The organism is Methanoculleus formosensis, assembly GCF_025384765.1.
GTDB classification, from domain to species: Archaea; Halobacteriota; Methanomicrobia; order Methanomicrobiales; family Methanoculleaceae; genus Methanoculleus; species Methanoculleus formosensis.
The window spans coordinates 1-56,087 of the sequence record NZ_VHLL01000005.1 but is presented as its reverse complement, the minus strand read 5'-3'; the positions used below and the strand labels follow the sequence as shown (position 1 = coordinate 56,087).

General features: G+C 61.0%; 56 protein-coding genes and 1 tRNA gene. 32 read left to right on the top strand and 25 right to left on the bottom strand.

The window, feature by feature from the left end; all coding sequences use genetic code 11:
* Positions 1-225: 225 nt before the first annotated feature.
* From FKB36_RS09470 to FKB36_RS09430, 8 genes are all read right to left on the bottom strand, one after another.
* Positions 226-603 carry a hypothetical protein gene (locus FKB36_RS09470; RefSeq protein WP_261597816.1) on the bottom strand — a complete coding sequence of 126 codons (378 nt, stop codon included), beginning with the start codon at positions 601-603 and terminating at the stop codon, positions 226-228.
* A 51-nt stretch (positions 604-654) separates the two neighbouring features.
* Positions 655-840, bottom strand: a complete 186-nt coding sequence (locus tag FKB36_RS09465) for a hypothetical protein (protein WP_261597815.1) — start codon at positions 838-840, stop codon at positions 655-657.
* A gap of 156 nt (positions 841-996) precedes the next feature.
* Complete coding sequence (locus tag FKB36_RS09460; protein WP_261597814.1) at positions 997-1,788, bottom strand: hypothetical protein; 792 nt, start codon at positions 1,786-1,788, stop codon at positions 997-999.
* 452 nt (positions 1,789-2,240) lie between these two features.
* Positions 2,241-2,822 (bottom strand): DUF4367 domain-containing protein, encoded by a 582-nt coding sequence (locus FKB36_RS09455; protein ID WP_261597813.1) that lies wholly within the window; start codon positions 2,820-2,822, stop codon positions 2,241-2,243.
* A 39-nt stretch (positions 2,823-2,861) separates the two neighbouring features.
* The gene (locus tag FKB36_RS09450) at positions 2,862-4,145 is read right to left on the bottom strand and encodes a hypothetical protein (protein ID WP_261597812.1); all 1,284 of its coding nucleotides are present in this window, start codon (positions 4,143-4,145) and stop codon (positions 2,862-2,864) included.
* An 867-nt stretch (positions 4,146-5,012) separates the two neighbouring features.
* On the bottom strand, positions 5,013-5,630 hold the full coding sequence (locus tag FKB36_RS09440; protein WP_261597811.1) for a hypothetical protein: 618 nt from the start codon (positions 5,628-5,630) through the stop codon (positions 5,013-5,015).
* Positions 5,631-5,645: 15 nt separating this feature from the next.
* Entirely contained in the window at positions 5,646-6,179 is a 534-nt protein-coding gene (locus FKB36_RS09435) for a hypothetical protein (RefSeq protein WP_261597810.1), read from the bottom strand.
* 18 nt (positions 6,180-6,197) lie between these two features.
* Entirely contained in the window at positions 6,198-7,094 is an 897-nt protein-coding gene (locus tag FKB36_RS09430) for a hypothetical protein (RefSeq protein WP_261597809.1), read from the bottom strand.
* A 492-nt stretch (positions 7,095-7,586) separates the two neighbouring features.
* Here FKB36_RS09430 and FKB36_RS09425 point away from each other — a divergent pair, with 492 nt between their 5' ends.
* Positions 7,587-8,279: a hypothetical protein gene (locus FKB36_RS09425; RefSeq protein WP_261597808.1), complete on the top strand. Its 693-nt coding sequence runs from the start codon at positions 7,587-7,589 to the stop codon at positions 8,277-8,279.
* 104 nt (positions 8,280-8,383) lie between these two features.
* Here the strand turns inward: FKB36_RS09425 and FKB36_RS09420 are convergent, their stop codons facing one another.
* Together FKB36_RS09420 and FKB36_RS09415 are read right to left on the bottom strand one after the other, a co-directional pair.
* Positions 8,384-9,160, bottom strand: a complete 777-nt coding sequence (locus FKB36_RS09420; RefSeq protein ID WP_261597807.1) for a winged helix-turn-helix transcriptional regulator — start codon at positions 9,158-9,160, stop codon at positions 8,384-8,386.
* A gap of 83 nt (positions 9,161-9,243) precedes the next feature.
* A complete protein-coding gene (locus FKB36_RS09415; RefSeq protein WP_261597806.1) occupies positions 9,244-9,678 on the bottom strand; it encodes a peptidase domain-containing protein in 435 nt (144 codons plus the stop codon).
* Positions 9,679-10,361: 683 nt separating this feature from the next.
* Between FKB36_RS09415 and FKB36_RS09410 the strand changes: the two genes are divergently transcribed.
* Positions 10,362-10,487 (top strand): hypothetical protein, encoded by a 126-nt coding sequence (locus FKB36_RS09410; RefSeq protein WP_261597805.1) that lies wholly within the window; start codon positions 10,362-10,364, stop codon positions 10,485-10,487.
* Between the two features lie 6 nt (positions 10,488-10,493).
* Here FKB36_RS09410 and FKB36_RS09405 read toward each other — a convergent pair whose 3' ends face one another.
* The gene (locus FKB36_RS09405; RefSeq protein ID WP_261597804.1) at positions 10,494-12,794 is read right to left on the bottom strand and encodes an Orn/Lys/Arg family decarboxylase; all 2,301 of its coding nucleotides are present in this window, start codon (positions 12,792-12,794) and stop codon (positions 10,494-10,496) included.
* Between the two features lie 337 nt (positions 12,795-13,131).
* A complete protein-coding gene (locus FKB36_RS09400; RefSeq protein WP_261597803.1) occupies positions 13,132-13,980 on the bottom strand; it encodes a GNAT family N-acetyltransferase in 849 nt (282 codons plus the stop codon).
* Positions 13,981-14,374: 394 nt separating this feature from the next.
* On the opposite strand from FKB36_RS09400, the gene FKB36_RS09395 reads away from it, so the two are divergent.
* The 6 genes from FKB36_RS09395 (at position 14,375) to glgP (ending at position 25,276) form a co-directional block, all read left to right on the top strand.
* Positions 14,375-15,820, top strand: a complete 1,446-nt coding sequence (locus FKB36_RS09395) for an alpha-amylase (protein ID WP_390895708.1) — start codon at positions 14,375-14,377, stop codon at positions 15,818-15,820.
* Positions 15,802-16,974, top strand: a complete 1,173-nt coding sequence (locus FKB36_RS09390; RefSeq protein ID WP_261597801.1) for a glycosyltransferase family 4 protein — start codon at positions 15,802-15,804, stop codon at positions 16,972-16,974. Before FKB36_RS09395 ends, FKB36_RS09390 begins: the two co-directional genes overlap by 19 nt.
* Positions 16,975-16,978: 4 nt before the next feature.
* Positions 16,979-18,904: a 1,4-alpha-glucan branching protein GlgB gene (gene glgB / locus FKB36_RS09385; RefSeq protein ID WP_261597799.1), complete on the top strand. Its 1,926-nt coding sequence runs from the start codon at positions 16,979-16,981 to the stop codon at positions 18,902-18,904.
* A gap of 2 nt (positions 18,905-18,906) precedes the next feature.
* Positions 18,907-21,276 (top strand): DUF3536 domain-containing protein, encoded by a 2,370-nt coding sequence (locus FKB36_RS09380; RefSeq protein WP_261597798.1) that lies wholly within the window; start codon positions 18,907-18,909, stop codon positions 21,274-21,276.
* A gap of 13 nt (positions 21,277-21,289) precedes the next feature.
* Positions 21,290-22,786: a 4-alpha-glucanotransferase gene (gene malQ, locus FKB36_RS09375; protein WP_261597797.1), complete on the top strand. Its 1,497-nt coding sequence runs from the start codon at positions 21,290-21,292 to the stop codon at positions 22,784-22,786.
* A 246-nt stretch (positions 22,787-23,032) separates the two neighbouring features.
* The gene (glgP, locus tag FKB36_RS09370; protein ID WP_261597796.1) at positions 23,033-25,276 is read left to right on the top strand and encodes an alpha-glucan family phosphorylase; all 2,244 of its coding nucleotides are present in this window, start codon (positions 23,033-23,035) and stop codon (positions 25,274-25,276) included.
* A gap of 4 nt (positions 25,277-25,280) precedes the next feature.
* Here the strand turns inward: glgP and FKB36_RS09365 are convergent, their stop codons facing one another.
* The 3 genes from FKB36_RS09365 to FKB36_RS09355 all read right to left on the bottom strand — a co-directional run bounded on the left by FKB36_RS09365 (position 25,281) and on the right by FKB36_RS09355 (position 27,042).
* A complete protein-coding gene (locus FKB36_RS09365) occupies positions 25,281-25,577 on the bottom strand; it encodes a hypothetical protein (RefSeq protein WP_261597795.1) in 297 nt (98 codons plus the stop codon).
* A gap of 263 nt (positions 25,578-25,840) precedes the next feature.
* Positions 25,841-26,569 carry a roadblock/LC7 domain-containing protein gene (locus FKB36_RS09360; RefSeq protein ID WP_261597794.1) on the bottom strand — a complete coding sequence of 243 codons (729 nt, stop codon included), beginning with the start codon at positions 26,567-26,569 and terminating at the stop codon, positions 25,841-25,843.
* 44 nt (positions 26,570-26,613) lie between these two features.
* Positions 26,614-27,042 (bottom strand): HAMP domain-containing protein, encoded by a 429-nt coding sequence (locus FKB36_RS09355; RefSeq protein ID WP_261597793.1) that lies wholly within the window; start codon positions 27,040-27,042, stop codon positions 26,614-26,616.
* A 381-nt stretch (positions 27,043-27,423) separates the two neighbouring features.
* On the opposite strand from FKB36_RS09355, the gene FKB36_RS09350 reads away from it, so the two are divergent.
* Complete coding sequence (locus tag FKB36_RS09350) at positions 27,424-28,017, top strand: DUF2121 domain-containing protein (RefSeq protein WP_261597792.1); 594 nt, start codon at positions 27,424-27,426, stop codon at positions 28,015-28,017.
* A gap of 72 nt (positions 28,018-28,089) precedes the next feature.
* Here FKB36_RS09350 and eif1A read toward each other — a convergent pair whose 3' ends face one another.
* Positions 28,090-28,407 (bottom strand): translation initiation factor eIF-1A, encoded by a 318-nt coding sequence (gene eif1A / locus FKB36_RS09345; RefSeq protein ID WP_261597918.1) that lies wholly within the window; start codon positions 28,405-28,407, stop codon positions 28,090-28,092.
* A 319-nt stretch (positions 28,408-28,726) separates the two neighbouring features.
* Here eif1A and FKB36_RS09340 point away from each other — a divergent pair, with 319 nt between their 5' ends.
* Together FKB36_RS09340 and FKB36_RS09335 are read left to right on the top strand one after the other, a co-directional pair.
* Positions 28,727-28,987, top strand: a complete 261-nt coding sequence (locus FKB36_RS09340) for an RNA recognition motif domain-containing protein (protein ID WP_261597791.1) — start codon at positions 28,727-28,729, stop codon at positions 28,985-28,987.
* Between the two features lie 346 nt (positions 28,988-29,333).
* Positions 29,334-29,588, top strand: coding sequence for a DUF2795 domain-containing protein (locus tag FKB36_RS09335; RefSeq protein ID WP_261597790.1), 255 nt, complete (start codon positions 29,334-29,336; stop codon positions 29,586-29,588).
* Positions 29,589-29,621: 33 nt separating this feature from the next.
* Here the strand turns inward: FKB36_RS09335 and FKB36_RS09330 are convergent, their stop codons facing one another.
* From FKB36_RS09330 to FKB36_RS09320, 3 genes are all read right to left on the bottom strand, one after another.
* The gene (locus tag FKB36_RS09330) at positions 29,622-30,110 is read right to left on the bottom strand and encodes an SAM-dependent methyltransferase (RefSeq protein WP_261597789.1); all 489 of its coding nucleotides are present in this window, start codon (positions 30,108-30,110) and stop codon (positions 29,622-29,624) included.
* A 136-nt stretch (positions 30,111-30,246) separates the two neighbouring features.
* Positions 30,247-30,331 (bottom strand) — tRNA-Leu (locus tag FKB36_RS09325).
* Between the two features lie 86 nt (positions 30,332-30,417).
* Positions 30,418-32,121 (bottom strand): AMP-binding protein, encoded by a 1,704-nt coding sequence (locus tag FKB36_RS09320; RefSeq protein ID WP_261597788.1) that lies wholly within the window; start codon positions 32,119-32,121, stop codon positions 30,418-30,420.
* Positions 32,122-32,250: 129 nt separating this feature from the next.
* Between FKB36_RS09320 and FKB36_RS09315 the strand changes: the two genes are divergently transcribed.
* Positions 32,251-32,805, top strand: a complete 555-nt coding sequence (locus FKB36_RS09315; protein ID WP_261597787.1) for a TATA-box-binding protein — start codon at positions 32,251-32,253, stop codon at positions 32,803-32,805.
* A gap of 472 nt (positions 32,806-33,277) precedes the next feature.
* On the opposite strand, the gene FKB36_RS09310 is transcribed toward FKB36_RS09315, so the two are convergent.
* Genes FKB36_RS09310 through FKB36_RS09300 form a run of 3 tightly spaced genes read right to left on the bottom strand, consistent with a single transcriptional unit; the run spans position 33,278 to position 37,454 of the window.
* Complete coding sequence (locus FKB36_RS09310; protein ID WP_261597786.1) at positions 33,278-36,007, bottom strand: DEAD/DEAH box helicase; 2,730 nt, start codon at positions 36,005-36,007, stop codon at positions 33,278-33,280.
* Positions 35,955-36,689, bottom strand: a complete 735-nt coding sequence (locus FKB36_RS09305; RefSeq protein WP_261597785.1) for a metallophosphoesterase — start codon at positions 36,687-36,689, stop codon at positions 35,955-35,957. Before FKB36_RS09305 ends, FKB36_RS09310 begins: the two co-directional genes overlap by 53 nt.
* A gap of 6 nt (positions 36,690-36,695) precedes the next feature.
* On the bottom strand, positions 36,696-37,454 hold the full coding sequence (locus tag FKB36_RS09300; RefSeq protein WP_261597784.1) for a hypothetical protein: 759 nt from the start codon (positions 37,452-37,454) through the stop codon (positions 36,696-36,698).
* A 186-nt stretch (positions 37,455-37,640) separates the two neighbouring features.
* Between FKB36_RS09300 and FKB36_RS09295 the strand changes: the two genes are divergently transcribed.
* Together FKB36_RS09295 and FKB36_RS09290 are read left to right on the top strand one after the other, a co-directional pair.
* A complete protein-coding gene (locus tag FKB36_RS09295) occupies positions 37,641-38,609 on the top strand; it encodes a replication factor C small subunit (RefSeq protein WP_261597917.1) in 969 nt (322 codons plus the stop codon).
* Positions 38,610-38,619: 10 nt separating this feature from the next.
* A complete protein-coding gene (locus tag FKB36_RS09290) occupies positions 38,620-41,799 on the top strand; it encodes an LAGLIDADG family homing endonuclease (protein WP_261597783.1) in 3,180 nt (1,059 codons plus the stop codon).
* 342 nt (positions 41,800-42,141) lie between these two features.
* Here the strand turns inward: FKB36_RS09290 and FKB36_RS09285 are convergent, their stop codons facing one another.
* Together FKB36_RS09285 and FKB36_RS09280 are read right to left on the bottom strand one after the other, a co-directional pair.
* On the bottom strand, positions 42,142-42,348 hold the full coding sequence (locus FKB36_RS09285) for a hypothetical protein (protein ID WP_261597782.1): 207 nt from the start codon (positions 42,346-42,348) through the stop codon (positions 42,142-42,144).
* A complete protein-coding gene (locus tag FKB36_RS09280) occupies positions 42,332-42,895 on the bottom strand; it encodes a nucleotidyltransferase domain-containing protein (RefSeq protein ID WP_261597781.1) in 564 nt (187 codons plus the stop codon). The genes FKB36_RS09285 and FKB36_RS09280 overlap by 17 nt, the downstream gene beginning before the upstream one ends.
* A 583-nt stretch (positions 42,896-43,478) precedes the next feature.
* Between FKB36_RS09280 and FKB36_RS09275 the strand changes: the two genes are divergently transcribed.
* From FKB36_RS09275 to FKB36_RS13440, 14 genes are all read left to right on the top strand, one after another.
* Complete coding sequence (locus FKB36_RS09275) at positions 43,479-43,694, top strand: type II toxin-antitoxin system HicB family antitoxin (protein WP_048114158.1); 216 nt, start codon at positions 43,479-43,481, stop codon at positions 43,692-43,694.
* Positions 43,695-43,931 (top strand): type II toxin-antitoxin system HicA family toxin, encoded by a 237-nt coding sequence (locus FKB36_RS09270; RefSeq protein ID WP_261597780.1) that lies wholly within the window; start codon positions 43,695-43,697, stop codon positions 43,929-43,931. It begins immediately after the preceding gene.
* A gap of 71 nt (positions 43,932-44,002) precedes the next feature.
* The gene (locus FKB36_RS09265) at positions 44,003-44,356 is read left to right on the top strand and encodes a dihydroneopterin aldolase family protein (protein WP_261597779.1); all 354 of its coding nucleotides are present in this window, start codon (positions 44,003-44,005) and stop codon (positions 44,354-44,356) included.
* Positions 44,328-45,158, top strand: coding sequence for a TatD family hydrolase (locus tag FKB36_RS09260; RefSeq protein WP_261597778.1), 831 nt, complete (start codon positions 44,328-44,330; stop codon positions 45,156-45,158). The genes FKB36_RS09265 and FKB36_RS09260 overlap by 29 nt, the downstream gene beginning before the upstream one ends.
* 44 nt (positions 45,159-45,202) lie before the next feature.
* On the top strand, positions 45,203-45,496 hold the full coding sequence (locus FKB36_RS09255) for a DUF424 domain-containing protein (RefSeq protein WP_261597777.1): 294 nt from the start codon (positions 45,203-45,205) through the stop codon (positions 45,494-45,496).
* A 3-nt stretch (positions 45,497-45,499) separates the two neighbouring features.
* On the top strand, positions 45,500-46,543 hold the full coding sequence (locus FKB36_RS09250) for a 60S ribosomal export protein NMD3 (RefSeq protein ID WP_261597776.1): 1,044 nt from the start codon (positions 45,500-45,502) through the stop codon (positions 46,541-46,543).
* An 8-nt stretch (positions 46,544-46,551) separates the two neighbouring features.
* Positions 46,552-47,421 (top strand): class I SAM-dependent methyltransferase, encoded by an 870-nt coding sequence (locus tag FKB36_RS09245; protein WP_261597775.1) that lies wholly within the window; start codon positions 46,552-46,554, stop codon positions 47,419-47,421.
* Positions 47,418-48,548 carry a bifunctional phosphopantothenoylcysteine decarboxylase/phosphopantothenate--cysteine ligase CoaBC gene (gene coaBC, locus FKB36_RS09240; RefSeq protein WP_261597774.1) on the top strand — a complete coding sequence of 377 codons (1,131 nt, stop codon included), beginning with the start codon at positions 47,418-47,420 and terminating at the stop codon, positions 48,546-48,548. The genes FKB36_RS09245 and coaBC overlap by 4 nt, the downstream gene beginning before the upstream one ends.
* The gene (locus FKB36_RS09235) at positions 48,530-49,372 is read left to right on the top strand and encodes a pantoate kinase (protein ID WP_261597773.1); all 843 of its coding nucleotides are present in this window, start codon (positions 48,530-48,532) and stop codon (positions 49,370-49,372) included. Before coaBC ends, FKB36_RS09235 begins: the two co-directional genes overlap by 19 nt.
* The gene (locus FKB36_RS09230) at positions 49,369-50,100 is read left to right on the top strand and encodes a 4-phosphopantoate--beta-alanine ligase (RefSeq protein ID WP_261597772.1); all 732 of its coding nucleotides are present in this window, start codon (positions 49,369-49,371) and stop codon (positions 50,098-50,100) included. Before FKB36_RS09235 ends, FKB36_RS09230 begins: the two co-directional genes overlap by 4 nt.
* The gene (locus FKB36_RS09225; RefSeq protein WP_261597771.1) at positions 50,087-51,097 is read left to right on the top strand and encodes an AAA family ATPase; all 1,011 of its coding nucleotides are present in this window, start codon (positions 50,087-50,089) and stop codon (positions 51,095-51,097) included. The genes FKB36_RS09230 and FKB36_RS09225 overlap by 14 nt, the downstream gene beginning before the upstream one ends.
* Positions 51,072-51,788, top strand: coding sequence for a class I SAM-dependent methyltransferase (locus FKB36_RS09220; RefSeq protein ID WP_261597770.1), 717 nt, complete (start codon positions 51,072-51,074; stop codon positions 51,786-51,788). Before FKB36_RS09225 ends, FKB36_RS09220 begins: the two co-directional genes overlap by 26 nt.
* Positions 51,789-52,015: 227 nt before the next feature.
* Complete coding sequence (locus FKB36_RS09215) at positions 52,016-52,291, top strand: type II toxin-antitoxin system HicB family antitoxin (RefSeq protein ID WP_261597769.1); 276 nt, start codon at positions 52,016-52,018, stop codon at positions 52,289-52,291.
* Positions 52,269-52,511 carry a type II toxin-antitoxin system HicA family toxin gene (locus tag FKB36_RS13440; RefSeq protein WP_390895707.1) on the top strand — a complete coding sequence of 81 codons (243 nt, stop codon included), beginning with the start codon at positions 52,269-52,271 and terminating at the stop codon, positions 52,509-52,511. The genes FKB36_RS09215 and FKB36_RS13440 overlap by 23 nt, the downstream gene beginning before the upstream one ends.
* 57 nt (positions 52,512-52,568) lie before the next feature.
* On the opposite strand, the gene FKB36_RS09210 is transcribed toward FKB36_RS13440, so the two are convergent.
* A complete protein-coding gene (locus FKB36_RS09210) occupies positions 52,569-53,897 on the bottom strand; it encodes an AIR synthase-related protein (RefSeq protein ID WP_261597768.1) in 1,329 nt (442 codons plus the stop codon).
* Between the two features lie 86 nt (positions 53,898-53,983).
* Between FKB36_RS09210 and thiD the strand changes: the two genes are divergently transcribed.
* From thiD to FKB36_RS09190, 4 genes are all read left to right on the top strand, one after another.
* Positions 53,984-54,784 (top strand): bifunctional hydroxymethylpyrimidine kinase/phosphomethylpyrimidine kinase, encoded by an 801-nt coding sequence (thiD, locus tag FKB36_RS09205; RefSeq protein WP_261597767.1) that lies wholly within the window; start codon positions 53,984-53,986, stop codon positions 54,782-54,784.
* A gap of 197 nt (positions 54,785-54,981) precedes the next feature.
* Complete coding sequence (locus FKB36_RS09200) at positions 54,982-55,413, top strand: Lrp/AsnC family transcriptional regulator (RefSeq protein WP_261597766.1); 432 nt, start codon at positions 54,982-54,984, stop codon at positions 55,411-55,413.
* Positions 55,410-55,697: a hypothetical protein gene (locus FKB36_RS09195; RefSeq protein WP_261597765.1), complete on the top strand. Its 288-nt coding sequence runs from the start codon at positions 55,410-55,412 to the stop codon at positions 55,695-55,697. Before FKB36_RS09200 ends, FKB36_RS09195 begins: the two co-directional genes overlap by 4 nt.
* 3 nt (positions 55,698-55,700) lie before the next feature.
* The gene (locus FKB36_RS09190) at positions 55,701-56,027 is read left to right on the top strand and encodes a hypothetical protein (RefSeq protein WP_261597764.1); all 327 of its coding nucleotides are present in this window, start codon (positions 55,701-55,703) and stop codon (positions 56,025-56,027) included.
* Positions 56,028-56,087: the final 60 nt, after the last annotated feature.

The window sequence follows — 56,087 nt, the reverse complement described above, 5'->3', positions numbered from 1 at the left end:
AGCCGAAAATTCGACCTTCATGCATCGTGCCTGCTTGCCAAACTCGCATCCAGATCTCCGCAGAATAGGCAGTTTTGGCCCTCGAAGAGGCGTTTCAGGGTTGTATACAGAATTTCACTCACGATTGAATCCGATGCAGGTTTGTTTGTTAGGGAAAGGGATACACCCATTCCTGTGGTTCCTTCAGGCAGTCAGTTGAGCTCTGCAGTACGACACGAGATTGTCTCACGGCAACTGTTTCTCAAGTGTGAGTGTGGCGTTTGCTCCAGGCGGAACATATGTACCAATATAGCGAATTTCGATAGGAATACTTGGTGATTCTGGCACGCTATCACTCTCTACATTCTCTAGAATGATCCCTCTAAAGCCTACTACCATGCCATTGACTTGATAGTCTTCGTCCAGATTAACAGGAGCGTAGCGTGTTCCGTTTGCCGCCTGCATGATATATGTCCCGTTATCGCTTTCGACGTATACGATCGTTCCAATAACGGTTTCTTCATTGGTTTTTCCTGTATCAGTACAACCGCTTGAGAACAAAGTTAAAACAAGGATGAATGTAACTGATATAACTGAAAGGTGGGGCAATATCCTACGTACCATCTGTATACACTCTCACTATCTTAAACTTCCTGACATATAGTTTTCTTGGCGCTACTCTTTGGAACCTTGAAGGTTGAGAAAACCTTCCGACAGCATCTGCTGCTTTTGACGATACACACGATGGATGAACAGAGGATGCGGCATCACTTCAAACGGCCCTTTGTAGTGCTTGATCCATTTATTCAAGACAGAGTTGGAAACGTGCTTCATAATCGCGATCTGTTCACGCCCGATCATGACTGCTGAGGGTCCTCAAAGTCCAAAGGGGTAGCGTCAAGAGCATAAATTGTAGTTTTATCCAAGTTTGCTAACTATATGTTCTCGAATGCACCCACTGACCTGAGAAAGATTTGTTCAAAAAAGAAGTCGTTTTTCTGTTCAGCCAGTTTAGAATCAACTAACATAAAACACCTGGCTCGTGCTGTATGCCGGGTTAGACCCAATAATAACGTAATCCGGAGGTGGGATCTCATAGTGGTCACCAAGCACTTGGTAAAAATAACCCCCATCTACAGATTTTTCCCCCATTACTGTCAGGGATAACGGTAAAACCGCAGTTTTTTCCTTGTATGCGATTTCCACCCACGCCGGTTCGACGAACATGAATAATCGTGTTTTCACTGACATATAGGGCATTCTTATTTCAGGACTTGAATGAGTTGAAGAATAATACTCAACAATCCTATTTCCATGATAAGCCCACGATTTTCCAGTAATGCTCACATGGATGGGGTCCGATGCGGCATTATTGTTCACTAGACTTCGGAGAACTGTAACACCTTCTTCAGCAGACGGAACTTTGATGAGACTGACTGTCGAAGTATATGTCCTCGACTTGATCTCGCTCATCTCCTCTTCTGTGAGAGGTTCTGGAGTTTGCTCTTCGGAAGCAGTCCATTGGATTTTACTGGACCTGTATAGTTCCTGAAGGTTTTCTGGAAGTTTCTCCATCTCACCAGGATAAATTGCTTCATAAAATTCTGCGTAAGTGATATCCTTCCCAATAAGACTGGCGATTAATTTCTCAGAATAACCTTCCTTAGGTAAATTTGAAGCATCTAACTCAGCATATCCATTACGATCATATGCGCTTGCAATAGGAACAAACATCGCGCCACATATGCACAATGCTATTAGAATCCTGAGTGTTTGCTGTGTATTTCTTGTTCTCGTTTTTTCATTCATTTGCTTTCCTCCTGTAACATTCCCGGAGGCAAAAGAGGCACAACCCTACGTACGTGGAATGCGAACCATTCTTTCGCCTTCGGGCAGTGGGGGTTCACCCGACGTTTGGCGAATCGGCTGGGTGTGCCTCCGCCATTCTGCGAACGCGTTTCGGGCACCCGCACAAGGACATAGGCATCAAGCCATTTATGTTTTCTGTCCTATTTCTTTACACGTACGTCAGCTGTTTGCAGAAGTGACGCGATTGATCCCATCCCACCCCCGGGGGACGGAGCAGAGAAGAAGGGCTGTTCCATCGGCGAGGTCGGCTGACGAGCCGGTGGGAGAGGGCGCCGAGTTCGATCCCGGCTCCGAACGCTGTTTTCTTGCCGCCGGTGATCAGACTTGTGGTATACGGCAATAAGGAGTTTTCGTCCGGCTCCTCTCCCCGTAAAAGGAGCCGGTAGTGTTTTTTAGGGAATAGACTGCGCTACCCGGATCAATTCTTCGCGGTCAAGCGACCCACGCACATAATACGTAGCGTTCCCGGCCGCCGTCCAGGCGATCAGCCGTTCCGATTCGGTCTTGTAAATCCGTCCCGGGTATCCCCTTATATCAACGGCTTCCGGCTCATTGCGAACAATCTGATCTTTTGCATGGGGGTTACACCCGTACTTGCTCCAGGTGACGTCAAGCAGCGTCATATCGGTAGTCCACGATGCGTTCTGTATTGTGTCGTTGCGTGCGTAGCGCAGGGTCTCGCCGATCGTTGTGTAGTGGCCGCAGGTCTCGTTCCAGACAGTGGCTATCAGGAGGCCGTAAAGAGTATACTCCCCGGGGATGTATGACGGCGGGGAGAAACTCGTGTATTCGGCGGGGTCCTCCCATTCCTCGATCCTGATGAAGGCTGAATCCCGGAGTGACGGTGCATTGTCGGGGGGAAGTTCGGTTATGGGCGACGGCGTAACCTCTGCGGGATCGGTGGCCGCGGGCTCGGTGCACCCCGCGGTGAGGAGAATAAACGAGAGTATTACCATGATATAGTGAGGCTTCACGTGACTTTTCCCTCCATAAATTTAAAAAATAGATATAATCTAAGATGAACCACTTCCACTACAGTAGGCATGTGTATAGATTATACCCGACCCGGTTGAATACGACGTGCTCACATAAGAATCGTATTGTCGGTCGTAGTATGAGAATACATCGGCCGGTCTGTCCCAGGTACTTCCCTGCCTGCACCATTCATCCATTATCGGCGATGTGCGTGCATCAAAGGAAAAGGTCGAGTCGTCCCAAAGGAATAGTTCCGACGACCCTACACTTCGCTTGATGAATTGACTCGGATCGCTATCATCATCGTAATAATAGTATCCCAGCCATTCTTCGGTTGTCGTATCCTGGATCCAGATCTCATATTTTCCTAACGTAGAACCACTACCGATCGACACATAGTAATTATACTCGTGAGGGAGGGATGATCTGGATACGTCGATATACGGGTCAGGACCCGGATAAATTGCATTAGAATTGTCGTCATATACTACCGGATATAACTTGATGTTCCCCACTCCGGGAAGGGCGTCTTCGTACTCGACAACAATTTCAATTGTGTCAAGGGGTTCCCCTGATACATCGAAACGGTTTAAATTTATTTCTCTCTCCTGGAAAATCGTGTATCTAGCTCCGGAATTTGAATAGTAGTATGGTCTAATTTTCCCTGTAAGATACGTAACTTCATTTCCTGAATCGGCCATAAACCGTACTCTGGAGAGGTATGGCTGCACATCACGTTCCATATTAACTTCAAGTGAATTAATCGCTTCCAGATCGCTATCGGATAATTTAGATCGAGAGCGGTCTGCGGTGTTCTCCGGGTGCTGTTGGTAGTAAGTACTGATATCTGTATAATGTGAAAAATATTCCAGCGGGAAACTCAGGTCGATGCAACCAGGGTCTCCATTCAATGCCCTTAACATTGTATCAGGTATTGTTAATACTGCTACAGGGTCATCTTCAGCAATTCCTACCTGTATTAGGTAATCCGGAGATTTTTCTACAGAACAATCCGATTCTCCGAATGCGGCGAAGGGAAGAGATAATTCAACGATTCCGGGGGATTGCAGTCCTACCTGTTTTGCAACATATGCTTCGGATAGGATGATCGTCGTTAGGTCGGATCCTGTCATTGGCGACGCTGGCTCGACACCGCTCCAGTCAAAGAGGGGAGGTTGGACATTATCAACCAATCGAAACGTTGTATTATGGGGTTCTGCCTGAGGGTTGTTCGTTGCACTCACCACTGACACAACACCCGCGCTCACCAGCAGCATTGCCAGGAGCACGGAGAGTGCCCGCATTCCAATGTTTCCATTCATTTGCTTTCCTCCTGTAACATTCCCGGAGGCAAAAGAGGCACAACCTTAAGTGCATAGAATGCGAACCACTCTTTCGCCTTCGGGCAGTGGGGGGGCTCATCCGGCCTTGCACGGATAGGGTGAGCCTCCGCGGTTTTGCGAACACTGTTTTGAACATCCGCATAAGGGGATAGACCCGGGCCTATATAGCATTTCTCTCACATTCCTCTACATGTCCGTTGGCTGTTTGTGAAAGTGAGACGATCGATCCTGCGACGGGGAGCACGGACGCAGGAGGAAGGCTGTTCTCGCGGCGAGGAAAATTATGCGGTCTGCGCCGCGGAGGCTACGCAATGGATCAGAAAAAAGAGTTCAAACAGCCGCCGGGCCCTGCTGTGCGGCTTCCCCGCAGGGAAAGGAGTCGAAACATCGAAAGGGTGACTTGCGACGATTCGTGAGTGCGACAGACGAAACGCCCGGGACATCGTCGTCGGCGAGAACGGCCGGACGTCTATCCCCCACGTCTACGCCGGCGGGGATATCGCCACCGGCGCGGCGACGGTGATCGAGGCGATGGGCGCGGCGAAGAAGGCAGCGGCGGCGATCGACGCGATGCTCCGAGAAGAATAACTACTTTTTCGGATCGGACGAGGATTTCTGCCGGAGTAAAATCGGTTGAACAGATTCTTTGGAAGTGTCGTCCGGGGCATGAACACAGAGGGGCAACACTTCGTAGAAGCGGAGTTCGAGAATATCACAGGTCTTCGAGCGGGCTGCTCACTCTTGAGCCAGAAGGAGCAGAGAGACACTCACATCCTCGGGTACCGATCACCCGTATCGGAATGGCCTCGTGGGAAGGCGTTGATATCACCCCTTTATCTCCATTCGTTACACAGAATCTGCCTCATTAGATATCCGAACGATAGCTAACCAACCGCGTCGGCACCAGAGGGCAAGTACGCAAAGCAGGATGCCGAGCAGGGGGAGCCCAGCGTAGACGTAGGCTATGCCGGCGATGTCGTAAAGCGATGGAGAGTCTATTATGACGTTCTCTGGGAGGGGTGGGGCGAGGAAGAGGCCGTAAGCCCAGAGGAGACCAATTAGGCTGATGAGCCCTGCCTCGATGCCTCCGAACCATGCCAGTGACCCCTGCCGGAGCGGGAATGCCAGGAGCAGGAGGAGAACGGCTGGAGCGAGAAAGATTGTTGCCAGCAGGCTGATGGCGGATAACTGGTATAACGGCCCAAAGATGGCGAGCAGCAGCAGGAGAACTGTGAGGGGAACTGCCGCCCACCATCTGCCGCCGTCCTGCCCCACGGCTCCGGCAAACAGCACCGCTCCTGTAAGGGAGATAATGCAAAAGAGAAGTAACACCGGGGAATAGTCGGTGATTCTGTACGCAAACTGGCCTACATGGGCAAGCCTGACGTACTCGCTGATCACAGGCAGGGCGATGAAGTACGCTGCGATGAGAGCAAGCAAGAGCGAGGTTCTGTATTTTGCCATGTTAATCCACTCCGATCAAAGCAAAGCGAGTAGCGAATCGGGGTCTCCGGTCGCCAGCCAGTGTACGATGGCGAAAAAGTTCGGTATTGACGCTATTAATACGATCAATCCTAAGAACATGGCAGCAGTCGCAATCGTCTTTTCTTTGGTCAGTTGACTTGAACCAAACCCGATAATACCTAACCCGATGCCCCCGAAAACTGCAGCAATGGGAATCGGGTTGACGATTAAGTGCCCCTGAGAAGACAGCCACAATGCATCGATGACGGGACAGAGCACCCCGTAAACTAAAAAAGGAATGACAAAACTAATAATGTGTTCCGCCCTCCGGAAGAAAACGGCGGTTAAAAGAACCGGAATAATAAAATCACATGCAATGAAAAGTGCATAGACGATTCGAAGCGCGGCGATATCATTCTCAAGCGGAAATAACTCGATGAAGATCCTTGGTGCGAGTAACGAGATCAGGATCAGACAACCCAGTATAACGAACGGCATTTGCCGTTGCAATAACCCGACACTGTTGAGGCACTTTACTTCAGCGTACATACAATTTCCCCTAAAAAATTAGCCCATGTGGAGCACTATGCCCCAACCGTCATGAGCCCATTCCCAACCATCGCTGTTGAAGAGATTTACCCACGTCCAATCATCAAGGTTGAGATAATCATCAGCAAAACCAAAGGCAAAATTTCTCCCGTAAATGCAGCAGTTGTCGCTTAAGACATGGCCTATGGGGAGTTGAAATGTCTCGTAGTGACAGTTTCCATAACACCAGTAGCCAATATCAGGATCATAAAGCCCATCAAATAGAACCATGTGGTATCGAGTAGTTAAGTATGCACCGTTTTCAATTTGGTTTGTGGAACCGCCTGTGCCACTGGATCCAACCCACGCTAGACTGCTGGGTGAATCACCGCGCATACTGTACTCCGCATATCCAAGTGCTGTGTTCCATTGACCAGTGTTAATGAAATCCATTGCAGCCTGATGGCGATTTCGATTGAAAAAGATCAAATTTGCTGGGCCATCACTGTCATCCATTACGGTATCTCTACTTACATATGGCCATATGTACACGTCTTCGCCAAGGATCTGTCGAATATCCCCCAGTGACTTAATGCCTACTTCTGAAGGATGCACTGTTGCCTTGATATACGCATCTTCAACCATTTTTGTGGCGATCTCTTCCCCGAATTGCTTCGTCAAAAATTTGATGTATTCCTCGTTTGCCCGATAGAATTCCTCTTTTGACATGGGTTTATTATACTTTTCGGCATCGATCGGGATCACCTTTGAATCGGTGACTTTATCTGTGGATTTAAAATACGGACTTTGTATATTTAACCGATTAGCAAGTGTTTCATCATCACTCTGTGCAGCCATTGCCGGAACAACGCCCATACTCACCAGCAGTATGGCGAAGAGCGCGGAGAGTGCCCGCATTCCAGTTCTTTTTTTCATGTGTTTCAGCTCCTCTTTCGTTCACCGGAGGCAAAAGAGGCACACATTTAAGTACGCAGAACGCGTACGTTCCCTTTGCCTCCGGGCATGCGGGGCGCGTCATCCGGTCGTCAACCAGGGATGGGCAGCCCCACACCTTTTGCGGACGCCGCTCGGAAGCATCCACACAAGGACATGGGCGTCGATCTATTTAGAAATTCTGTCAGATTCATTTACACGTTCGCAGATATTTGCCGAAAGTGAACGGAGAGAATCCTCCCCGGAAGACGAGGGCACAGGAGAGAACCCATTCTCACGGCGGTATATGCCGTACAGGACGCAGCAGCCTCTGACCGCCGCACTTGCGCGCGCCCTGCACCCGAAGTACCGGGTTCTGTCGATGGACAGGCAGGCCTGCCGTCCGATTGCACAAACCATATCAGCCATGAGCGATAGTACTTTCAACCCGTACAAAAACCCGTCGAAACCAGAACGCTCCTATCCGGAGATCCCATGAAAAAGAGCCAGATTGTCATCTGGAGCATTCTCATCGCTCTCGTCTTCGTGCACTATTTCTACATGCCCGAGCAGCCCGAGGTCACCAGGGGAGAGATGGATATCTCTTTCGACTCCCGGGAGTGTCGACCCGACCTGGTTGACCTCTGGAATACGCTTGTACAGGGGCAGGCGTTTTCGAACGAGTCGGCCGTGCTCATCCAGCTGAACCAGTATATCGACAAAGGCGGAACAGTGCAGTACACCGAACTCCACTGGATCGGCTACGTAGACGGGGAGGAGCACGCGTACGAGATATATGTCCACCAGAGCGGCAACGTATATTATAACGACCAGATATTTGACTTCCCCATGCAGGGGGTACATCCCCTCGCCATATTACGCGAGGTCGACAGGATCGAGTTTGACGATCTCACTCACGGAGAATACAATATAACGCTCACGACGTTCAAACGCGACGGTCCAATGACCTACAACAGAACCAACGGCGACCTGTACGCCCTCGAGGACGGATCACTCCGTCCCCTGAAGGAGGCCATGTTCTCTTCCGAAACCTCCTGGTATATAATCGAGATCTTCCCGGAGATCGAGCAGTCGGGCGGGATTACGACCGCAGAGAGCATATCGGATCACATCATCCTCTTCCCCGAGCAGGAGATCGCCCGGGCCGACTCCGTTGTCCATGCATGACGTGCAGGCGGTACCCGGAGACTCTGAACGCATCCTCGATAAACCACGGGATGATCCGGGAAAAAGGGCAAACGGTGTAGTTATGGGGAGCTGTCGAACGACAATCAGATACCGGTACCGGACACACGCCCCCCGGCGATCGCCGGCTTCCCCGATCCGTGGGCTTGTACACACTCTTTCGCATCGGCGCAGATGTAGTAGTGTACGAACCGTTCTTTCTTCTCGTCTCTGACAATACCGTCCCGAAGCAGCGGTTTCATGTGCCAGGTAACGTTCGCGCCCGACATTATGAGCCGGGACGCGATCTCTTTTCTCGTGCATCCCGGGTGTTGCAAAACGATATTGAGTATCCGACTCTTCGACTGCTCGTTGAGATATCCCGCCACCTTTCGTTCCAGACCGGGACAGGCGCCCGTGTCGGCGTAATATCTCATGCCTCTGCAGTTCGGCTCGGGGACGACCATTCCCATCCTGCATAAGATCCCTACGTGGTAGCGGAGGGTTCCGATATTCATCCCGAGCAACCGGGAGAGAGAGTTTGTATTGATTCCCGGATTATCGCGTATGCATAGGTACACTGCATTCCGGGTTTCGTTCTCAAGGACGTTATTGCGCAGGACTCTCTTATGGCCGAAATGCAGCCATGCGAACAGCGAGAATACAAGTTGCATCGGGACAAAGAGCACCGGAACGAATATGGATACGAGCCCGAGAACAACAATATCCAGGGGGATATTCCAGACGTACACCGGCATCAGATCGTCTAACGGCACCTTCTCCGGATATGCGTCCTGAACGGCAGTAGCACATGCGGCAGATGGCAGCAGTGCGAGGCAGAAGATGACCAGAGCGATTCCGGTAATCCGCATCCCCGCGACCATGGCTTTACATGAAACCGGTATCAATAAAATGATTTGGTTTGGTAGGAGTTCGGCTTTGTTAAAGGTATGTGAGCGGTAATCATTTAAGCATAAGCATTGCAATTCAGAACATACGGAATGGTTTCTGTCACACTCTCGCCATACACGTCAAGTCTCCAGGTACCTGATGCAGGGCTGCTTATATCTACGCGGATCTGCCCCTCCGGACGTCCGCCATAATCGTCATGGTACGAACCATACAGGCTTCCATCCGGTCTGTAGATCTCCAATCTCAGGGAGTGGTCCGGGGTAAACCAGTTTAAGTAGACATTCAGTAAGAGTATACCAGCCGGTACGGCTTGCAGATGAATATCAGTCTCTCCCTGCGTGATCGTAAAATACTCACGGGTTCCATACTCGTCCGGCTGCGAGAGAAGTCCTGCGACTCCGTCATTTTCGTTTCCGATACCTGCAGCTGAAACCATCGGCACGATGAAGGCGACGACGGCCAGAAGTCCTATAATGCGGCTGATCTTCATCAGAATCTACCGATGAGACATCGGTAGATTTCCGTATAAAAATTCTGTCCAATTTCTTTACACGTTTTATATACGCAAGCAGTACGTCGATCTCGGCGCGTGAGAGAACACCCGAGTGTCTCTGGAATAACACGCAGGATCAAGAGCATTTCGCCGGGAATCGTCCACACCACACCTTTCTGAAGGACAAGTGCAGTACGGGAAAGGTATTGCACGGAATATTAAACCCCACCTCAAGAGGTTTTTCCGAAAAATAACCGTTGAAGCCCAGTACTTCGCTAAAACGGTTGAGGTAATCTTCAAGAGGTCAACCCATCGATCTCTCTTCGCGTTCTTCGCGACTTCGCGTGAGTTAATAGGCGAAGATAGCAAGATGCTCTCTCGCGTTGAGCGCGAAGCCGCGAAGTCCGGTGCCTGGGTGCTGCCGAACCCGTTGTAGGTCGTTATGCGAGGTTGCAGGGGTCGATTGCAGACGCTGAAATTAGCGAAGTACTGAAGCAAGGGAGTACTCACAACGGAACTGAGGCTCTTTTTCCAACAAAATCCGGACGTGTAACTGATTTGCTTATGGTAGCATCCCGCTCGGCATCTATATCGTCTATCTGATCCGCCGCCAACTTGCCGGGAAGTGGGCCGACGCATGCGAAGAATGGTTCGATCTCGTCGATTCGGTCTTCTACGGCGTGACGCTCCTTGCGGCCCTGAACGTCCGACTCTTCGCGTCGAACGGGGCGTTCGCCTTCTCCAACCCCGCCCTCTGTGCCAGGAGCACTTTCGCCTCGCTCGCCCGGGGCAGCGTGCGGGATTGACCGGCGTCACTCCGCAACACAGTAGACGTAGTAGACCCTCTGCCCGTCCTCCGTCACGACGTCCACCCCGTGCACCTCGCTCTCGAACCCGGGGAAGAGGGTGTCGAAGTCCTGCAGGAAGACGAGGTAATCGACGATCGCCCGCGTGGCCGGGGTGCACCGCTCCCCCGGCATGATGACCGGGATGCCGGGCGGGTAGGGAACGACCATCACTGCGACCGTCCTTCCTTCGAGTTCGCTCGCGGGCACCGGCGTCACCTCGCCCCGCACCAGGCGGCGGTAGGCCTCCGCCGGCGTCATCGCCGCCTCAGGCAGCGTCGCGTAGACGTTCCTGAGCGTCCCGGCGATCGACTCGCCCCGGAGGTAGTCGTGCATCTCCCGGCAGAGGTCGGTGAGGCCCCGCCCGGCGTACCGGGCAGGGTAGCGGCGCACCAGGTCGGGGAAGACCTCCTCGAGCGGGCTGTTCCCGTCGTAGAGCGCCTTGAACCGGAAGAGCTCCGCAAGCAGCGTTCCCGACTTGCCCTTCGTGATCCCGAGCGTGAAGAGGACCAGGAACGAGTAGTACCCGGTCTTCTCGACGACGATCCCGCTCTTCCGGAGATATCTCGTGACGATGCCCGCCGGTATCCCCCACTCCTCCATCTTCCCGCCCGGCCCGATTCCGGGAGTGAGGATCGTCACCTTGACGGGATCGAGCATGGCATACCCCTCCTCGATGCCGTCGAAACCGTGCCAGGCATCGTGCGGGTTCAAAAGCCAGCAGCCGGCGTGGTTCCTGAGGAGCATATCATCCGCCTCAGGAAGCGGTCTCTCCGTCTCCTCGTCCATGATACAGTCGGGCTGCCAGACGGTGAACCACCAGTAGTCCTCCCCGGGGGAGGAGCCAGCCCGGATCTCTTCGGCCACCGTCACCATCTTCTTTCTAAAGACGATCGCCTCCTCGAGGGTCTCCTCGACGAGGAACCTCCCCGAGTGCCCGGCCATCATCCTGGCGGCGACGTCGAGCGACGCAATGATGGTGTACTGGGGGGAGGTCGAGGTGAGCATCATGAACGCCTCGTTGAACCGCGGGTGGTCGACAGGGGCCCGGCCCTGCCTGACGTGGAGCATCGAGCCCTGTGAGAACGCGGCGAGAACCTTGTGGGTCGACTGGGTCGCAAAGACCGTCGGGCCGACCCCGTCCGTCTTATGCATCCCGAACCGCCCGGCGTAGAGGGGGTGGAACCGGGCGTAGCCCGACCATGCCTCGTCGAAGTGGATGTAGGGGACGGTCTCCTGCAGCTGCTCCTCGATCCTCTCCGCGCTGTAGCAGATCCCGTCGTAGGTGGAGTTCGTGACCACGGCCATCCTGACCGCCTGCGACGTGGGATCGTCGATGAGGGGGCAGTTCCGGATCTTCTCTGCGATGACCTCGGGATGGAACTCGCTGCTCCGGACGGGCCCGATGATCCCGTAGTCGTTCCGGGCGGGGATGAGGTAGACGGGGATGGCGCCGGTCATGACGATCGCATGCATCACCGACGCATGGCAGTTCCTGTCCACAAGGACAACGTCGCCGCTGGTGACGGTTCCAAGCCAGACGATCTTGTTCGCGGCCGACGTCCCGCCGGTGACGAAGTAGGTCCGGTCGGCCCCGAAGACCTCCGCGGCCTTCCGCTCCGACTCCCCGACGACGCCGGAGTGTTCCAGGAGCGAACCGAGTTCCTGCACCGAGGCCGAGAGGTCCGCCCGCAGAGCGTTCTCCCCGAAGAAGTTGTAGAAGATCCGGCCCGGGGCGCTTTTGAGGAACGCAACACCGCCCATGTGCCCCGGCGTGTGCCAGGAGTAGCGGTGTTCGTCGACGTAATCCATCAGCCCCCGGAAGAACGGCGGGAGGACGTCGGCGAGGTAGTTCGTTGCCGCCCGCTTGATGTGGCCGGCGATGAAGCCGGGGGTATCCTCGAGTTTCCAGATGTAACCGTCGATCCGGGAGATGACGGAGAGGGGTATGGCGGAGATCGCCAGTTTCTCGGTGTTCAGGAATATCGGGATCTTCGGGTTCCTCTCCCTGATGAGGGTGATGACGTCTCGCGCGGTGAGCGTGCCGTTCGCGGTCTCGGCCGAGAGTTCCCAGTCGATGACGATGCAGCTCGCGTGGGGGTGCGAGAGAAATGCGTGAACCCCGTCGCGGGCGGTCAGCGCCTCGATGACGGGAAGATCGTCTTCTTTGAGTTCCTTCACGATCTCCCGCGACGCCCGGCCTTCTGCGGTATCCGAGTGCAGTTCATCGTCGATGAAGAGAACGGGAAACTCCTCCAGGTAGTCCATGCAGCCACACTTCCTGAAGAGTAATCGGGAGGGGTCGGTTTAGAATCTTTTGGCCCGGGCGGGGGGAGGGAGGGGTATCTTGCTATGGGAGGGGTGAGAGGATGGAAGGCGGTGCTCCGTGAGGGGAGGGGCCCTACTCCCGTCCCCATCTCCATGGCGATATCTACCACGGCTCACTGTATGGGGAGATCTCGAAGAAGACCCATGCGCGGCTTTCGTGTAGGTGTCGCCACGCACTGCCCCCGCCCTTTGGGTGGGGGCTACAGGACAGTCTTATAGGGTAGAGACAGGAGAGGGGGCTGCCCCTGTCTCTCGCGGGCGGGGTTTTGAGAACCCCTCACCCGAGTTCGAAGGACGTCACGCCGAAGATCCCGGAGATCGGGAGATCGGGGATCGCCTTCGTATAGATCCGCCCCGTCTCGAAGACGGGGGACATCCCGTGCCGGCGGGCGAGTTCCACGGCGGCGGCGTTCGGTTCCGGGGTGTCCAGGTAGACCGGCTCGCCTACCGCTTGTGCGGAGAGCGCGAGGAAGATCTCCTCCGCGATCTGTGGCGTCTCCGCAAAGAGCGGCCCGATCTTATAGCCGCTCCGGCACCTCCGGATGACCCCGTATCCCCTGATATCGCCGTTGTCTGCGAGAACGGCGCGTCCCGCCGTCCCCTCCTGCCGGATCCAGGATGCCAGGAACGCGGGGCGCGGCGCCGGGAAGTGCCGGGCATCGTACGCGGCAAGTTGCTCGAACCCCACCTCATCGAGGTCGACCGGGCCGTCGGGCTCGCTGCCGCCGCCGGTTCCCTCGAACCTGATGTTACGGTAGGCAAGCCTGAACCCGGACCGCGTGCGGTACTTCTCCTGCATCGCGACGACTCCGTCGCCTCCGACGTTCCGGTCACCGGCATGAGCCATGCCCGCGGCAAACAACCGGCTCCCGTAACCCCGGTTCCGGTATTCGGGCTTCAGGATATACAGCCCGGCGAAGGCGAACGTCTCGCTGTAGTTGACGACCGAGACCGAACCTATCGGCTCGCCGTCGAGTTCCGCGAGGAAGAACCCCCCGGGATCAGCGGCGTAGAAGGCCTCCGCATCATGAACCCCCGGGTTCCACCCCTCCTGCTCCGCCCAGTTGACGGTGGTCTCGACCTCCCGGCGGTCCATCGTCCGCACCAGAAATCCGTCGTTCTCCACGTGAACCCTCGATAAGCGGTATGCAGCCCTCCTATTTGAGGATATCCGGATACCTTCGGCCGGGGTTCAGGGCTCAGTACTTTGCCGGCTTCGGCAACTGCAATCGAGCAATGCAACCTCGTCTAATGACTTCGAGCGGGATCAGCAGCACCCGGGCATTGGAGTTCGCGCTCTTTACGTGAGGTTCTCCTGGGTATCACACTGAAAATTCACGCGAGGGGATGTCGACGGATCGGCTTCCAGAAGGTGGTCTCAACCAATTTAGCGAAGTACTGGAGCTGATGGGAGATGAAACCCGCTTTTCTCAAAGGGATCATGGCGCTCAGAGAGGCCGAAGTTCAAAGAATATTCCGGGTTAACGACCTTTAAATACGGAAACAACAACCTACTCCCTATGAGAGGCAAGGGCGCAAATCCACCGGCGGTCTGCCTGGGGTTCGACATTCACTATCCCTGCTACCTCAATCCCGGATTTCATCCGGATATGGTAAAGGGAAAGAGAAAACCGAAGGATAGTTACTTTAATCCAGCTCTGAAGGAAGATCTGGGACGGGTCATCGACCGGTCCTTTTGGCCGGCAACGGAGATTCTCGTCGATCTCCTCGATAACGGGCTCAAATGTGCCTTCAGCATCTCAGGGGTGATGGTGGAGCACCTCGATGAGTGGTACCCGGATGCGCTCGAGCTCATATCCCGTGCGACAACCCACCCGAACGCCGAAGTCCTTGCAGAGACCTACTACCACAGCGTCGCCGGGCAGTTCGACGACCTCGCGGAGTTCGTGGACGAACTCCTCATGCACCGCGACCTGATGAGGGAGCAGTTCTCGGCCACCCCCACCACGTTCGTCCACACCGATTACCCCATCACCCCTGCTACCGCAGAGGCGCTCGCCGGTGCCGGGATCGAGGCGGCCATCATCGAGGGGGGCGGGTTTTCCATCGCCGGGAGAGAGACAAACCACACCTACGCCTACCACGGCCTCCCGGTCCTCGTCACCCACTGCGACCTTGCCGACGACATCGCCGTGCGGTTTCCCCGGAGGGAATGGGACCGGTGGCCGCTGATGGCCGACCGGTATGCTGAATGGCTTGCCGCCTCCCCCGGCGACTGCATCACGCTCTTCCTCGACTATCGCATCTTCGGGGACGTCATCGATCCTGCGACCGGTATCCTCGAGTTCCTGCGGGCACTCCCGTCCGCCCTCGCCGCTGAGGGGATAACGACCGTCCACCCGTCGGAGGCCGCCCGCCTCACCCCGCACGCTGAGATCGGGAAGACCGCCGCGCCGCCCGGCCCGCAGAGGACCATCCTGCAGCAGTCCGCCCTGGAGGCACTCGAACAGGCCGGTGGTCTGGTGGCGGACCCGGAGATCTGGCGTTGCCTCCTTGATACGGACCACTTCCGCAGGATGGCCATGCGCTCGGTCTCGTGCGGAAGACCGCTCCATGCCGTCAGCCACCAGGCGACCTACGACCACTTCGCCTCGTTCATGCGGATCCTCTCGCACGCCGAGGAGCGGTCTGCAACCATCGCCCGGTCACCCAGGGCCGCTCTCTCGCTCCGGTGCGTCCCCCCGGAGAAGGCGTTCTCCTTCTCGTCCTCTGATCGACCGGCCGGCTACGCCGCCCACAGTCTCCAGGAACTCGCAAATATGCTCGAGTTTGCCCCGGACGACGTCATTCGGTACCACGCCGAGCGGGAGGACTTCTCCCGGTGGGTCGAAGAGGTCATCGGCGACAAAGAACTGGCCGGGAAGATCCGGGGCGTTTCGGGCCGCATCCGGCTCCAGTCGACGATCCAGAAGAGGATAGGGAAACTATGGAAACGCTTAAGCTAGCCTTCTTCTGTTGGGAGTCGCTCCATTCCACCTTCAAGGTGGGCGGGCTTGCCCCGGCGACGACCCATCTCGCCGAACGCCTCGCTCAGAAGGGGCACGAGGTCCACTTCTTCACGCGGGGAGAGGGGGACGACGCGACGATCAATAACGTCCACTACCACTACTGCCTTCCCTACGGCGACAACATCGTCGAGTACTGCAGGACGATGAGCAACATGCTCGTGGATGCCTTCCGCGCTCACGACACGCCGCCGTTCGACATCCTCCACTTCCACGACTGGCATGTCGTGGAAGCGCTGCACACCCTCCGCGACCGGAGCACTGTCCTCTCATACCACTCAACCGAGTATGGGCGGCATGGGGGGAACTTCGGCGGATGGTGGGAGTTTAAGGAGATATCGGGCAAGGAGTGGTACGGGGGCTACATCGCAAAAACGGTCACGACCGTCTCCAGCTCGACAAAGACCGAGGTGATGTGGCTCTACAACGTCCCGGGGTGGAAGGTCACCGTCATCCCGAACGGGATCGATCCCGATGCCTACTACGCCCGGGTCGACCCGGGCGAGGTGAAGAAACACTACGGCATTCACCCGCTTGCGCCCGTCGTTCTCTTCGTCGGGCGTCTCACCTACCAGAAAGGGCCCGATCTCCTGATGCAGGCCATACCCGAGATCCTTGCCAAACACTGGGACGTGCAGTTCCTCTTCGCCGGAACCGGAGATATGCGCGGCTACCTGGAGGGGATGGCGCACGGTCTTCCCGTGCAGTTCCTCGGCTACATCTCCGATGAGGAGCACGTCCGGCTCCTGAACGCCTGCGACCTCGTCGCCATCCCGAGCAGAAACGAGCCGTTCGGGCTCGTCCTCACGGAGGCCTGGAGCGCGGAGCGCTGTGTCGTCGCGACCGATGTCGGGGGACTTGCCGAGAACATCGATAACTTCAGGAACGGGATCAAGGTGCCCGTCCGGCCGGACTCGATCGCCTGGGGGGTCTGCCACCTCATCGACGACCCGGCCTACATGCAGAGACTCGGAAAAGCCGGGCGCAGGAAAGTGATGGAGAGGTTCAGGTGGAGCGTCGTCAGCGAACGGATGCTCGGCGTCTACCGGGAGGTCCTCCGGAAGGGCCGCGATGAGGATAACCGGGCCGGGTGAGAGCGTGCAGCAGACGTTGCCCGATATCGCGAAGACCGGGAGCCTCGTCACCGGCTACGACGTCTACCTCTTCCGGCAGGGGAACCACTCCCGCCTCTACGAGAAACTCGGGGCGCACCCTGCCGTCGCCGGCGGCACAGAGGGGACCTTCTTTTCAGTCTGGGCGCCGAACGCCGACGAAGTCTCGGTCATCGGGGACTTTAACGGGTGGAGAGCGGGAGAAGACCCGCTCACGGTGCGGGGCGACGACTCCGGCATCTGGGAGGGGTTCGTCCTGGATATCGGTCACGGGACACTCTATAAGTACCACATCCGGAGCAGGTACAACGATTACTGCGTGGAGAAGGGCGATCCGTTTGCCCGCTTCTGGGAGGTCCCGCCGAAGACTGCGTCCGTCGTCTGGGACATCTCCTACGCCTGGCGCGATCGGGCGTGGATGCGCTGTCGGGAGGAGGTGAACACCCCGGACGCTCCGATATCCGTCTACGAGGTTCATCTCGGTTCGTGGCGGATGCCGGGGGAGCGGCGGTGCAATAGTTACCAGAACCTCGCAACCGAACTCGCCGATCATCTGCTCGATACGGGGTTCACCCACGTCGAGTTCCTCCCGGTCATGGAGCACCCGTTCTATCCCTCCTGGGGCTACCAGACGCTCGGCTACTTCGCCCCCACGAGCAGGTACGGCACCCCGCAGGAGTTCATGCACCTCGTCGAACATCTTCACCTGCGCGGGATCGGGGTGATCCTCGACTGGGTGCCGTCCCACTTCCCCTCCGACGGTTACGGTCTCTCCTACTTCGACGGCACGTATCTCTACGAGCACGCCCTCCCCGGCCTGCGTTACCATCCGGAATGGAAGAGTTGCGTCTTCAATCTCGCGAGAAACGAGGTCAGGTCGTTCCTCATCAGCAGTGCTGTCTTCTGGCTCGAACGCTACCACGCGGACGGCCTCCGGGTGGACGCGGTCTCTTCGATGCTCTACCTCGACTACGCCCGGAGCGCCGGAGAATGGACGCCGAACGTCTACGGTGGGCGGGAGAACCTGGAATCGATAGCGTTCCTCCGGAAGATGAACGATACCGTCCACGCAAACTTCCCCGACGCCCTCGTCATCGCCGAGGAGGCGACCGCCTGGCCAGGGGTGACCGCCCCGACCGCGACCGGGGGGCTCGGGTTCGATCTGAAGTGGAACATGGGCTGGATGCACGATACCCTGGACTACTTCGCGCTCGACCCGGCCTTCCGGAGATACCGGCCCGATCTCCTGACGTTCAGCATATGGTACGCGTTCTCCGAGCGCTACATCCTCCCTCTCTCCCACGACGAGGTCGTCCACGAGAAGAGCGCGCTCATCGGGAAGATGCCCGGCGACGAATGGCGTAAACGGGCGAACCTCCGACTCCTCTTCGGGTATATGTTCACGCACCCTGGAAAGAAACTCCTCTTCATGGGCGGGGAGTTCGGGCAGTGGTCGGAGTGGAGCCACGAGACGGGGCTTGAGTGGCACCTCCTGGAGTACGCCCCGCACCAGGGGATCCTCCGGTGGGTCACCGACTTAAACCGCCTCTACCGGCGGGAGCCTGCCCTCCACGAGCGGGACGCCGATCCGGCGGGGTTCGAGTGGGTCGACTTCTCGGACGTCGAGAAGAGCGTCGTCAGTTACCTGCGGCGAGGGCGGTCGGCCGACGACGTCGTCCTGGTCGCCTGCAACTTCACCCCGGTTCCGCGCTACAACTACCGGGTCGGCGTCCCGTTCGGCGGGTTCTGGAAGGAGGTGCTCAACAGCGATGCGACCGAGTACGGCGGGAGCGGCGTCGGGAACCTCGGTGGGGTGGAGGCGGAGCAGGTGCCGGCACACGGCCGGCCGTGGTCGCTCCCGCTCACCCTGCCCCCGCTCGCGGCGGTCGTCTTCACCCCCGAGGGGGCGTGACGATGGATCGCGCTGTCTGCATCCACGGCCACTTCTACCAACCGCCGCGGGAGAACCCCTGGCTCGGCGAGGTTGAGGTGCAGCGGTCGGCCTCTCCCTACCATGACTGGAACGAGCGAGTGACGGCAGAGTGCTACGCCCCGAACACCGCCGCACGCATCCTCGACGGCGAGGGGCTGATCGAGGAGCTCCTGAACAACTATGCACGGATCAGTTTCACGGCCGCACCGACGCTTTTATCCTGGCTCGAGCGGCACCGCCCGGAGGTCTACGGCGCGATCCTCGACGGCGACCGGGAGAGCCGGGAGCGCTACGGAGGCCATGGTTCTGCAATCGCCTGCTGCTACAACCACACCATCATGCCCATCTCGACCCGGCGGGACAAACGGACCCAGGTCGCCTGGGGAGTCCGCGACTTTGTTTCGAGGTTCGGGAGGATGCCCGAGGGGATGTGGCTCCCGGAGACGGCGGTCGATACCGAATCCCTGGAGGCGCTGGCGGCGGCGGGGATCCGGTTCACCATCCTCGCACCCCACCAGGCCGCAGGCGTGCGGGCGATCGGGGAAGAAGGCTGGACGGACGTCTCCGGCGGGGGGGTCGAGACGAGGATGCCCTACCTCTGCCGGCTCCCTTCCGGGCGGTCGATCGCGGTCTTCTTCTACGACGGGACGATCGCCCGCGACGTCGCGTTCGGCGACCTGCTCTCCGACGGGCAGCGGTTCGCCGGGCGGTTGCTGGGCGCGTTCTCCCGGGAGAGAGACCGGCCGGAACTCGTGCATATCGCAACCGATGCCGAGACCTACGGCCACCACCGGAAGTTCGGGGAGATGGCGCTCGCCCGCTGCCTCGAAGCCATCGAGGCGCACCGCGGCGTTAGCCTCACGGTCTACGGTGAGTACCTCGACGCCCACCCGCCCACGCACGAGGCGCTCGTCCGCCTGGAGACGTCGTGGAGCTGCGCTCACGGCATCGAGCGGTGGCGGGGGGAGTGCGGGTGCCATACCGGGAGAGAGCCAGGGTGGTCGCAGGCGTGGCGGCGCCCGCTCCGGGAGGCGATCGAGATGGTCAGGGACGCTCTCGCTCCCCGGTTGGATGAGGCGCTTGCTGCTCTCGTCCGCGACCCGGCGGATGCCTGCGACGACGCCGTCGAACTCCTCCTCGGCCGGTGGTCGGATGAGTCCGTGACGGCGTTCTTCTCCCGGCACGCGCCCGGTGGCATCGATGCCGGAGGACGGCGGCGGGTGCTTGCCCTGCTTGAGCTGGAGCGGCAGGCGATGCTGATGCAGACGAGCTGCGGCTGGTTCTTCGACGACATCACCGAGCCGGGGAGCGTCCAGGTGGTGCGGCACGCGAAGCGGGCTATGGATCTCGCCCGGCAGGCCCTCGACCTCGATCTTGAGGCGACGCTCATTGAGATCCTTCGCCGCGCTCCAGTGAACGATCCGCGCTACGCGACCGGAGCGGAGGTCTATGACGCCCTGGTCCGGCCGGCAGCGGTCGATCTCTCCCGGATAGCGGCCGGTGCGGCGCTCTACGCGCTCTTCGGTCTCGAGCACCCCGCGGCCGCGTCGGGGATGTACGCCGTTGATGGAGACTGGCTGTACCGCTTGAACGCCAAAGAGCGCCGCATCCTCGGGACCGTCCGGGTGCGGTCGCGGGCGACGGGGGAGGAGGGGCTCTTCGATACGGCCGTGTGCTTCTCCGGGATCGACCGGGTCGTCATCGGCGTGCGCGAGGACGGCGGCGGGGAGGCGCTCCAGGCGGCGTGGGAGAACCCCGATCCGGCCGGGGCGATACCCCGGACCTTCTCCCGGGTCTACACCGCGCGAGACCTCTCTGAGGAGGAGCGGTGGAGGATCGCCCGCGAGATCGCGCCCGGTATCAGAGAGGCCGTCTGTGCGGTCTATCGCGACTCGGCGGCGACGATCGAAGCGCTCGACGACCTCGGAATCCCCGCACCGGGAGCCGCCGCCCGCCTTCTGGCGCACGTCCGCGTCGAACGACTGCTCACGATGATCGAGGAGGGGTGCCCTGATCTGGAGCGATCGCTCGCGCTCGCGGAGGAGATGCGGCGAGAGGTCATCGAGGCCGATCTTGCATCCCTCGGGGCGGCGGCGAGCAGGCGGATCACGCTCGCGCTCCGGGCAGCGGCTGCCCGGCCGGACGACCCCGCCCCGCTTGACGAGGTCTCCCGCATCTTTGGGTGCGCAAAGATATTTCCGCTGCCGCTCACCCTTGAGGAGAGCCGGAAGCTCTGCGTCGGGATGCGCGGGCACTACACGGTGGTGCGGGAGCGCCGTGACGGGGGTGCAGGACGATGGACAGAGGCCTTCAGGAGGGCGGCGGCATGCCTCGGCGTGTGGGTGAAGTGAGAGGGAGGCAGGGATGAACAGGCGGAGCAGCGGGGTTCTCCTGCACATAACGTCGCTGCCGTCGGCATACGGGATCGGGGATCTCGGGCCCGCGGCGCACCGGTTCGCGGACCTCCTCAGCACTACCGGGCAGCGCTACTGGCAGATCCTCCCGCTCAACCCGACGTGCCCGGAGTTCGCCAACTCACCCTACCAGGGCACCTCGGCGTTCGCGGGGAACACCTGGGTCATCAGCCCCGAGCAGATGGTCGCGGACGGCTTCCTCGCCCCGGAAGACATCGCAGACCCACCGGAATTTCCCATAGACCGGGTCGACTATCGTGTGGTTCTCGACTACAAGAACGGCCTCTTCGATCGGGCGTTCGAGCGGTTCAAGGGACATGAGGGCGATTTTCGTTACGAGGATTTTGCGGCCGGCAGCACGTCGTGGCTCAACGATTACGCCATCTTCGTCGCTCTCAAGGAGCGGTTCTCCGGGAAAGTCTGGAGCGATTGGCCGGCCGGGATCCGGGACCGGCACGAAGGGGCGCTCGAAAAACACGGCACGGAACTTGCCGACCGGATCTTCCGGGAGAAGTTTCTCCAGTATGTCTTCGACCGCCAGTGGCAGGCGCTGAAAGTCCACTGCCGTGCACGCCACCTCCAGGTCATCGGGGACATCCCCATCTACCTCACCTACGACAGCGTCGACGTCTGGGCGAACCCGGGTCTCTTCAAACTCGACGAGCAGAAGAAACCGACCGCCGTCTCGGGCGTGCCCCCGGATGCGTTCAGCGCTACCGGGCAACTCTGGGGGAACCCTGTCTACAACTGGGACGCGCACCGGGAGCAGGGGTTCGCGTGGTGGGAGAGCCGGATCGAACGCACCCTCGCCCTCGTCGACCGGCTGCGCCTCGACCATTTCCGGGGGTTCGTGCAGTACTGGGAGGTGCCTGCCGGGGATGAGACCGCAGAGAACGGGCGCTGGGTCGATGCCCCCGGCCGGGATCTCTTCACCCTGCTTGTGCGGAGCAGGCCGTGCCTCCCTATCATCGCCGAAGACCTCGGCTACATTACCCCCGATGTCCACGAGATGATGGCCTACTTCGGGTTCGCGGGGATGAAGGTCCTGACCTTCGGTTTCTCCGGCGACGTCGCAGAGAACCCTCACGCGCCGCATAACATCACACGGGACTGTGTCGCCTACACGGGGACGCACGACAACAACACCATCCGGGGCTGGTTCGAGCACGAGACCTCCGACGACCAGAAGGACCTGCTCTTCCGCTACATCGGGGGGCGGGTCGGCGCCGACCAGGTACACCGGATCCTCATCCGTCTCGCGATGCTCTCCCCTGCCAGCACCGTCATCGTCCCGATACAGGACATCCTCGGCCTCGGGGAGGAGGCGCGGATGAACCGGCCGGGCACGACGGAGGGGAACTGGGAGTGGCGGCTCCGGCCGGATCAAGCGGGGGAGGACGCCCTCCGGGAGTTCACCGAGGCGACGGGGATATACGGAAGGAGGTGAAGCTGCCCGGCTCCGCGATCGAAAGTGGTGCACCCGCGCAGGAGGCCCCTGCGACCCCGGAGCAGCGTCCACCCACCCTGCTCCGGGGGCGAAGACACGATGCACCGGGTTAAGTTCTCCGGCTCCCATATTCCTCAAGAGGCTTTTAATGTCCTGTTTTTCTCATTTTTCCAATAGTTTGAAAAAATCCGTAAACATATATAATAATAAACCCGAGATTACACAATTCAACAGGGGATAGAATTCATGGGGGATTCACTACACGATCAGTTTGCCCACGTTCCGGAACGGATCTCCGGGCTCGTCGACCTCGCATACAACCTCTGGTGGAGCTGGAACGCAGAGGCCCGGATACTCTTCAAGCAGGTGAACCAGCAGGCATGGAAGGCAAGCGTCCATAACCCGGTCCGGATGCTCCGGGAGATACCGGTCGAGTTCCTGAACCGGGCGGCCGAGAACCCCGCCTATCTTCACCGCTACGATATCGTCATGCGCCGGTTCAAACGCTACATGACCGCCAATGGAACCTGGTTCTCACAGGAGTTCCCCGACCAGCCGAGACTTGCGATCGCCTATTTCTCGGCTGAATACGGGCTCCACCACTCGCTTCCCTTCTACGCGGGGGGGCTTGGATTCCTCGCCGGCGACCACCTGAAAGAGGCGAGCGACCTCGGTCTCCCGATGGTTGCCGTCGGGTTCATGTACTCGCAGGGCTACCTGCACCAGCACATCAACCCCGACGGCTGGCAGGAGGGGATTACCGAACCGGTCGACCGCACCGCGGCGCCGATCACCCGGGTGCTCGATGCGTCCGGCGAAGACCTGGTGGTCCGGGTCCCGCATATCGACCCGCCCATCTATGTCGGCGTCTGGAAGGTCCAGGTCGGCAAGGTGCCGCTCTACCTCCTGGATACGGATATCCCCTGCAACGACGCCCATAACCGGGGCATATCCTCCCGGCTCTACACGGGAGACCTGGAACAGCGCCTCCGCCAGGAGATCGTCCTCGGCATCGGCGGGAGAAAAGTGCTTCACACCCTCGGCATCGAGTACTCGGCGGTGCACCTGAACGAAGGCCACCCGGCGTTTGCGCTGCTCGAACGTATCCGGGAGCGGGTCGAGGGGGGGATGGACTTCGAGGAGGCTTTCCGCGAGGTGCGGGCGACATCGATCTTCACCACGCATACGCCCGTCCCGGCGGGCCACGACGTATTCCCCGTAGACCTCATCGACCGTTACTTCAGGACTTACTACCCGTCGCTCGGCATTGACCGGACCCGGTTCCTGCAGCTCGGTGTCCACCCCGAGAACCCCGGCGCAGGCTTCAACATGACCGCGTTCGCCCTGCGCGCTTCGGCGCACCACAACGGGGTTTCGTGCGCGAACGGGACCGTCACCCGGCAGATGTGGAACTGCCTGTGGCCGGAGATGCCCGAGACGATGGTGCCAATCGACCACGTCACCAACGGCGTCCATCTCCCGACCTGGCTGAACCACCGGGTCAAGGACCTCTACGACCGCTACATCGGGCCGACCTCTCCCGACTGGCTCTCGGAGCATGACGACCCGGCGGTCTGGGAACTCATCGATGAAGTTCCGGACGATGAACTCTGGGACGTCCATCTCCACCTGAAGGGGAAACTCATCCACCGGATCCGGGAGCGGGAGCGAATTAAATGGGCGACACACAGCAGAGGGACGTCAAACCCTGCGGCTGAAGGGGCGTTCCTCAATCCCTCCGTCCTGACGATCGGGTTTGCCCGGCGGTTTTCGACCTACAAGCGGGCACACCTCATCTTTGAGGACCTCGACCGGTTGAAGCGCATCCTGAACAACCCCTGGTACCCCGTCCAGATCGTCTTCGCCGGCAAGGCCCACCCGAACGACAACGACGGCAAGCGCGTGCTCCAGATGATCTACCGTTACGCGCAGCAGCCCGAGTTCGGGGGACGTATCGCGTTCGTCGAGGACTACGGCGAGCAGGTGGCCCAGTACCTGGTTCACGGCGTCGACGTCTGGCTGAACAACCCCCTGCCCCCGATGGAGGCGAGCGGGACGAGCGGGATGAAGGCGTCGCTCAACGGGGTGTTGAACCTCTCCATCCTGGACGGGTGGTGGATTGAGGGTTACAACGGCAGAAACGGATGGGCGTTCGGGGAAGCGGCGACCGACCGTGAGGCGAGGAATACCGTCGACGCGGCGGCGATCTATGATCTCCTGGAGAAGGAGGTCGTCCCGCTCTACTACGATCGCTCGATAGACGATATCCCCCACGGCTGGGTGAAGATGATGAAAGAGTCGATCAAGAGCAACGCCCCCCGGTTCTCGTCCCGCCGGATGGTGAAAGAGTACGCTACCCGGTACTATCCCTCGTTCCTGGCGGCCGCGGGGGCGGCATATGCCCGGACCCCGGCGGCGGAATCCCGGCGACTGCCGACCTGGGGACCGCGGGTGCAGGGAACGGGAGCAGACGATCCCTCCTCCCCGTGAGCGACTATGGGGAGGACTCCCTGCCGGTCCCGGGGCGGGTGCCTTTCCGGGAGCCGCGCTTTTCATGCGGGGATCTCCCGCCGGTCCGTGCAACGCGCCTCCGTGTCTCTTCATCGGCGGCCTGAAGCCCTCGTGCTTCGTGCGGCGCCCGGCCTCCGGCGCTCGCGACCCGCCGCCGGGTCTCGGCGCTTGCAGCCTGGAGGCCCCGCTCGGCGTGCGGCGCCCTGCCCCCGGCACTTGCGACCCGTTGACGGGTCGCTTCGTCTGCGGATGCAAGGCCCCGTTTCCTCATCCGCGTCATCGGACGCCTCCTGCACCCGGTGCATGATTCTGTCCTCTTCCGCGTGGCCGATTGGACGCTCCCGGATTGTGAGACGGGAGTCCTGCCCCTCTCGCCCTCGTGCTCTTCCCTGCCGTCATCCGTCTCTCTCCCCGAGGGGCGGGTGAATGGGGCAACTCTTATAAAAGGGTTATTCTGCCGCTAAAACAACAAAATACTGCTGGATCAAGTGAGAAGACCCACCGGGACGGATGGGCATTTCAGGGATTCTCTGCGGGGTATGCTTATACCCCGCCCTGGATCTCCCTGATCATCCGCCGTACCTGGCCGAGTTGTACCTCCGGTCGGGTAACGATGCAGAGATGCTCATCGCCACAGGGAGCAACAACGATGTTTCCACCGCGGTAAAAGAGTGTCATCTGTACGAGTGCCCCGTTCGACGGCACAGCCGGTTGCAGGCGACGCACCCACCGGAGCAGTTCCTCGGCAAAGGCGACGGTATAGTCGGCATCGATCTTCCCGACCGATGAGGTGCAGAGGCCATCGGCAAAACAGGCAACGGCGGTCACCCCGGGTTGCCGGAGCAGCGCTCCGAACGAGTCGGATTCTTCTTCACAAGAGGCAACGGCGGCTACAGCATCTTCACGATCCGCGGTTTCGGCCGCGTTATCTTCCTGCCTCTCGTTCTCCGCGATCTCGGGCTGCAGGAGGGCCTGCATCTCTGCAGATACGGTAAGAGCTTCCTGCATCTCCCGGGGCTCGTACCGGAAGAGGCCGAAGTCGAGGATCGGCTGGCTGCCGAAGTACTTCAGCGCCGACCCCCCGCTCAGGGATTTCAGCGGGTGCATGAACTGCGCGGCAAGAGGCTCCCCCTTCTGCACCAGCATGAATCCCTCCCCGTCCTGCATCCTGATCCGCACCACTCCGGAAAAACGGGTCGTGTGGGAGAAGATCCACGGGAGCGGCGCCTGCATCTCCCCGATGGCCGTTCCATCCGGCAATTCATCCGTCATTCGCAACCCTGCCCGACCGCATCCAATTTCACCACCCGTTTCTCCTACTCAGCGTCGTCCCTGGCAAGGGTGTCGAGGATCCTGTAGGAGTTGATCAGGCGGTTGAACGCGACTGCAAGTTCGCCGATCTCGTCGTTGCTCGTCACCGTGATCTCGACGTTTGTGAGATCGCCCTGGCTTGCACTGGTCGCGGCCTTCGCGAGCTGTTCGACGGGGTTCGTGATGCTCTTTGCAAGGAAAAAACTCCACATGAAGACCACGAGGACCGTGAGCACGGTCATGATGATGATGCTGTTCTGCAGACCGAACGTGGCGATGACGCTCCCGGCATCCCCCGCCGAGACGATCCCGAGCAGGAAGATGGGGATGACTGCAACGGTGAGCATGCTCGCCATAAGTTTGTAGAACATCGGGATCTGGATGGTGAGGCCGTCCTGAAGCACCCCGATCTCCTGTGAGAAGGATTCAGCCATGAGAGAGTATTTACCTATTTTATTATATTAAGTTATTTATTGTCAAAAATTGATGAATGGTTAGAATATCGGATTCTAATTGATCTACATAACCATTACGCGATTTAAGTCATTTTTATGCAACTTTAAACATAATATCCTGGATTCCTGAAAATCACGGCTTCCTTGAACTCCGGTATATACATACACATGAGGATTGTTCACCCCTATGCTGCAATCCATGAATTTTATTTCACGCGCAGGCCCGCCCGGCATCCTGCCGGGAGGCGACCTTCGGCATGAAACGGCTACCCGGTGTGGCATCGACAGATTGATACGGTTATGGGGGAGTTGGGGTGACTGCAGCCTCCCGCCCCGTGCCGGAGGCTCCGGGTCCATGGTATGACGCTTGTGATTGCTTTCATCGGGGAACAGGGCGCCGTAATGGCGGGAGATATGCGGGAGATCGCATTCGGAGGGGACGAACTCCTCATTGAAGAGTTGGAGCGCGAACTCTACAGCGGTTCGATCTCCTCCGACAACGACCTCACGGAGCGGGCGGACGCGATCGGGGTGACGATCCGTCTCAGGGACGACAAAACCAAGGTCATGCAGCGGGACGGGGTGCTCGTCGGCGAGGTGACCGAGACGGAGGGGGCGAGCGTCCGCTGCAGGAGGCTCTACGCTGCGAAGGGGAACTACGCGATAGCCGAGCTCGTCGACTCGCGGCTGCGGGTGATACAGAAGGGGAGAGCAAGCAACTTCGTGGTGCTCGGAAACGATATCACGAAGAGGGTCGCTGACCGGTGCATCCGGGAGATGTGGGAAGGGGGGACGGTCCAGGATGCCCTGCGCCTCATCATGCTCACCATGCAGATAGCGGCGGGCGTTACAGCGTCGGTGAGCAGAACGTTCGTGCTGGTGCATACCGATACCGCAGCGGATATATCAAACGCTATCGCTAACGATTCCCGAGAAGGAAAAAACCCGGATTAAGTCCGCCCCCGATCAGGTATGGGCCCTGTCGGAAGGCGACGATACCTCAGCCCGCGTGCAAAATGCAGAGGGTTACTGGCTGAGGTAGTTGTGCTTCTTGAGCCAGTCTACCTGAGGCTTGATGTACCGGTAGACGATATCGCACTTCTCGTCCTGGAAACTCCAGGGGACGACGATCAGGAGGTCACCTTCGCGTATCCAGAGCCGCTTCTTGATCTTACCCTTGATCCTTCCCGTGCGCGTGACACCATCCTCGCAGCGGACGCGGATGTGGTTTGCCCCGAGCATCAGGTCGGCCCGGGCGAATATCTCCCGGTTTCTCTTCTTCGGCAATCGTACGCGAATGATCTCTTCGCCTTCGTTGTTCTGGCTTCCTCGTGTATTTGTCAGTTAATCAACTCCCTAACAGGCGGCGGCGGATCTCGCCAAATATGTACCTGGGAGTGTATATCAATGACCCGGGTCACCATTAAAGTATCTATCCCCGGGGAGATCCACAGAACCGCGATCCCGCGGGCCGGGCGACCTTCCGGCTCAACGAGATCCCCCCCGGGATCCGGTCCTGGGGACGCCGCACCTGCACCGGGAACGCATGATCCCGGCACCGGATGAGACCACCTGCCGGGAGCGATGACCCCAAACCGCTCTCCGGTTTTTCGTCCGAAGAATAATTAAGGTTTGAGCGTACATCTGTGAAGAGGATCTTTGAATGGAAAGCAACAAGCTGTACGTCGGTAACCTCACCTACTCGGTAAATGAAGAGCAACTGAAAGAACTGTTCAGCCAGTATGGGACGGTAAGTGACGTCAGAGTCATCGAGCGCAAAGGGTTCGGGTTCGTCGAGATGTCCAGCCCCGAAGAGGCTGAGGCAGCAAAGGAAGCCCTGAACGACACCGTATTCGAAGGCCGCACCCTGAAGATCGACGAGGCTCGGCCCCCGAGACCGCGAAGCGACTTCAGGCGGTATTAGACACCCCTCAAGAACAGTACTCTGAATATCCCACATTTTTGAAGAGTCGGGGTTCCTGCGAACCTCATCTCTGATTGTCGGTATGGACGGTTCCGTATCTGCTGTCGCTGTAGTTGTCCCGCCGTACGCGACCGGCCCCGGGATGCCGCCTCTCCCCCGGGATTGCGCAAGAGGACGAACTGCCCGCCCGCCCGGCACAGCCGTCACCACCCCCTGCACGAAATGCTCTCTCGATAAATTGCAGGCATTTTCGCATTTAACGACGGCAACTTTTTTATTCGATCATGACCATGGGGCAGCCCTGTGTCCCGTGATGCGGGATGCAGGTAAAAAGGTGGTGAGAACTATGGCAGAAGAGAGACCTTCAGTCAAAGGCGGCATGGCCTCTGCAGCACAGGCGTCCTCCGTCCAGGAACTGAGTGCATCCGCATTCCAGAAGTACCTCGGCGGCATGGACTACCCGGCCGGGAAGCAGGACCTGATCAGCCACGCACGGGGTAAGAACGCACCCGACGCGGTGATCCAGGTCCTCGAGATGTTCCAGGACAAGTCCTTCAACTCCGCGGCGGAAGTGAGCCAGGAGTTCGGCAGGGTCAAATAACCCTGCTTTTTTTGCCGGTCGCGATTCCCTGTATCACTTCTCGAAGGTGAACTCCGCCGCCCAGTCGAACCCCTCGTTCTCTTCGTACCACTGCGACCAGTGAGACGACCAGGCAGGTACAACCGCATCCCTGACCCGTTCGGTGGCCGGGAGGTAGGGTTTGATGTCCAGCACCGGCGTCGCGTCGTCGGCATCGATATACGCGACCCTGATGGTGCCCGCCGTGGTATCGAGACCGATGACCGGGACGACCGAGAGCGCGATCGGGTTCGGCCGGACGGGGGATCGGGTGGCGAAGACCCCGATCGTCTCCGGGCCCTTTGTATACGGTTTTTTGCAGACCGTCTCGCCCCGGCACTCCGGTATATCGACCCGGTCGCCCCACCAGAGCACGACGATATGGCTGAACCCCTCCAGTCCCTGGAGCGCGGGCCGGAACCGCCCGGCAACCTCGATCAAGAACGATTCGCTTTCGGCATGCACGATACCGACTGGCTTTACGGTGAAGGTGCGCGTATCCATGACTCAGGGTTGGCACAGGAGGATAAATAGGGCCTGAGTCTCCCCCGGGGGAGAGTTCCGAGACCGCCGGGGAGTATACCGTCAGGATGAACCCGCGGTGAGAAACCGGCGGAATACAAACAACTCAAAAAACGTATGCGAGAGGCCGGATTCGAACCGGCGAACTCCTACGAGACCAGGCCCTGAACCTGGCGCCTTTGACCTGGCTTGGCAACTCTCGCGCGATTCTGTGGCGAACCCCCGCCGTTGGTGTGTCCCGGCGTTCCTCGCGCCTAATACTGTAGCATCTCCAACAAAATAAAGGTAATTACTCCCGGCACCCTCCGGTCTCGGGGGAGTTGTGGGAGTTGTTGTCCATAAACCGCCGCATCTCCAGTTCGCGCAGTTCGTGCCGCCTGATCTTGCCGGAGATCGTCTTCGGGAGCGACTCCACGAACTCGATCAGGCGCGGGTATTTGTACGGCGCCGTCACGCGCTTGACCTGCTTCTGGATGTCCTTCACGAGCGACTCCGTGGGCCGGTACCCGGGCTTCAAGACGATGAAGGCCTTGACGACCAGCCCGCGGAGCACATCGGGCGACCCGACGACCGCCGCTTCCTGCACGGCCGGGTGCTCCATGAGGGCGCTCTCGACCTCGAACGGCCCGATCCGGTAGCCAGAGGATTTGATGACGTCGTCGTCGCGCCCGATGAACCAGAAGTAGCCGTCTTCATCCATATAGGCCTTGTCGCCGGTGAAGTAGAACCCGTTCGAGAAGACCTTGCAGTTCTCTTCTTTGTTATTGAGGTAACCGGAAAAGAGCCCGACCGGCCGGGGATCGACCTTGATCGCGATCCGCCCCTCCTCCCCGACGCCCACCGGGTTGCCATCGTCGTCGAGGAGCGCGATATGCCAGCCCGGCATCGGCCTTCCCATCGAGCCGGGCTTGGGCTTCATGCCGGGGAGCGTCCCGATGCAGAGCACCGTCTCGGTCTGGCCGTAGCCCTCGTAGATCGTCTTCCCGGTCCCCTCCTCCCATGCCCGGATCACCTCGGGGTTGAGGGCTTCGCCGGCGCTGCAGCAGTGGCGCATGTCCGCGAGGTCGAACTTATCGAGGTCGGCCAGGATCAGCATCCGGTAGATGGTCGGGGGGCAGCAGAACGTCGTGACCCCGTACTTCTCCAGCAGCGGGAGGATCTCGGTGGCATGGAACCGGCCCCGGATGTCGTAGACGAAGATGCACGCGCCGACGATCCACTGACCGAAGAGTTTCCCCCACGCGCTCTTCCCCCACCCGGTATCGGAGAGGGTGAGATGGAGGTCGTTCGGGTGCAGGTCGTGCCACAGCTGCGCGGTGACGAGGTGCCCGAGCGGGTAGGAGTGGTCGTGGACCACCATCTTCGGCTCGCCGGTGGTGCCGGAGGTGAAGAAGATCAGTAGCGGATCCGTCGACCGGGTCCGGCGCATCCCCGGGAGGTTCACCAGTTTGTGCGAGCAGGGCGCGGGGTAGTCGAGTTCGACGGGGTAGCTGACCCACCCGTCCCGCACGCCGTCGATCATCAGCCGGACGGCGAGCGTGGGGCATTCCTCGCGGATCTCCTCGACCTTCTCCGCGTGCTCCGCCATGGTGATGATCATCCTGATCTCGGCCGCCTGGATGCGGTACTCCAGGTCCTTGGGGGTCAGCATCGTCGTCGCGGGGCAGTAGACTGCGCCGAGCTTGATGAGCGCGATGACGAAGATCCACCATTCCGGCGTCCGGGGAAGCATCAGCATCACCCGGTCGCCCTTCTTGATACCGTACTTCAGGCAGATGTTGACGGCCTGGTTCGAGAGGCGCATGAGGTCGAAGAAGGTGTATTTCTTCTCGTTTCCTTTCTGGTCGACCCAGATCATCGCCAGTTTGTTCCGGTCCTTCTTCGCCCACGCGTCGATCACGTCGAAGCCGAAGTTATAGTATTCAGGGACGTCTATCTTGAAGCCGGCACATAGGTCCTCGTAGGACGGCGGTTTTTGTTCTTCATCAGCCATAACGCGATCACTAGAACGTTGCGCGTTTATGGTTTATAGCATTCACGAAGTTGAAGCGGGCCCCAGAATCCGGGATGGGCATAAAGATTACCCATTAGTATTATGGTTCAAAAAATGATACTCATATCGATGGCAGAGAAGGGATACGAGTCACTGAAAATTGAGAACATCGTTGCCTCAGGGGTGATTGCCGACTCAATCGACCTCGAAAGTGTATCTGAGAAAATAAAAAACTGCGAATTGAATACAAAGAGGTTCCCCGGGGCGGTCTACCGCATCGAAAACCCCAAGATCGCATCCCTGATATTCTCCTCAGGAAAAGTGGTGCTTACCGGAATCAGGAAGAAATCCGACCTCCGGCCGGGCCTGGAGATCATCATGAACTCACTGCGGGACGCCGGTGTCGATACCTACGATGTGCCGCAGGTTGCGATCACGAACATGGTCTGCTCGTATGACATGGGCAGGTACATCAACCTGAACAAGGTGGTCATCACCCTCAACCTCGAGAACATCGAGTATGAGCCCGAGCAGTTCCCGGGGCTTGTCTACCGCATCGAGGACCCGAAGATCGTCGCCCTTCTCTTCAGTTCCGGCAAGATCATCTTGACCGGCGGGAAGAATATCGAAGATATCAAGAGAGGCCTCGATTTCCTGGAGCAGCGGCTCGAAAATATCATGTGAGGCTGTTTTTTCCGTTACGTTCTTTTTGCCGGGGGCAGAGGCCCCCTGATTTTTTAGGCGGGTCTGGTTCGCCTATCAGGGCATCCTGCCTGTATGTGCCCGTTATATCCGCATCCGATGGCGCTCGTGCTCCAGGCGTGCCGTCGATCTGGATCAAGAGCGCCGTTCTTCGAAGCGTCGCAACTCCCGTGCACGGCTTTCGTGGGGATATCGCCATTGGGGGAGGGGCTGACGGGGAGGGGGGAGCATCCCCCCTCCCCTGTCTCTACCCTGTAAGGCTATGCCTGTGCCCCCCACCCCGCCCGCGCTTCGCGCTCCTCCCCCGCCCCCTGGGGCGGGGGCAGTGCATGGCGATACTCCCACGGTCCACTTTACCAGGTTTTTTCCTGGTTTCCGCCGTCACCCCAGGTCTCACAGGCTTATCCCCAAAAAGCCACCGCCAGGTGCGCCTCACGCGCCCGCAGAACCCCCATTACCAATACCTATGCGTCTTCACGTAGTTCCGCTCGGCCTTGAGGATCTCCCGGTAGAAGGCGTCCCCTTCGGTCAGGGTCGCGAGGATCCTTGAGGCCGCCTCCGGCCCGACGCCTTTTGCCGCGAGGGCGGTCACCGCCTTCTTCCCGCTCGATAAGACGATGTTTGCGCTCCGGAGAAACCGGACCTCGATCGCCCGCTCCTCCTCGGACTTGTTCTTCTTCTTCACCGCCGGGATGAGGTCCTCGTCCCAGGGTTTCAGCGCCGCGATGAGGCGGGCGTTGCAGAGGGGGCACTGGGGCTTATCGGGGACGCGCTCGATGACCGTCCGGCTCTTCCACTTCCGGCAGTGCATGCAGAAGAGGACGACCTCCTCCTTCTCAAGGCGGCGCATCAGCGTCCCGATCACCGCCTGGTCGACCATCGGCGGCGGGATCATGTCCCGCGAGGACGAGAGCCCCTCGCTCCCGAGCGGGCTTAACCGCCCTGTGGTAACGGCGATGCGGCCGTCGCGGACCGACGAGAGGATCTCCTCCGCCGCGTCCGTGTCCATGGAGGTGCTGAAGAGCTCGCGGTAGGCCTCGGTCGCGATGACCGTGCCGTCGAAGAGGTCGATGAGCCGGTGGATGCTGAACCGCTCGTAGTCGGCGTCCGCGTCGATGGCGCCGAACTTCTTCGCCACCTGCACGAGCTTCCACTTGAAGAGCGCCGTCCGTTTCAGGGCGAGTTTCAGGACCCCGGAGAGGTGCTCGGGTTCGAGCGCCGCAAGGGTCTCCTGCACCTCCAGTGCCCGGACATGGGAGGGGAGGCGCAGGAGGAACCGGTAGGCCCCGACCTCGATCCCGACGGTCGTCCCGTAGCGGGCAGAGAGGAGGACCGAGAGCGCCCGGGCCAGCGCCTCGTTCGCCTTGTGCCCGCCGCAGACGTTGCAGACCACGCCTTCGTCCGCGTTCTCGAGGGTGATGAGGCGGTCGGTGGGAACCGGGTAGTTGCCAGCGTCCATCCGGGAGATGAACCGCTCCGCGTAGGCTATCCCCGCCGGGATATCGGAGTAGCGGCCGAACGCCCGTGTCCTCCTGAGCGCCCCGACCTCCCGGGCAACGGCGAACGGCACCGGGATCTGCTCGCCCTCCCACGACGGGACCTCGCCTTTCGCCTTCGTGGCCGGCTCGACCGTGATCCTGCCCCCCTCCATATCGAGCACCCGCCAGAGCTGCCCCTTCGTGATGAAGACCGCGCCGGTGTGCATCCACCCGAGGACGAACGACTCGTCGAGTGTCCCGACGGTGCGGCGCGAGACCATATCGAAGATCTCCATCTTGCGCTCGTCGTGGATCATCGAGAGATTCTCGATGAGGTAGCGGCGAGCCCGGCCCGTCCGGACGATCCGGGTCCCGTCGATCCGGATCAGTCGGTGCTCCGTCATCTGACGGCAGACGTCGTCGAGGAGCGACCCATACCCCGCAAAGACGTTCGACCGTTCGATCATCGCCCGGACGCGGGAGATCTCGATCTCCCCGTATTCGACCGCGATCGCCGCAACCTGGTTCGCGAGGATGTCGGCGGCGCCGGCGGGCGGGACGATCCGTTCGCACTCGTTTGCCCGTGCTCTCCGTGCGATCACGAGCGACTCCAGAAGGTCGTCGAACCCCGTTGCAAGGACGGTTCCGCGCGAGACGGCGTCGAGACGGTGGCCGGCTCGGCCGACCCGCTGCACCAGGCGCGAGACCTCCCGGGGAGAGCCGAACTGGACGACGTGCTCGATGTGGCCGATATCGATCCCGAGTTCCATCGAGGACGTCGCGATCAGCGTCCGGATCTCGCCGTTGCGGAACCGCTCCTCGGCATCGACCCTGACGTCCCGCGAGAGCGAGCCGTGGTGGACCTCGACGTCGCCGCGGGAGTAGAGGTGGTGGCCGAGCGCTTCGGCGGTCACCCTGGTGTTGACGAAGACGAGGGTGGAGCCCGGCGTGTCCAGGCACTTCCCGACGGCACGCGCCTGGGCGCCGAAGTCCTCCCCGGCGAACCGGACGCCGATATCGAGGCTGCTCGCGACCGGCACCTCGACGAGCGAGAACGGACGCTTGCCGCAGAGGTACCGGCCGATATCGTCGGGGTTCCCAACGGTCGCCGAGAGGCCGATCCGCTGGAACTCTCCCGCGTATTCGGTCAGGCGTTCGATCGCCACCGCGAGCTGTGCTCCCCGTTTGCTGTCGGCGAGCTCGTGGATCTCGTCGATGATGACGTATCTCACGTTTTTGAGGTGTTCGCGGAGGCGTTTGCCCATGAAGAGCGCCTGCAGCGACTCGGGGGTGGTGATGAGGAGGTCGGGGGCGTTCAGCGCCTGTTTGCGCCGCTCGTTCTGCGGCGTATCCCCGTGCCGGACGCCGACCGAGAGGCCGAGTTCATGGCACCACCACTCCATCCGCGCGAGGATATCCCGGTTTAGCGACCGGAGGGGCGTGATGTAGAGCGCCTTGAACCCCGCGCCGGTGGTTTCGAGGAGCCGGTCGAAGACCGGGAGCATCGCGCTCTCGGTCTTCCCCGTGCCGGTCGGCGCCACCAGGACGAGGTTTTCTCCCGCGAGGAGCCGGGGAATAGCCTGCTCCTGCGCCTCGGAGAACTCGGTGAACCCGCGCTTCCGGACGACCTCCTGCACCCGCGGGTCGAGGAGGTCAGCGGTCGTCTGCGGGGCAGAGCGTGGCCGGGGAGCCGACGTACGTGCCATCTGCGAGGAACACCTCCGCGGATCTTTCGTCTATGCACCGGGAGAGGGGGCCGAGCCCGCTCTGCCGCAATCTCCCGACGTCGATCCCGCCAGCGAACTCGTTGAAGGCCGGGACGAAGAGGAGGCGGGTGCGTTCTCCGGACGGTTCCTCGATGCCTGAGTAGAGGTAGGCCGGCCGGGCGCGTGCGGCGCACCCGACGGAGTCGATGAGCGAGACGACCGGGTGGTGGTGACCGATGACGACGAGGTGGCCGGGGAGGTCGGTGGCGGGATGGGTGTGGCCGTGGAGGTATCCGACGCCGTCGATGAGCGCGCCGTCGGCGGGCAGGAGTTCGCCGGGCTCGAGGAACCTCCCGATGCCCCCGTCGTGGTTCCCCGGGGCGACGGCGATCGGCACCCGGTCCCGGAACGACTCAAGGACGCCGGGGAGTTCCCGGTACTCCTGCCGGGTCGTCACCGGGACGTTGTGCTTGACGTCCCCGAGGAGGAGGAGGAGGTCGGGCTGTGCCTCCTCGATGCAGGCGACCACCCGGTCGGCCCGGGCGGCGCTCCGGCTCGCGATGTGGACGCCATGACGTTCGAGGCCCGATTCGATGCCCATATGCAGGTCGGCGACGACCAGCACCCGCCGGTCGCCCTCGACCAGGAGGGCAGGGCCGTTCTCTATGAAATGAAGGCGCATTATGTCTCAGATCAGTTTTATCATACCCGATGCGGGCTGGTAACACTCCCCGTCGGCGAGGAGTTCTTCGAGCGCGGCGCGTGCTTCCCGGGGGGAGAGGCCTGAGCGCACCCCGGCGGCGACGGCATCCTCAAGCCCGACGCCCCGGGCGCTGCCCTCCCCTTCGAGGGCGGAAAGCTGGAGGTCGCGGGCGACGAGGGGCGCGACCTCGCCGACGGAGATATCCGGGCGGACGGTTGCAAGCGCCGTGCGCACCATCCCGGCCATCCCGCGGATATCCTCGTCCGTGGCCCCGTAGAGGCGGCGGGCGACCGCGGCCTGTTCATCCCTCCCGTCACGGAGCGCTTCAAGCCTATCAAGCGTCGCGGAGGCGGTCGCAAGCACCCAGAGGTCGCGGGCGGTGCGGTCCACCACCGAGAGGGCCTCGGCCTCCACCGTCGCGCATGCTCTCGCGCCGGTTCCGGCGAGCGCCGCCCGCCCGGTGACGGCGACGAACGCGGGCGGTTCGATGTAGCCGAGCGTCTCGACCGCGTCCGGGCTCTGCCAGTCGACCGAGACCCGGAAGACGCCGGTCGGATCGGCAAGCCGGGCCTGCATGATGTCGCCGCTCCCTCTCTTCTCGGTGAGGGCGCCGACGATGAAGAGGCGGCGGCACCAGGCGGCGCCGGGCGTCACCACGTACAAACCGCCCCGGCCGTCGCCGGATTCCGCCGTCTGCCGCGCGGCGGAGAAGTCCTGCGCAAATACCCGCTCTACAGGTTCCATAGATCCGTCCGTTCGAGGAAGGGGGTGAGGACGTACCGGTGCTGGAGAACCGGGCCGACCTCCACGCGAACCACCGGTAGTTCCACAGCGTTTCAGTACCTACCTGTTCGCCTCCAACCCTCTAAAAAGGATCATCGGAGCGGATGACGATCCTTTTACGATGAACGAGCACCAACACCTATGCAAATGGACGGCAACCACACCATCTGGATAGAGAAGTATCGGCCCAAACGACTCGACGAGATGGTCGGGCAGAAGGATATCGTGGTGCGCCTCCAGGCCTACGTAAAGACCGGAAACCTGCCGCACCTCCTTTTTACGGGCAGCGCGGGGATAGGGAAGACCACCGCCGCCGTGGCCCTCGCCCGGGAGTTCTTCGGCGACTCCTGGCAGATGAACTTCCGGGAGATGAACGCCTCCGACGAGCGGGGCATCGATGTCGTCCGAAACCAGATCAAGGAGTTCGCCCGGACGTCGCCGCTTGCCGGGGCGACGTTCAAGATCCTCTTCCTCGATGAAGCGGACGCGCTCACGACGGATGCGCAGGCGGCCCTCCGGCGGACGATGGAGACCTACGCCCGGACCTGCCGGTTCATCCTCTCGTGCAACTACTCCTCGAAGATCATCGACCCCATCCAGAGCCGGTCCGCCATCTACCGGTTCAGGCCGCTTGACCGGGAGGCGGTCATCGAGGAGATCCAGAGGATTGCCGCGGTCGAAGGCCTCACGGTCACACAGGGTGCGCTCGACGCCATCGTCTACGTCGCCTCGGGGGATATGAGGAAGGCGATCAACGCCCTGCAGGGCGCCGCGATCGTCCGGACGGATATCGACGAGGATACGGTCTATGCGATCACCTCGACCGCCCGCCCGGACGAGATCGACGAACTCCTCGACCTCTCGATAGCGGGGAAGTTCGACGAGGCGGAACAGGCGCTCTCCGACCTGACCCGCGGCCGGGGCATCGCCCCGAACGAGCTGATCAACCAGTGTTACCGGGCGCTGGTCCAGCGCGATATCGACCGGACGCTCAAAGTGAAGCTGATCGACGCCCTTGGCGAGACCGACTTCCGCCTCTCGGAAGGGGCGAGCAGCGATATCCAGATGGAGGCGCTGCTCGCACGGTTCGTCCTCGCCGCAGAGCAGCACCGCTGAGGATTCTGTCTTGACCGAAGAGATTACCGTCGAGGTCACCGACAACGTCGGTGAGTGGACGAAGTTCCTGAAGAAGCAGTACAGGCGGGAACTTGCCGAACTCTCCCGCGAGTACCCGCACAACCGTTCGCTCATCATCGATTACCGCAAGATCCTGAACAACAAACTGGCGTTCGAGCTCCTGCGGAGCCCGGGCAAGGTCATCGGGGATATCCGGGACGCGATCATCCAGAACAAACTCCTCAAACTGAAGGACGGCCAGGACCCCGACCTGATCAACATCCGGTTCACGAACCTGCCGCAGAAGACCAACGTCCGCGACATCCGGGCGGACCAGATCAACACCTTCGTCGCCCTCGAGGGGATCCTCCGAAAGACCACGGAGGTCCGCCCCCGGATCGTCACCGCGGTCTTCCGCTGCCGCACCTGCGGCAAGAATACCGACCCGGTCCCGCAGGGCTACGGGCGGTTCGACGAGCCCGATTTCTGCCCGAACTGTGAGAGGAAGACCCGGCTCGATCTCGTCATGAACCGGTGCCGGTTCGTCGATGCCCAGAAACTCCGGATCCAGGAGTCGCCGGAAGGCCTGCGGGGCGGCGAGCAGCCCCAGACGCTCGATATCGACGTCACCGACGACCTGACCGGGATGGTATCGCCGGGCGACCGGGTGGTGCTGAACGGCATCCTCCGGTCGGTGCAGAGGATCAACTACGGCCAGAAGAGCACGCTCTTTGACATCTATCTCGAGTGCAACTCCATCGAGGTCGCCGAGAAGGAGTTCGAGGAGGTCTCGATCACCGAGGAGGATGAGGCGAAGATCATGGCGCTCGCCCGCGACCCGCTGGTCTACAAGAAGATCGCCCGGTCGATCGCGCCGACGATCTATGGCACCGACGACGTGAAGGAGGCGATCGCGCTCCAGCTCTTCGGCGGGATCGCGAAGGATATGCCGGACGGCTCCCGCCTCCGCGGCGACGTCCACGTTCTCCTGGTCGGCGACCCGGGTATCGCGAAAAGTCAGATCCTGCGGTACGTCGTGAAACTCTCGCCCCGCGGGATCTACACGAGCGGCAAGTCGTCGACCTCCGCCGGGCTGACGGCGACGGCGGTCAAGGACGAGTTCGGCGACGGGCGCTGGACGCTCGAGGCCGGTGCGCTGGTCCTCGCGGATATGGGGATCGCCGCCGTCGACGAGATGGACAAGATGGCGAAGGAAGACCGGAGCGCGCTCCATGAGGCGATGGAACAGCAGTGCTACGACGACGAGACCGAGGTCCTTACGGAGAGCGGCTGGAAGCTCTTCCGGGACGTAACCGCAGACGACCGCGTCGCGACCCTCTCACCCGACGGCGGGCTCGAGTACGCGGCTCCGTCCAATTTCGTGGCGTCGGAGTATGATGGGGAGATGTACTACGTCAAGTCACGGCAGGTCGACCTCGCGGTAACGCCGAACCACCGGATGTACGTCAACCTGAACCGGCGCGCCGACGAGTGGGAAGGGTTCCGGCTCGTCCGTATGGACGAACTCCCCATCCACAAGCGGATGCGGTTCAAGAAGGACGCCGTATGGGCAGGGGAGCGGCAGGAAACCTACGAGATCCCGCCCATCGTCAAGTTCGCGAACCAGAATGCGGAAGGAAGGCTTACCGATCCCATCCAGATCGGGATGGACGACTGGCTTGAGTTCCTGGGCTATTTCCTCTCGGAAGGGTCGGTTCAGCGGCACTACCAGACCGGGGTTCCTTACCGCGTCATCATATCGCAGAAGACTTCGGAGTCTGCCGAGAAGATCCGGGAATGCCTTGAGCGGCTGCCGTTCCGGTTCTCCTACGACGGCAAGAACTTCTCGATCAACACAAAGCAGCTCGCCGAGCACCTCGCGCCGTTCGGCAAATGCCACGAGAAGTACGTCCCCGGATACGCGAAAAGCCTCCCTCCCGAGCAGATCGAGATACTCCTCGACGCGCTCATGCTCGGGGACGGCTACGTCAACAAAACGACCGGGGTCTCGATATACACGACCTCTTCGAGGAGACTGGCCGACGACGTCACCGAACTCCTGTTGAAGAAGGGATGGTCGGGGAACGTCCATCTCATGCGGGAGGCCGGGACCATCGCATCCAACCCGCGGGGTGGAACCTCCGCAGCGACCCACGATATCTACCAGGTGACCTTCATCCGCGACGGCCAGAACGAGCCGAACGTCAACACAAACGGAAAGCAGCATATCGAGACGCGGCCCTATAAGGGCACGATCTACTGCCTCGAGGTTCCAAACCACATCCTCTACGTGCGCCGTAGCGGCATCCCGGTCTGGTGCGGCAACTCGATCTCGGTCGCAAAAGCCGGCATCACCGCGACCCTGAAGTCCCGGTGCGCCCTCCTCGGCGCCGCGAACCCGAAACTCGGGCGGTTCGACCAGTTCGTCCCGATCGGCGAGCAGATTAACATGCCGCCGTCGCTCCTCTCCCGGTTCGACCTCATCTTCGTGATGACCGATCAACCGGAGGCCGAGCGCGACGGGGCGATCGCCAATCACATCATCAAGACCCACAGCGTGGGCGAACTGATCAAGCAGCACGAGTACGAGCCGCTGCCCGACGTTGATGACAAGTACATCGAGCGGGCGCTTGCGCCGGTCATCCCCGACATCGATCCAGTACTCTTCCGGAAGTATATCGCCTACGCGAAACGGACGTGCTTCCCCATCCTCTCCGACGGGGCGAAGGAGGCGCTGATCGCCTACTACATGCGCCTGAGAAACCTCGCGAGCGGGAACAAGCCCGTCCCGGTCACCGCACGGCAGCTCGAGGCGCTGGTGCGGCTCGCGGAGGCGAGCGCACGGATGCGGCTCTCGAACACCGTCGATACGGAGGATACCGACCGGATCCTGAAGATCGTGGATGCCTGTCTCCGGCAGGTCGCCTACGACGCAGAGAGCGGGAGTTTCGATATCGACAAGCTCGTGACCGGGGTCACGAAGTCGCAGCGCGACATCATCCGGTCGGTGAAGGAGACGATCCGGAACGTCTCGGGCGACTCCGGCGGCCAGGCGCGGGTCGACGAGGTGATCGAGATCCTGGTGCAGCAGGGCTTCTCCCGCGACAAGGTCGAGCACACCCTCGAGCAGCTGAAACGCGGCGGCGAGGTGCTCGAGCCCCGGCACGGGCTGGTGAAGTTGATTGGGTGAGGGGAGAGGGCTGCCCATTTTCTCGCGAAGGACAGACCGGGTTTCTCACGTTAGATTCCCGGCACGGCTTTCCAGTGGGTATCACCACGCGGGGGCGGCAAGTCGCGGCTACCCTGTCTTCGGGGGGACACGCCGAATTTTTCTGGAGTTAAGAGACAAAACCATCATCTGTAAGGATCTTTTTTATCTTGCTCACCAGAAATCTTGCCGTGGCAAGGGCGCCTTCTGCATCGGTACGGGTGACGACAGAACTGTGATCATACGTGGCCGCATGCCGTTTCCTCCGCATCCGGTCAAAGGCGGCAACCTCATCCGGGGTGAGGTAGAACTTCAGGAACTCCTTTACTGAAACGTGCCCTTCGGCCGATAACCCCTGGAGAAGATCAGTGCCCTTCCCACCGAGAGGGCGGCGTTGTAGGAGATGTTATACGCCCATTCGTTGCTGATCTCAAGGTTCATCTCGGCGGCATGGAGATCCCGTTCCGCAATATCGATCGCCTCCCTGACGGTGCTCTGATCGATAGGTATCCTCTCAATCTTCCCTTCCATCTCCAGGCGTTTCACCACAGCAACCCTCACCCAGGATCATGACTTTTGGTCTGCTCAGAACATTGGTGACGAACGGATCGGCCCTGTCGATGCGTTCCCGTAATTCTTCTTTCTTCACCAGCGTATAATTGATCTCCCTTTGCAGGGTTCTCTCGCTCTCGTTTATCAGAGGGATCAGGCGGCTCTCATCGACATCACCGACGAGGAAGAGATCAATGTCGCTCTTTGCACCTGCCGTTCCGGAGGCGAACGAACCGTAGATGAATATGCACTCGAGATCGCCGAGTTCGTCAAGTTGCTCTTTGAGGACCCGGGCGACGCCTTCCGTCTTAAGGACCAGTCTCTGCAACTCGGGGTAGAGAAAAAATGTCTGGTCGACGGTGTAGTATGTCTGATTCCCTTTTGTCTCCGAACTCAACAGGCCGAACTCTTCAAGGTGCGCGAGTTCCTTGCGGACAAGGGCGTAGTTCTTCCCGACCAGCCTCTCGACCTGGCGGATGTAATACTCCTTATCGGGGTTTAAGAGGAACAGCGTGAGTACCTTCACTCTCGTCTCGGAGGATATGAGAGCTTCAAGCATGCAGGAAGAGTGTCGCTGGTTGATTATAAAAAGTAGTCTATTGATTACTTATTATACTCTGTCGAGTATGTTATGTAATCAGGATGCGGCATACGGAGTTCGGAAGAACGGGCCCGGCGGCCGGTTGCAGATAACCCTTAAGATGCATCGCGGGCGTCAGGCCATGGGTTTCCGGGCAGGATGTTAATGACCTGTCCCGGCGATTCGGATTGTCTGCCGAAGGCTATCATAACCCGCATAGCCTGCCTCGCCGTGAGGACGGCCCGTCTTCTCCACCCCTGGAGGGGGTCCGCCGCTTCACTTTTACGAACAGCCTCTGGACGTGTAGAGGGTACGGACAGAATGTATAAATAAACCCACGGTCAGGTTCCTGTATGGCGGAGCCAGGAAGCGTGAACCTGACCACAGGAAGAAGCACCATCAATACCAAAAACAGAAGATGAATCAACAACCTTCGCCGGCGAAGAAACCGGGCTAAAGTATATCGCCAGACGAGTTGAATATCAGACTGATCGCCTCTACTCCGATCAAATGCAGGAGAGATAAGCCCATGAAAACCTTGAAAATCATCGTCGAGAAGCATCCTGACGGCTATGTCGCCTACCCTCTGGGTCTGAAGGGCGTCGTCGTTGCAGAGGGGGACACCTACGAAGAGGCGCTTGCCGAGGTGAAATCCGCCATACAGTTTCACATAGAGACCTTCGGGAACGATGCGTTCGAGAACAACGACATCATGGAGACCTTCGTCGCCGAAGTCGCTGTATAGATGAAGTTCCCGCACGATGCGCCCCAGCGGAAGGTGCTGAAAACGCTGGAGGCGCTCGGTTTTCAGGTCGTGAGGACGGGCAACCATATCGCGCTTATCCGCAGCAATCCGGACGGCACAACGACGCCGCTCACGATGCCGAACCACCCAAAAATCAAAGGCCCGACCCTCAGGACCATCTGCACGCAGGCAGGTATCTCTCGAGAAGAGTTCCTGCGTGTTTATGAGCGCGTGTAAAACAGAACCTCTTCTTTCCCCCTCCCCCGGGGGCGCACCTTCTTACTCCCATACCCACAAACCTACTAACCATGATCACCGACCGCGAGAGAGCGGCGTTTGAGGCCGGCATCAAGCTCGGCGCCCTCTACCACCAGTTCGTCGGGACGCCCATCGCCCGAGAGACCGCCGGCGCCGTTGAGACTGCCATCGAGCAGGCCGTCGGCCTCCAGCCCTACGTGACGGATATCACCGTCCGGCTGAACCGCGATATGATGGTCTCGAACCGGTTCGGCTACTCGGAACTTGCCGGGAAGATGTTCGACGCCGCGATCACGACCGAGGTCGGGTCGGCCGTCTGCCGCGCCCGGCTGCACCTCGAGGACGACTACCCCATGATGGAGATCGTCGAGTTCCATGAAACTCCCCGCGATACCGATCACTGACGACCATATCCACATCGACCCGAACAACGGCCGGGGCGTCGAGGCCGCGAAGGACTTTCGCCGCAGCGGGGGGACGCACATCTTCCTGGTCGCGAAACCCTCCTGGTCGCTTGGGGTCGAACCGTCCAGCGGCGAGGACTACCGGGAGGTCTTTGATAGAACGCTCCGGGTCGCCGATATGGTCAGGGAGACCGGGCTTGTCGTCTACCCGGTCCTCGGCGTCCACCCGGCGGAGATGAACCGACTCGTGGAGAGGATGAGCCTTGACGAGGCCGCCGGCGTGATGATGGCCGGGCTCGACCTCGCCGCCCGCTACGTCGAGGACGGCCAGGCGGTGGCCCTTAAGAGCGGCCGGCCCCACTACGAGGTCGCGCCGGAGGTGCTCGCGGCCTCGAACGCAGTCCTCTACCACGCGCTCGAACTCGCCGCAGACTGCGGCTGCGCCGTCCAGCTCCACGCCGAGAGCGGGCCGTGCACCGATGTCGTCGATATGGCGCGGCGGGCGGGCATCCCGGTCGAGCGGGTCGTCAAGCACTTCGCAACGCCCGATACCCCGCTCATGCCCTCATTCATCGCGAGGCACGAGAAGATCCCCGCGCTCGCCCGGTCGGGCCGCCTGTTCACGATGGAGAGCGACTACATGGACGAAAACTCCCGGCCCGGCGCGGTCATCGGGCCGAAGTCGGTGCCGCGGTTCACGCGCCGGTACCTGGAAGAAGGGCTCATCACCGAAGAGGACGCCTGGCGCATCCATGTGGAGACACCGTCGCGCACCTACGGCGTGGATATCGCGCTCCCTTAACGGAACTGCGCACCTTTTTGACGGCTCGCGTCAAACGGTATGTGATGTACTTAAAAGTGCACCGCATACCGGGCGCCGGTGAGGTGGTGGCTGCCTGTGACGCTGAACTCATGGACGCCACCCTGATGCACGGCGACGTAGAGGTCTGCATCACCGGAGGATTTTACGGTACAGAGCGTGCCGACGAAGAAGACGTCCGGTGTGCTCTCGCGACCGCGGAGAACGTTAATATCATCGGGAAACGCGTCGTAGCCCTCGCCGTCGCCATGGGGCTCATCTCAGAAGACGACTGCATCGTGATCGGCGACGTCCCGCACGCCCAGATATTCAGGATCTGAACCATGACCATCCAGACGAGTATCTGCCCTCGCTGCGGGCAGCCGAGCGAGGAGGGGCTCTGCCCGGAGTGCCGGGCGGCGGATGTGCGGCTGCTGACCTGCGAGCCGTACGTGACCGCCGTCTACTGTCCGGTCTGCGAGTCGCAGAAACGCGGCAAGACCTGGTCGGACCTGCAGATGCCCCACGTTGACCTCGTCACCGAACTGGCGGTATCGGCAACGAAGATCCACGAGGACGCGAAGGATATCCGGATAACCGTCCGGGCCGAAGAGGTAGCGCCGAACAGGACGGCCTGCACCGTCGAGGTGGAGGCAGCTCTCTATGGCGTCCCGGTCAGGGGAACTTGCAGCACCGAGATCCGCTGGCAGAAGGAGTCCTGCGACCGGTGCAGCCGCATCTCCGGGGGTTACTACGCGGGGAACGTCCAGGTGCGGGCGACCGGCAGGAAGATCAACGCCTACGAGCGGGAGGTCGCCGCGAATATCGCGGAGCAGACCGAGGAGTCGCTCCAGCAGGCCGGCGACCGCTTCTCGTTCATATCGGACCTCGATGAGACAAAGGACGGCGTCGATATCACCGTCGGGACGCAGCACCTCGGCCAGGAGATATCGAGGGCGATCACGGGGGCGCTCGGCGGGCGGTTCACGACCCACCCGAAGCTGGTCGGCGAGAAGGACGGAAAAGCGCTCTACCGGATTACCTACTCCATCCGGCTGCCGTTCTACCAGAAAGGCGACGTGGTGGTCTCCCGCGGCAACTACTTCGAGGTGCGCGATATCGACGGGCAGCGCCTCCGGGTCTTCGATCTCACGGCCGGCGTTGCCCGGACACTCACCGAGGACGAGGTCGAGCGCCTCCTCGGGAACGTGCGCGAGGCCGAGTCCGCGCTCGTCGTCTTCACGCAACCGGGCGTCATGGGGCTGATGGACCCGAGAACCTATCAGACGCGGGAACTCAATACGGTCCCCTGGACGTTCCCGGTGGAGGGGCAGCCGATCCGGGTGCTCCGCGACGAAGAGCAGGACCGCTTGGTCATCGTCGGGTGAGTTCTGCCATGCGTGCGCGGAAGGTGCCGGCGGCCGTTCTCGCCGATATCGCGGACGCGGAGTGGGTGGACACCTTCCGCCGGCCGTACGTCGAGGACGGCATCGCCTGGGTCCCGGTCAGGGAGGGCTATCCTGCCGACGAAGACCTTCCGGAGCGGGAGGCTTACCGCGGCCGCGGCTACCACCTCATCGGCGACGTCGCGGTGCTCCACGGCGATGCGCCGACAAAGGAGGAACTCAGGGCGATCGTGGAGCACTGCCGTCCCCGGGGCGTCGTCCGGGTGAAGGGATTTTTGAGCGAGATGCGCGTCCCGGAGACTGAGATCCTCTACGGGAGCGCAGGCGAGGTGCGGCACCGCGAGCAGGGCTGCACGTTCTTCCTCGACCCGACGAAGGTGATGTTTTCGAAAGGCAACCGCGACGAGAAGGTGAGGATCGCCGCTCTCGTCCGGCCCGGCGAGCGGATCGCCGATATGTTCTCCGGGATCGGCTACTTCACCATACCGGCGGCCATGAGCGGTGGACGGGTCCACGCGATGGAGATCAACCCAATAGCCTTTGAATACCTGCAACGTAACATTATGGCAAACCATCTCGCGGACAGGGTCGCGGGCGAACTCGGCGACTGCCGGGACCTCCTCTCCGGGGTCTACGACCGGGTCCTGATGGGGCATTTCGACGCCCCCTCGATGCTCGCCGACGCCCTCGCCCACGTCCGGGCGGGAAGCGTGCTCCACGTCCACAGCATCGGGGACGTGAGCGAGACGATCCGGGAACGGGCGGACGAAGCCGGCTTTTCGGCGGCGGTGACCTCCCACCGGGTGAAGAAGTACGGCCCGCACGCGTGGCATATGGTGCAGGATGTGACGATATCGTGAAGACGCTTTCGGGAAAGACGGTGGTGCTTGCCGTGACGGGGAGCATCGCGGCCGTCGAGACGGTGAAACTCGCTCACGCCCTGCGCCGCCGGGGCGCGACGGTGCAGGCGGTGATGACGGGGGCGGCGGCCGGGATCATCCACCCTGACGCCCTGACCTACGCGACGGGACGGCCGGCGATCACGAGGATCACCGGTCTGGTGGAGCACGTCCTCTACTGCGGGGAGGGCGGAGAGGCCGATCTCCTGCTCATCGCGCCCTGTACGGCGAACACCATCGGCAAGATCGCCTGCGGGATCGACGATACCCCGGCCACGACCTTCGCGACGACGGCGCTCGGCCGGGGGATGCCGGTGGTGGTCGTGCCGGCGATGCACGAGAGCATGTACCGCCATCCGGGGGTCGTGGAGAACCTCGGACGGCTCCGCTCCTGGGAGATCGACGTCGTCGACCCCCGGATCGAGGAAGGGAAGGCAAAGATCGCCGATACCGATACGATCGTCCTCCACGCCGAACGGGCGGTCTCGGGCCAGCCGCTCGCGGGAAGACGGGTGCTGATCACGAGCGGAGCGTGCGCGGAACCCCTCGACGACGTCCGGGTTCTCACCACCCGCTCGACCGGGCGGATGGGAAGAGCGCTCGCGCTCGAGGCCTACCGGCTCGGGGCAGATGTGACGGTGGTGCACGCGGGGTCGATCCCCTGCGTCCGAAACATCCATGTAGCGACCGCGGCCGAGATGCACCAGGCGGTCCTCTCGGTCTGCCGGGACGAGGGGGTCGATATCTACGTGAGCGCAGCTGCGATATCGGACTTCGCCCCCGAACGGCACGAGGGTAAGATCCCGAGCGGTTCGCCCCTGGCCGTCCGGCTCGAGCCCCTCCCGAAGGTCATCGACGAGGTGGCGGCGGCATGCAGCCCCGTGACGGTGGCGTTCAAACTGGGCTGGGACGAGGAGGAGCGGGCGAAGGCGATGCTTGATGGGGGTGTACGGATGGTCGTCGTGAACGCTCCCCCGGCGATGGGCGCGGCGGAGGGGTCGTTCCGCATTATGACCGCCGGCGGGGCGCGGGACGTCTCCGGGAGCAAAGAGGAGGTCGCCAGGGCGATATGGTCAGGACTGCTGTAGCATTCTCTCCCGGGCATATATCCGGCTACTTCAAGCGCGTCGAGGGGAGCGATCCTGCGACGATCGGGAGCGTCGGGGCCGGGGTGGTCATCAGCGAAGGGGTGCGCTCGACGGTCGAACCTGCCCGCGCAACAAGCATCCGGGTGGTCCGGGAGGATCACGCGAGCGCCGGGTCGCCGCCGATCGAGTACGCCCTCGAACGGCTGGGCGTCACGGCGCGTGTCACGACGGAGTGCCGGCTCCCGATCGGCGCCGGGTTCGGCCTCTCGGCGGCGGCGCTGCTTGCGACGCTCACGGCGGTGAACCACCTCTTCGATCTCGGCCTCTCTACGGAGGAGGTGGCCGCCCACGCCCACGAGGCCGAGGTCCTCCACCGCACCGGGCTCGGGGACGTCGCGGCAAGCCAGGCAGGCGGGGTCGTCTGCCGGACGGGGGCGGGGATCCACGCTGAGATCACCCGGTTCTACCCGGATGACCCCCTCTATGCCGTGAGCCTCGGTCCGCTCCCGACCGCTTCGGTCCTCTCGTCTCCCGGGGCGATGGCGCGGATAGCCGCCGCATACCCGGACCGCTGCCCCCGTGACCTCCCCGACTTCTGCCACCTCTCGCGGGGGTTCGCCGAGGAGAGCGAGCTCGTCGCGCCGGAGGTCCGGCGGGTGCTCGACGCCTGCGACACCGAGAGGGTCCCGGCGAGCATGACGATGCTTGGAAACGGCGTCTTTGCCGCAGGAAGGGGCGCGGAGCAGGTTCTCTCTCTCTTCGGGGAGGTTTACACCCTCCGCGTCGCCCGCCGCGGCGCATACCTGATCGAGGTGAGACCATGATCCCGAAAGACCATCCACGCTATCGCTCCCTCGTCGCCCGCGAACGGCTCGCCCGGTGCGCACGCGAGGGCGTCGTCGCCCTGGAGGGGCTCGCCGCCCACGGGCGCGGGGAAGCGTTTGACTACCTTATCGGCGAGCGGACGACCGAGAGCGCCGCCCTCGCCGCCCGGACGGCCGCGGCGATGCTCCTCTCTGCCCGGCACGCGGTGATATCGGTGAACGGCAACACCGCGGCGCTTGCGGCGGCGGAGATCGCGGCGATCCAGCGGGCGAGCGGCGCCGACGTCGAGGTGAACCTCTTCCACCGGACAGAGGAGCGGATCGAGCGGATCAACCGGCTCCTTACTGAGCACGGCGCCCGTGTCCTCACGGGCACGCCGGAGCGGATCGTCCCGCTCTCCCACGACCGGGCGCTCTCGCTCCCGGGGGGTATCGGGGACGCCGACGTCGTCCTCGTGCCGCTCGAGGACGGGGACCGGTGCGCAGCGCTCCGGGAGATGGGGAAGGCGGTCATCACCGTCGACCTAAACCCGCTCTCCCGGACCGCCCGCACGGCGACGCTGACGATCGTCGACGAGGTGACCCGCGCCCTCCCCGCGATCACCGCGGCGTGCGCCTCCCTCGAGCCCGGCGAGGCCGAACGACTGATCGCCACACTGGACAATACCTATCTCCTTCGGGCGGCAATAGATGAGATGAGAGAGAGACTGGCCCATGCTCTGGAGTGAGGTCTACCGCCCGAAGCGGTGCGACGATATCATCGGACAGGACGAGGTCGTTCGCCACATAACGGCGTTCGCGGATTCGGGGAGCGTGCCCCATCTGCTCATCTCCGGCCCGCACGGCACCGGGAAGACCGCGGCCGTCGAGTGCCTCGCGAGAAGGCTCTACGGCGAGAACTGGAAGGCGAACACGACCGTCTTCAGCGCGACCGACCTTCTCGGGAGAGGGAGGAGCGCGCTCGAGTCGGACGAGCGGTTCAGCATGGTCTACCGCAAGGACCGGAGCCTGATCGTCAACTTCAAGCAGATCGTGAAGTGGTACGCCTCGATGCGCCCGCTCGACGCCGCCTTCAAGTTGATGGTCTTTGAGGACGCGCACGGCCTGACGTTCGAGGCACAGCAGGCCCTGCGCCGGACGATGGAGCGATACAGCGCCACCTGCCGGTTCATCTTCGTCACCGTCCGCCCCTCGACGATCATCCCGGCCATCGCATCGCGCTGCCTACCGCTCTTCTTCGCCCCGATCGAGAGCGCGCTCGTCCGGGTCCGGCTCGATGAGATCCTGGCCGCGGAAGGTGCCGCGGTTCCGGCCGACGACATCGACCTGATCGTGTATGCCGCGCAGGGAGACCTGCGGCGTGCGATCATGTACCTGCAGATCGCCGCGAGAGCAAAGGAGGAGTTCGACCTCGCGGAGATCTCGCGTTCCGAGACCGCGAACGTCGCTACGTCGGCGTTCGTCGCCCTCCGGGACGGCAACATTGGTGCCGCCCGCCGGATCGCCGAGTCGCTGATGATCGAGTACGGGCTCTCGGCACGGGAGGTCGTCGGCGAACTCCGGCAGGTGGTCAGGCGCGAGTACAACCATCCGGCCCTTGCCATCGCGCTCGCCGACGCGGATCTCCGGCTCACCCACAACGCAAACGATTTTGTGCAGGTCAATGCACTGCTTGCCCGGATCGCCCGGGAGGTGTTCAGTGAAGAAAGTACAGCAACATTATGACGAGGTCGCGGATATCTACGATAACCGCTACGACGGCAACCGCGGAAGGTATTATCACGGGCATATCTCTGACCACGTGATGCGGGAGATCCCGAAAGGCGGATTCCTTCTTGACCTTGGGTGTGGAACCGGGCTTTTTGTGCAGCGCTATGTCGATGACGGCGGCCAGGCGGTCGGGCTCGATATCAGCCCGGGAATGGTCCGGCACGGGCGGCAGCGCTGTCCGGGGTCGGGGTTCTGCGTCGGGACGGCCGATGTCCTCCCGTTCAAGGACGCCACCTTTGACGCCCTTGCGAGCCTGCTTGCCTTCAGCTACGTCCCCGACCCGGAGGGGATGCTCCGGGAGTGCTTCCGGGTCTTAAAGCCCGGCGGCCGGATCGCTGTCTGCACCCTCTCGCGAACGGTCTTTACGAGCATCGCCCCCATCGTCTACCAGATGGGGGAGAAGGTCGGCCTGAAGAAGGTGGGCGTCGGGGACTTCGATGAGCACTACTACACCAACGCCGAGATCGCGGAGCTCTTCAAGGCGGCCGGGTTCGAGAGCGTCTCGGTCAGCCGGTGCTCGTTTGCGCACTTAAACCTCGCAGACCCGGTCTTCAACCTCGCGAGGAAGGTGGAGCCCTTCGTCGAGGAGAAACTGCCGTACCTGGCGTATAACGTCTGCGCAGGCGGGAAGAAACCGGAAGATTAGGTTACGCTCCATCCTGCGGCGGACCGGCGCCCCGAACAGGCCGGTTGCCGCAGCCGGGGTGTCCTTCAGTTCCACCCGAGGAGACGCGAGCGGCCCGGCCGCACCTCGAGACTGCGTTTTAGCGTGAACGATAGCGGGAAGATTGTATGCCGCTGTGTGATAACCGTCTTCCCATTAACCTTATCTCTGGAAAAACCAACATCCCAGTTATACAGAGGTGTAACGTCATGCTGGTCACATTTGAAGTAACGTATGCCGAAGGATGGTGGAGCGCCAGCGCACATGCACCTGAAAATGCCATCTATACCCAGGGTAAGAGCGTTGGAGAGCTTATCGACAATATCCTGGAAGCAACGTCGCTCCATTACACGGAAGAACTCGAAGCGGGGGAACGGATCACTATCGTAACCAGATATAAGCCGGAGACCCGCGAACCGGAAGGCCAGATACCATCAAATTTCGAGTACAAGGTCGATATCGTTGCCGCGACATCCGGTTGTTAGTGGATTTGAGACCATCAAAGCCCTTAAAAAACTCGGATTCTCTTTTCTGCGGCAGGTCGGAAGTCATGTCCAGATGCGCAAAGTTGTTGAAGGTAGACGACTCCGAGTTACTATACCCCTTCATGACGAACTCAGCACAGCTACGCTGAACACAATCGTCACCGATGTCGCAGAATTTGAGGGTATGACGAAAGAGCAAATCTACGATCTCTTACGGTAACCCTCTTTTTAAAAAGGGTAAATAATTCTCCACCGATTGAAAATACATCCGTTCCCCTCACATAGTCCGGAGCCGGGAGAGAATCCGCTCTTTCTTCGCCAGCGCCGCTTCCGCCGCCCGCTCGACCCCGGCCTTCATCTCCTCGAAGTCTCTTTTGTCCTCATCGACGACCTTTTTCACCGGGGTGTATGCCGACTCCCGGAACCGGGGCGTGAAGTCCTGGATCTCGCCGCCGACCGAGAGGACGGATTCGGGCAAGCCTCTCTCGACATAGCCGACCTCTTTCATCGCGACGCCGGCGGACTCGACGACCCGCCGGATCTCAGGCGCAGCCTCGGGCGGCGCGACGACCAGAAGGGCGTCGAGCGATACGCCGAGGTAATCGATCTCGAGCGCGTCGAGCATTGAGAGAACTTTCGGCCGGACGAGGGTGCGGAGGTCGTCTTCGACGACGACGATCCGGCATCCGGCAGTCTCGGCCATCTCGTAGGCGTCGCCCCGGAGCCCGCCGTTCGTGACGTCGGTCATGGCGTGGATGCTCGCGAGGACGTCGCTTGCAAGCAGCGCCTCGCAGGCCTTGAGGAAGTGGAGGTTGATCGTCTCCTCGACGACCTCGGGGAACCCGGAGTAGATCGCGGCGGTGGCGATCGTCCCGCCGCCCGCCCCTTCGGTCATGAGGAGGACGTCGCCGGGGGCGATCTGCTTCCTCGCAGTGAGGTGGTTCGCGACACCGACGGCGCCGACACACCCGGTCAGCCGGGTCCCGAGCACCATGTCCCCGCCGATGCGGAGGGTGGAGCCGGTGACGAGCGGGACGCCCATCGCCTCGCCGACGGCGGAGACCCCCGCCGTGTAGTCGAATATCTTCGCGACGTCGCCGTCGTCGGCGACGTGGATATCGGAGAGGAGCGCGACGGGTTTTGCGCCCATGACGTAGACGTCGCGGAGCGTCGCCCGGGTGACGTGGAACCCGGCGAGGAAGGGGAAGTCGGAGAGGCGGGAGTGCATCCCGTCGACGGTGGTGATGATGTAGTCCCCGCCGGCACGGACGGCGCCGGCGTCGTCCATCTCGTCGACGCCGACCGCTGCCTCCGTCCGGCCGATGATCCGGGCGAGCTGCCGGTGGGCGAAGAAGTCGCCCGACCCTCGCGAGCCGACGCCGAACTCCCCCATCGTCGAGCCGGAGGGCTCGAAGGTGAAGAGGTCGCCGGAGAGCCCGGTCGAGTTCTTCGCTTCGGCGAGGACCGCCCGGGCGAATGCTTCGGCGTATGCGGGGGTCACGCGGTGGTGCTTGATCGAGAGGATATCCCGGGAGAGAAGGCGCACGATCTCGTCGTCAGGGGTGCCGGCGGCGAGGTGCCGGCGGCTGATCTCTTCTACGTCCATTGTAAGAGTGGTCGGTGCAGGACGAGATAAAGGGAATGGCGCGGGAGAGGCAAAGATTCAAGCGGATACCGGGCGACACCTGAGGGATGACGGATGCGCAGATGATCGCCGCGTGTTCTATCGCCGGTTCCGACTCGGGGGGAGGGGCGGGCATCCAGGCGGACTTGAAGACGTTTACGGCGCTCGGAGTCTATGGGCTGACGGTCATTACGGCGGTGACCGCCCAGAACGCCCGCGAGGTGCGGGGAACCTGGGTGCTCCCGCCGGACGCAGTTCGGGCGCAGATGGAGACGGTCGCCGACGGTTTCTCGATCGGGGCGTGGAAGACCGGGATGCTCGCGAACGCCGAGAACGTCCGGGTCGTCGCAACGGCTCTCCCGGAGGATGCCGCGCTCGTGATCGACCCGGTGATGGTCTCGACGTCGGGCCACCGGCTGCTCGCGGAGGATGCCGTCAGGGATCTCGCGGAACTCCTCGTCCCCCGGTCGGCGGTCGTCACCCCGAACATCCCGGAGGCGGAGGTGCTCGGCCGGATGCGTGTTTCGACCGTCGAGGAGATGGCCGAGGCCGGGCAACGGATCCTCGACCTCGGCGCCCGTGCCGTGGTGGTGAAGGGCGGCCATCTCGCCGGCGGTGCAACGGTCGATGTTCTTGTCGACCGAGACGGTGAGATACGGCTCTCCGGGGAGCGGTACCCCTACTCGGTGCACGGGTCGGGATGCTGCTTCTCGGCTGCGCTCGCTGCCTCTCTCGCCCGGGGAATGTCCGTAGAAGAGGGATTCCGCGCGGCACGAGCATTCATCGATACGGCCATCCGGGAAGCAGCGGGAGGAGCCGGGACGATCAGGATCGTCAACCCGGGGGGAACAGTCTTTCACGGGATATGAAAATTTAGTTCACGGTTGTTGGAAATAACCCCATTTTATTTCCCAAACCTCAAAAAACCTGCATTTAATTACCGGACTGTGACCCGGCAAAACCCTCCTGGCCCGTCCATTATCCAGTAGAAACGAAAAAAAATCCACACAAGGTATAAAAGCAAATACGGAATTTTTATTAATAAAAACTTGTAACTACTGTATGAATGGATGAGATCGACGATGCGATCCTTCGGGAACTGCAGAAAGACGGGCGAATGTCTATGGCAGAACTTGGCTCAATGCTGGGTATCGCACCGTCGACGGTCTTTAAACGGATCGAGAAGTTGAAGAACGCCGGGATCCTCGAGCGGTTCACGATCGTCATCAACCAGAAGTGCTTCGAGCATACGCTGGTCGCTTTTCTGAACGTCCGGGTTCACCCCGAGGGGAAACCGGAGGTCGAAGAGTTCATGCGGGGTCTCCCGAGCATCCTTGAACTCTACGAAGTTCTTGAGCCGGGCGACTTCTTCGTCAAGGTCCGGGTGCAGAACATATCCGAGTTGAAACGGAACGTGCTCGTCCCCCTCTCCGGCCTTCCGGGAGTGAGGGATATCCAGACGATCATCTCGGTGAGGAAGGTCAAGGAACAGACATGAACGGAATGGAAGTTGAGACCATACAGCAGATGCTTGCGATCGTGACGCTTCTCCTCGGAGCGCTCCTGATCGGCATCATCTTCAATGCCTACCGTATCGTGAGGCAGCCCACCCTGCTCATCTTTATCTACGGGCTGTTTACGCTGGTCGTGGGGATCACGTTCGCCGATCTCGTGAGCGTCTTCACGCCCGATGACTTCACCATCGCCTGGTCGGCGATCTTCTCCCACGTCGTGGTGATCATCGGCCTCTGCGTGATGGCTTACGGCATCATGAGAGGGTAAGAGATGCGCACCGGTACTTCGTTTGCCCGGGACTGGCAGCTGATCAAGGTGGCACGGTCGCTGCAGCGGCACGACGTCACCGGATCGCTCGTGCAGAAACTCCTTCTGGACGCTCCGCCCGGGCTCACGGAGCGGATAGCCGCCACCGCCCGGCGGCTCGGTGAAGAGAGCGGGACGGAACTCCTCACCCATGCCGAGGAGCAGCTCGATCCCCCGACCCTGATGGAAGGGCTCCTCCTGACGTGGGGGATCCCCTGCGAGTCTCAGTACTTCGCTAAATCTCCCTCACCTCTCCTTCTGTTTGACCTTGTTCTACCATCCTTTCTCTAAACCCGTTGCCGTAACACCGTAATTCCTTTCACCATCCCCATCGATGCCCGGATCGCTTCC

Excerpts from the sequence above, each read along its gene's own strand:
- FKB36_RS09470 (WP_261597816.1), bottom strand. The coding sequence starts at position 603 with ATGGTACGTAGGATATTGCCCCACCTTTCAGTTATATCAGTTACATTC.
- FKB36_RS09465 (WP_261597815.1), bottom strand. The coding sequence starts at position 840 with ATGATCGGGCGTGAACAGATCGCGATTATGAAGCACGTTTCCAACTCT.
- FKB36_RS09460 (WP_261597814.1), bottom strand. The coding sequence starts at position 1,788 with ATGAATGAAAAAACGAGAACAAGAAATACACAGCAAACACTCAGGATT.
- FKB36_RS09450 (WP_261597812.1), bottom strand. The coding sequence starts at position 4,145 with ATGAATGGAAACATTGGAATGCGGGCACTCTCCGTGCTCCTGGCAATG.
- FKB36_RS09440 (WP_261597811.1), bottom strand. The coding sequence starts at position 5,630 with ATGGCAAAATACAGAACCTCGCTCTTGCTTGCTCTCATCGCAGCGTAC.
- FKB36_RS09435 (WP_261597810.1), bottom strand. The coding sequence starts at position 6,179 with ATGTACGCTGAAGTAAAGTGCCTCAACAGTGTCGGGTTATTGCAACGG.
- FKB36_RS09430 (WP_261597809.1), bottom strand. The coding sequence starts at position 7,094 with ATGAAAAAAAGAACTGGAATGCGGGCACTCTCCGCGCTCTTCGCCATA.
- FKB36_RS09425 (WP_261597808.1), top strand. The coding sequence starts at position 7,587 with ATGAAAAAGAGCCAGATTGTCATCTGGAGCATTCTCATCGCTCTCGTC.
- FKB36_RS09420 (WP_261597807.1), bottom strand. The coding sequence starts at position 9,160 with ATGGTCGCGGGGATGCGGATTACCGGAATCGCTCTGGTCATCTTCTGC.
- FKB36_RS09415 (WP_261597806.1), bottom strand. The coding sequence starts at position 9,678 with ATGAAGATCAGCCGCATTATAGGACTTCTGGCCGTCGTCGCCTTCATC.
- FKB36_RS09405 (WP_261597804.1), bottom strand. The coding sequence starts at position 12,794 with ATGGACTACCTGGAGGAGTTTCCCGTTCTCTTCATCGACGATGAACTG.
- FKB36_RS09395 (WP_390895708.1), top strand. The coding sequence starts at position 14,375 with ATGAGAGGCAAGGGCGCAAATCCACCGGCGGTCTGCCTGGGGTTCGAC.
- FKB36_RS09390 (WP_261597801.1), top strand. The coding sequence starts at position 15,802 with ATGGAAACGCTTAAGCTAGCCTTCTTCTGTTGGGAGTCGCTCCATTCC.
- FKB36_RS09380 (WP_261597798.1), top strand. The coding sequence starts at position 18,907 with ATGGATCGCGCTGTCTGCATCCACGGCCACTTCTACCAACCGCCGCGG.
- malQ (WP_261597797.1), top strand. The coding sequence starts at position 21,290 with ATGAACAGGCGGAGCAGCGGGGTTCTCCTGCACATAACGTCGCTGCCG.
- glgP (WP_261597796.1), top strand. The coding sequence starts at position 23,033 with ATGGGGGATTCACTACACGATCAGTTTGCCCACGTTCCGGAACGGATC.
- FKB36_RS09365 (WP_261597795.1), bottom strand. The coding sequence starts at position 25,577 with ATGACGCGGATGAGGAAACGGGGCCTTGCATCCGCAGACGAAGCGACC.
- FKB36_RS09360 (WP_261597794.1), bottom strand. The coding sequence starts at position 26,569 with ATGACGGATGAATTGCCGGATGGAACGGCCATCGGGGAGATGCAGGCG.
- FKB36_RS09355 (WP_261597793.1), bottom strand. The coding sequence starts at position 27,042 with ATGGCTGAATCCTTCTCACAGGAGATCGGGGTGCTTCAGGACGGCCTC.
- FKB36_RS09350 (WP_261597792.1), top strand. The coding sequence starts at position 27,424 with ATGACGCTTGTGATTGCTTTCATCGGGGAACAGGGCGCCGTAATGGCG.
- FKB36_RS09340 (WP_261597791.1), top strand. The coding sequence starts at position 28,727 with ATGGAAAGCAACAAGCTGTACGTCGGTAACCTCACCTACTCGGTAAAT.
- FKB36_RS09335 (WP_261597790.1), top strand. The coding sequence starts at position 29,334 with ATGGCAGAAGAGAGACCTTCAGTCAAAGGCGGCATGGCCTCTGCAGCA.
- FKB36_RS09330 (WP_261597789.1), bottom strand. The coding sequence starts at position 30,110 with ATGGATACGCGCACCTTCACCGTAAAGCCAGTCGGTATCGTGCATGCC.
- FKB36_RS09320 (WP_261597788.1), bottom strand. The coding sequence starts at position 32,121 with ATGGCTGATGAAGAACAAAAACCGCCGTCCTACGAGGACCTATGTGCC.
- FKB36_RS09315 (WP_261597787.1), top strand. The coding sequence starts at position 32,251 with ATGGCAGAGAAGGGATACGAGTCACTGAAAATTGAGAACATCGTTGCC.
- FKB36_RS09310 (WP_261597786.1), bottom strand. The coding sequence starts at position 36,007 with ATGGCACGTACGTCGGCTCCCCGGCCACGCTCTGCCCCGCAGACGACC.
- FKB36_RS09305 (WP_261597785.1), bottom strand. The coding sequence starts at position 36,689 with ATGCGCCTTCATTTCATAGAGAACGGCCCTGCCCTCCTGGTCGAGGGC.
- FKB36_RS09300 (WP_261597784.1), bottom strand. The coding sequence starts at position 37,454 with ATGGAACCTGTAGAGCGGGTATTTGCGCAGGACTTCTCCGCCGCGCGG.
- FKB36_RS09295 (WP_261597917.1), top strand. The coding sequence starts at position 37,641 with ATGGACGGCAACCACACCATCTGGATAGAGAAGTATCGGCCCAAACGA.
- FKB36_RS09285 (WP_261597782.1), bottom strand. The coding sequence starts at position 42,348 with ATGGAAGGGAAGATTGAGAGGATACCTATCGATCAGAGCACCGTCAGG.
- FKB36_RS09275 (WP_048114158.1), top strand. The coding sequence starts at position 43,479 with ATGAAAACCTTGAAAATCATCGTCGAGAAGCATCCTGACGGCTATGTC.
- FKB36_RS09270 (WP_261597780.1), top strand. The coding sequence starts at position 43,695 with ATGAAGTTCCCGCACGATGCGCCCCAGCGGAAGGTGCTGAAAACGCTG.
- FKB36_RS09265 (WP_261597779.1), top strand. The coding sequence starts at position 44,003 with ATGATCACCGACCGCGAGAGAGCGGCGTTTGAGGCCGGCATCAAGCTC.
- FKB36_RS09260 (WP_261597778.1), top strand. The coding sequence starts at position 44,328 with ATGAAACTCCCCGCGATACCGATCACTGACGACCATATCCACATCGAC.
- FKB36_RS09255 (WP_261597777.1), top strand. The coding sequence starts at position 45,203 with ATGTACTTAAAAGTGCACCGCATACCGGGCGCCGGTGAGGTGGTGGCT.
- FKB36_RS09250 (WP_261597776.1), top strand. The coding sequence starts at position 45,500 with ATGACCATCCAGACGAGTATCTGCCCTCGCTGCGGGCAGCCGAGCGAG.
- FKB36_RS09245 (WP_261597775.1), top strand. The coding sequence starts at position 46,552 with ATGCGTGCGCGGAAGGTGCCGGCGGCCGTTCTCGCCGATATCGCGGAC.
- FKB36_RS09235 (WP_261597773.1), top strand. The coding sequence starts at position 48,530 with ATGGTCAGGACTGCTGTAGCATTCTCTCCCGGGCATATATCCGGCTAC.
- FKB36_RS09230 (WP_261597772.1), top strand. The coding sequence starts at position 49,369 with ATGATCCCGAAAGACCATCCACGCTATCGCTCCCTCGTCGCCCGCGAA.
- FKB36_RS09225 (WP_261597771.1), top strand. The coding sequence starts at position 50,087 with ATGCTCTGGAGTGAGGTCTACCGCCCGAAGCGGTGCGACGATATCATC.
- FKB36_RS09215 (WP_261597769.1), top strand. The coding sequence starts at position 52,016 with ATGCTGGTCACATTTGAAGTAACGTATGCCGAAGGATGGTGGAGCGCC.
- FKB36_RS09210 (WP_261597768.1), bottom strand. The coding sequence starts at position 53,897 with ATGGACGTAGAAGAGATCAGCCGCCGGCACCTCGCCGCCGGCACCCCT.
- thiD (WP_261597767.1), top strand. The coding sequence starts at position 53,984 with ATGACGGATGCGCAGATGATCGCCGCGTGTTCTATCGCCGGTTCCGAC.
- FKB36_RS09200 (WP_261597766.1), top strand. The coding sequence starts at position 54,982 with ATGGATGAGATCGACGATGCGATCCTTCGGGAACTGCAGAAAGACGGG.
- FKB36_RS09195 (WP_261597765.1), top strand. The coding sequence starts at position 55,410 with ATGAACGGAATGGAAGTTGAGACCATACAGCAGATGCTTGCGATCGTG.
- FKB36_RS09190 (WP_261597764.1), top strand. The coding sequence starts at position 55,701 with ATGCGCACCGGTACTTCGTTTGCCCGGGACTGGCAGCTGATCAAGGTG.